This window comes from Streptomyces sp. NPDC001219, assembly GCF_053597915.1.
In genome coordinates this window covers 1-44,318 of sequence record NZ_JBSFJF010000058.1, presented here as the reverse complement: position 1 = coordinate 44,318, position 44,318 = coordinate 1, and the positions used below count along the sequence as shown (strand labels likewise).

Annotated in this window: 33 protein-coding genes, 1 pseudogene and 1 riboswitch; of the genes and pseudogenes, 22 read left to right on the top strand and 12 right to left on the bottom strand. The window is 71.3% G+C overall.

The genetic code is table 11. The features are described 5' to 3' along the window. Positions 1 to 636: 636 nt before the first annotated feature. From ACWC9R_RS28890 to ACWC9R_RS28880, 3 genes are all read left to right on the top strand, one after another. Positions 637 to 1,638: a FadR/GntR family transcriptional regulator gene (locus ACWC9R_RS28890; protein ID WP_450735885.1), complete on the top strand. Its 1,002-nt coding sequence runs from the start codon at positions 637 to 639 to the stop codon at positions 1,636 to 1,638. Positions 1,639 to 2,041: 403 nt separating this feature from the next. Further along, the gene (locus ACWC9R_RS28885; RefSeq protein WP_450735884.1) at positions 2,042 to 3,595 is read left to right on the top strand and encodes an RNA polymerase sigma factor; all 1,554 of its coding nucleotides are present in this window, start codon (positions 2,042 to 2,044) and stop codon (positions 3,593 to 3,595) included. A gap of 135 nt (positions 3,596 to 3,730) precedes the next feature. Further along, positions 3,731 to 4,540 carry a serine protease gene (locus ACWC9R_RS28880; RefSeq protein ID WP_450735883.1) on the top strand — a complete coding sequence of 270 codons (810 nt, stop codon included), beginning with the start codon at positions 3,731 to 3,733 and terminating at the stop codon, positions 4,538 to 4,540. 123 nt (positions 4,541 to 4,663) lie between these two features. Here the strand turns inward: ACWC9R_RS28880 and ACWC9R_RS28875 are convergent, their stop codons facing one another. Further along, a complete protein-coding gene (locus tag ACWC9R_RS28875; protein ID WP_003981845.1) occupies positions 4,664 to 4,894 on the bottom strand; it encodes a DUF7455 domain-containing protein in 231 nt (76 codons plus the stop codon). Between the two features lie 442 nt (positions 4,895 to 5,336). Between ACWC9R_RS28875 and ACWC9R_RS28870 the strand changes: the two genes are divergently transcribed. From ACWC9R_RS28870 to ACWC9R_RS28860, 3 genes are all read left to right on the top strand, one after another. After that, positions 5,337 to 7,457, top strand: coding sequence for a DNA gyrase/topoisomerase IV subunit B (locus ACWC9R_RS28870; protein ID WP_362605249.1), 2,121 nt, complete (start codon positions 5,337 to 5,339; stop codon positions 7,455 to 7,457). Positions 7,458 to 7,987: 530 nt separating this feature from the next. Then, positions 7,988 to 8,485, top strand: a complete 498-nt coding sequence (locus ACWC9R_RS28865) for a DUF485 domain-containing protein (RefSeq protein WP_450735881.1) — start codon at positions 7,988 to 7,990, stop codon at positions 8,483 to 8,485. Continuing rightward, positions 8,482 to 10,086, top strand: coding sequence for a solute symporter family protein (locus ACWC9R_RS28860; protein WP_450735879.1), 1,605 nt, complete (start codon positions 8,482 to 8,484; stop codon positions 10,084 to 10,086). The genes ACWC9R_RS28865 and ACWC9R_RS28860 overlap by 4 nt, the downstream gene beginning before the upstream one ends. A 127-nt stretch (positions 10,087 to 10,213) precedes the next feature. Here the strand turns inward: ACWC9R_RS28860 and ACWC9R_RS28855 are convergent, their stop codons facing one another. From ACWC9R_RS28855 to ACWC9R_RS28840, 4 genes are all read right to left on the bottom strand, one after another. Further along, entirely contained in the window at positions 10,214 to 10,888 is a 675-nt protein-coding gene (locus ACWC9R_RS28855) for a DUF7342 family protein (protein WP_450735877.1), read from the bottom strand. Then, positions 10,885 to 12,546: a sensor histidine kinase gene (locus ACWC9R_RS28850; protein WP_450735889.1), complete on the bottom strand. Its 1,662-nt coding sequence runs from the start codon at positions 12,544 to 12,546 to the stop codon at positions 10,885 to 10,887. Before ACWC9R_RS28850 ends, ACWC9R_RS28855 begins: the two co-directional genes overlap by 4 nt. A 1,019-nt stretch (positions 12,547 to 13,565) precedes the next feature. Beyond that, complete coding sequence (locus ACWC9R_RS28845; protein ID WP_450735876.1) at positions 13,566 to 14,564, bottom strand: sucrase ferredoxin; 999 nt, start codon at positions 14,562 to 14,564, stop codon at positions 13,566 to 13,568. A gap of 191 nt (positions 14,565 to 14,755) precedes the next feature. Beyond that, positions 14,756 to 16,003 (bottom strand): citrate/2-methylcitrate synthase, encoded by a 1,248-nt coding sequence (locus ACWC9R_RS28840; protein ID WP_450735874.1) that lies wholly within the window; start codon positions 16,001 to 16,003, stop codon positions 14,756 to 14,758. Positions 16,004 to 16,116: 113 nt separating this feature from the next. On the opposite strand from ACWC9R_RS28840, the gene ACWC9R_RS28835 reads away from it, so the two are divergent. Beyond that, positions 16,117 to 17,283, top strand: coding sequence for a citrate synthase (locus tag ACWC9R_RS28835; protein WP_450735872.1), 1,167 nt, complete (start codon positions 16,117 to 16,119; stop codon positions 17,281 to 17,283). A gap of 120 nt (positions 17,284 to 17,403) precedes the next feature. Beyond that, entirely contained in the window at positions 17,404 to 18,528 is a 1,125-nt protein-coding gene (locus ACWC9R_RS28830; RefSeq protein ID WP_450735871.1) for a CobW family GTP-binding protein, read from the top strand. A 63-nt stretch (positions 18,529 to 18,591) separates the two neighbouring features. On the opposite strand, the gene ACWC9R_RS28825 is transcribed toward ACWC9R_RS28830, so the two are convergent. Beyond that, positions 18,592 to 21,039, bottom strand: a complete 2,448-nt coding sequence (locus tag ACWC9R_RS28825) for a DNA gyrase/topoisomerase IV subunit A (protein ID WP_450735869.1) — start codon at positions 21,037 to 21,039, stop codon at positions 18,592 to 18,594. A gap of 298 nt (positions 21,040 to 21,337) precedes the next feature. Here ACWC9R_RS28825 and ACWC9R_RS28820 point away from each other — a divergent pair, with 298 nt between their 5' ends. The 4 genes from ACWC9R_RS28820 to ACWC9R_RS28805 all read left to right on the top strand — a co-directional run bounded on the left by ACWC9R_RS28820 (position 21,338) and on the right by ACWC9R_RS28805 (position 26,235). Further along, positions 21,338 to 22,678: a M16 family metallopeptidase gene (locus tag ACWC9R_RS28820; RefSeq protein ID WP_393365710.1), complete on the top strand. Its 1,341-nt coding sequence runs from the start codon at positions 21,338 to 21,340 to the stop codon at positions 22,676 to 22,678. A 38-nt stretch (positions 22,679 to 22,716) separates the two neighbouring features. Then, positions 22,717 to 24,099, top strand: a complete 1,383-nt coding sequence (locus ACWC9R_RS28815) for a M16 family metallopeptidase (protein ID WP_362605380.1) — start codon at positions 22,717 to 22,719, stop codon at positions 24,097 to 24,099. A 225-nt stretch (positions 24,100 to 24,324) separates the two neighbouring features. After that, a riboswitch (cyclic di-AMP (ydaO/yuaA leader) is annotated at positions 24,325 to 24,480 on the top strand. 12 nt (positions 24,481 to 24,492) lie between these two features. Further along, positions 24,493 to 25,281, top strand: a complete 789-nt coding sequence (locus ACWC9R_RS28810) for a M23 family metallopeptidase (protein ID WP_450735867.1) — start codon at positions 24,493 to 24,495, stop codon at positions 25,279 to 25,281. A 264-nt stretch (positions 25,282 to 25,545) separates the two neighbouring features. Next, positions 25,546 to 26,235: a GntR family transcriptional regulator gene (locus ACWC9R_RS28805; protein WP_450735865.1), complete on the top strand. Its 690-nt coding sequence runs from the start codon at positions 25,546 to 25,548 to the stop codon at positions 26,233 to 26,235. A gap of 369 nt (positions 26,236 to 26,604) precedes the next feature. On the opposite strand, the gene ACWC9R_RS28800 is transcribed toward ACWC9R_RS28805, so the two are convergent. Next, entirely contained in the window at positions 26,605 to 26,886 is a 282-nt protein-coding gene (locus tag ACWC9R_RS28800; RefSeq protein WP_026170334.1) for an HPr family phosphocarrier protein, read from the bottom strand. Between the two features lie 209 nt (positions 26,887 to 27,095). Here ACWC9R_RS28800 and ACWC9R_RS28795 point away from each other — a divergent pair, with 209 nt between their 5' ends. The 4 genes from ACWC9R_RS28795 to ACWC9R_RS28780 are packed head-to-tail and all read left to right on the top strand — an operon-like array spanning position 27,096 to position 32,629. After that, entirely contained in the window at positions 27,096 to 30,086 is a 2,991-nt protein-coding gene (locus tag ACWC9R_RS28795) for a bifunctional acetate--CoA ligase family protein/GNAT family N-acetyltransferase (protein WP_450735864.1), read from the top strand. Positions 30,087 to 30,124: 38 nt separating this feature from the next. After that, a complete protein-coding gene (locus tag ACWC9R_RS28790; RefSeq protein ID WP_450735862.1) occupies positions 30,125 to 30,715 on the top strand; it encodes a DUF5998 family protein in 591 nt (196 codons plus the stop codon). Then, positions 30,715 to 31,905, top strand: a complete 1,191-nt coding sequence (locus ACWC9R_RS28785) for an alkaline phosphatase family protein (RefSeq protein ID WP_450735860.1) — start codon at positions 30,715 to 30,717, stop codon at positions 31,903 to 31,905. The genes ACWC9R_RS28790 and ACWC9R_RS28785 overlap by 1 nt, the downstream gene beginning before the upstream one ends. A 58-nt stretch (positions 31,906 to 31,963) precedes the next feature. After that, on the top strand, positions 31,964 to 32,629 hold the full coding sequence (locus tag ACWC9R_RS28780) for a thymidine kinase (RefSeq protein WP_450735858.1): 666 nt from the start codon (positions 31,964 to 31,966) through the stop codon (positions 32,627 to 32,629). Between the two features lie 69 nt (positions 32,630 to 32,698). On the opposite strand, the gene ACWC9R_RS28775 is transcribed toward ACWC9R_RS28780, so the two are convergent. Further along, entirely contained in the window at positions 32,699 to 33,499 is an 801-nt protein-coding gene (locus tag ACWC9R_RS28775) for a VOC family protein (RefSeq protein ID WP_450735857.1), read from the bottom strand. Positions 33,500 to 33,748: 249 nt separating this feature from the next. On the opposite strand from ACWC9R_RS28775, the gene ACWC9R_RS28770 reads away from it, so the two are divergent. Then, positions 33,749 to 34,588 carry a sulfurtransferase gene (locus ACWC9R_RS28770; RefSeq protein ID WP_450735856.1) on the top strand — a complete coding sequence of 280 codons (840 nt, stop codon included), beginning with the start codon at positions 33,749 to 33,751 and terminating at the stop codon, positions 34,586 to 34,588. 103 nt (positions 34,589 to 34,691) lie between these two features. On the opposite strand, the gene sepH is transcribed toward ACWC9R_RS28770, so the two are convergent. Continuing rightward, on the bottom strand, positions 34,692 to 35,750 hold the full coding sequence (gene sepH, locus ACWC9R_RS28765; protein ID WP_450735854.1) for a septation protein SepH: 1,059 nt from the start codon (positions 35,748 to 35,750) through the stop codon (positions 34,692 to 34,694). A 495-nt stretch (positions 35,751 to 36,245) separates the two neighbouring features. On the opposite strand from sepH, the gene ACWC9R_RS28760 reads away from it, so the two are divergent. Further along, a complete protein-coding gene (locus tag ACWC9R_RS28760) occupies positions 36,246 to 37,412 on the top strand; it encodes a hypothetical protein (RefSeq protein WP_450735853.1) in 1,167 nt (388 codons plus the stop codon). Positions 37,413 to 37,511: 99 nt separating this feature from the next. On the opposite strand, the gene ACWC9R_RS28755 is transcribed toward ACWC9R_RS28760, so the two are convergent. Beyond that, positions 37,512 to 38,855: a D-arabinono-1,4-lactone oxidase gene (locus ACWC9R_RS28755; protein WP_450735852.1), complete on the bottom strand. Its 1,344-nt coding sequence runs from the start codon at positions 38,853 to 38,855 to the stop codon at positions 37,512 to 37,514. A 240-nt stretch (positions 38,856 to 39,095) separates the two neighbouring features. Then, the gene (locus ACWC9R_RS28750; RefSeq protein WP_450735851.1) at positions 39,096 to 40,370 is read right to left on the bottom strand and encodes an MFS transporter; all 1,275 of its coding nucleotides are present in this window, start codon (positions 40,368 to 40,370) and stop codon (positions 39,096 to 39,098) included. 180 nt (positions 40,371 to 40,550) lie between these two features. Between ACWC9R_RS28750 and ACWC9R_RS28745 the strand changes: the two genes are divergently transcribed. Next, positions 40,551 to 41,705: a ferrochelatase gene (locus tag ACWC9R_RS28745; RefSeq protein WP_450735850.1), complete on the top strand. Its 1,155-nt coding sequence runs from the start codon at positions 40,551 to 40,553 to the stop codon at positions 41,703 to 41,705. Positions 41,706 to 41,817: 112 nt separating this feature from the next. Then, a complete protein-coding gene (locus ACWC9R_RS28740; protein WP_450735887.1) occupies positions 41,818 to 42,594 on the top strand; it encodes an inositol monophosphatase family protein in 777 nt (258 codons plus the stop codon). Positions 42,595 to 42,675: 81 nt separating this feature from the next. Here ACWC9R_RS28740 and ACWC9R_RS28735 read toward each other — a convergent pair whose 3' ends face one another. Then, positions 42,676 to 42,852, bottom strand: coding sequence for a hypothetical protein (locus ACWC9R_RS28735; RefSeq protein WP_362614636.1), 177 nt, complete (start codon positions 42,850 to 42,852; stop codon positions 42,676 to 42,678). A 321-nt stretch (positions 42,853 to 43,173) separates the two neighbouring features. Here ACWC9R_RS28735 and ACWC9R_RS28730 point away from each other — a divergent pair, with 321 nt between their 5' ends. Both ACWC9R_RS28730 and ACWC9R_RS28725 read left to right on the top strand, forming a co-directional pair. Beyond that, positions 43,174 to 43,827: a response regulator transcription factor gene (locus tag ACWC9R_RS28730; RefSeq protein ID WP_006602630.1), complete on the top strand. Its 654-nt coding sequence runs from the start codon at positions 43,174 to 43,176 to the stop codon at positions 43,825 to 43,827. 5 nt (positions 43,828 to 43,832) lie between these two features. After that, positions 43,833 to 44,318 (top strand): annotated as a pseudogene (locus ACWC9R_RS28725) (two-component sensor histidine kinase); the annotation flags it as partial.

Below are 44,318 nucleotides of genomic sequence, written 5' to 3'. Positions count from 1 at the left end.
ATCGGGGTGACCCTCCGCCTTGCGATCGCACGCACCAGACGCCGCGGGGCCGCCCTTCGGGCGAACGACGGGAGTTTGACGACAGGTCCTAGGGGCCGGAGCGAAGAGGGCCATGGCCGATGGCTGTTGCGCATCGGCCCGCTCGCCCCTGCCTCCCGTCCCTTCGCTCCCGGCCCGACGCCGCCCTGGGTGCCGTGGCTCGTCGTCGCTGCCGAGTGGCCTTTTCGCGGTGCCAGTTGGCCGGGTCGACCACCGGTTACGCGCAGGTGTGAGCGCGGTACATTCGCGTATTTCGTTCCCCCGCAATGACATTGTTTGCGGCGCTTTTCGCGAGGCCTCGGCCGAAGTCGCCCTGTCGTTCAGTGGCCGCGTCAAGGGCCCGTTCGGAATCGACCAGGAAGCATCTGTTCGTGATGTGGATCGCGCCCCAACCCGCAAGCGGTGCAGCGGTGTTGTGGTCGACCGGCCTGGTCTGCGGTGATGTACCCACGGGGCCGCCTCGCTTCAGCTGCTGATCGAGTAATGCATATGTTTTGGCGCCCTGTTGTTGTGGCTGCTGTCCGCAACTCGCCTGGGAGAGCGCATTTCTTTCCGATAAAGCGTCAATTCAGGGATGGGGGGCGATCACCCTTTCGTGTGCTTTTCACCAAAGACCTCAAGGGTGTTCAGGGTGTCGCCGACAAAAGATGCGTGAGTACCCTTGCGCACACCATGATGACCGCGGCTCGCCCCGGCGACACCGGCCTCGCAGGCCCGGGCGAGCTCGACCGCTACCCCTACGCCAACGCGGCCAACGCCGCGAACGCCACCAACGCAGCCGGCCAGGACCGTGCCGAGCGGGTTTCGCAGGTCTGGGACGCCTCCGAGTCAGACATCGGCCGCGTCGGCCGTCGCGCGGCCGGCAGTCGCGGCCGCGGCCTGCACGGCCAACTCGTCCAGCAGCTCGGCCAGATGATCGTCTCCGGCGATCTCGGCGCCGACCGCCCGCTCGTCCCCGAGGAGATCGGCCAGCGCTTCGAGGTCTCCCGCACCGTCGTCCGCGAGTCGCTGCGCGTGCTCGAGGCCAAGGGCCTCGTCAGTGCCCGCCCGAACGTGGGCACCCGGGTGCGCCCGGTCAGCGACTGGAACCTCCTCGACCCCGACATCATCGAGTGGCGGGCCTACGGGCCACAGCGTGACGACCAGCGCCGAGAGCTGTGCGAGCTGCGCTGGACGATCGAACCCCTCGCCGCCCGGCTCGCCGCGGGCCACGGCCGTGAGGACATCCAGCAGCGGCTGGCCGACATGGTCGAGATCATGGGCCACTCCGCGGCCCAGGGCGACACCATGACCTTCTCCCGCGCCGACGCCGAGTTCCACTCGCTGCTGCTGCAGCTCGCCGGCAACCGCATGCTCGAGCACCTCTCGGGCATCGTCGGAGCCGCCCTGCACGTCTCTGGCGGCTCCGCCGGTGGCTGTGAGCGGCCGGTCGAGACGTCCGTGGGCCAGCACATGCGGGTCGTCGACGCGATCGGCTCCGGCGACGCCACGGCGGCCGAATCCGCGATGCGGCAGCTCCTCGCCGCCCATGGCGAGGTCGTCGGTCAGGGCTCCGGGACGCCCGTGGACCACGTCGTCCCCGCGCCCCGCGAGCACTGAAGGCCGTACTCGACCGCGTACGGACTGTAGGCGCCGCGCGGCCTCCGTGCCCTGCACACCCCTCCGGGCAGGGCGCGCCGTACGCGGCGACGGCGCACGGGATCGCCGGATTCGGGGCGTCGACCGAATCCGGCGACAGGTCTTGGGAGGGTTGCATGTCATATGACTGGGAATGGGTCGTTATGGGGTGTGACTCGGGCCACGCAGATTGGGCGTAACGCTCTTCAGGGAAGCGCGATGACTTAAGAGGTGATAGCCGAGGAGGGAATACGAGCGGCGTTCGTGACGCTGTTCAACTCCCCGGTTGCCCCTGCGCCGTCGGTCCATCCCCACCGGCGGTCGTCGGCTCCGATCCACACAGGACGGGGTCGGAAGCCGTTTCCATCGTTCCGAGAGGTTGTTCGTGTCGGCCAGCACATCCCGTACGCTCCCGCCGGAGATCGCCGAGTCCGAGTCTGTGATGGCGCTCATCGAGCGGGGAAAGGCAGATGGGCAGATCGCCGGCGATGACGTGCGTCGGGCCTTCGAGGCTGACCAGATTCCGCCAACCCAGTGGAAGAACGTTCTGCGCAGCCTCAACCAGATCCTCGACGAGGAGGGTGTGACGCTGATGGTCAGTGCCGCAGAGGCGCCCAAGCGCACCCGCAAGAGCGTCGCAGCGAAGAGTCCGGCGAAGCGCACCGCCACCAAGACCGTCGCGGCGAAGGCCGCCACGGTCAAGAAGACCACCGCAGCCGCGGCCCCCGCCTCCGTGGCGGACCCGTCGGCCGGTGAGTCCGAGTCCGCGCCCGCGAAGAAGGCAGCGGCGAAGAAGGCGACCGCCAAGAAGACGGTCGCGAAGAAGGCCACGGCCAAGAAGGCCACCGCGAAGAAGACCGCGTCCAAGAAGGACGTCGACGAGCTGCTCGACGAGGACGTGACCGAGGAGACCCCGGTGCCCGGCAAGGGCGATGCCCCCGAGGCCGCCGAGGGCACGGAGAACGCCGGCTTCGTCCTGTCCGACGACGACGAGGACGACGCCCCCGCGCAGCAGGTCGCCGCGGCCGGCGCCACCGCCGACCCGGTCAAGGACTACCTCAAGCAGATCGGCAAGGTCCCGCTCCTCAACGCCGAGCAGGAGGTCGAGCTCGCCAAGCGCATCGAGGCGGGCCTGTTCGCCGAGGACAAGCTCGCGAACTCCGACAAGCTGGCGCCGAAGCTCAAGCGCGAGCTGGAGATCATCGCCGAGGACGGCCGCCGGGCGAAGAACCACCTCCTGGAGGCCAACCTCCGTCTGGTCGTCTCCCTGGCCAAGCGGTACACGGGCCGCGGCATGCTCTTCCTGGACCTGATCCAGGAGGGCAACCTCGGTCTGATCCGTGCGGTCGAGAAGTTCGACTACACCAAGGGCTACAAGTTCTCGACCTACGCGACGTGGTGGATTCGCCAGGCGATCACCCGCGCCATGGCCGACCAGGCCCGTACGATCCGTATCCCCGTCCACATGGTCGAGGTCATCAACAAGCTCGCGCGCGTCCAGCGCCAGATGCTCCAGGACCTGGGCCGTGAGCCCACCCCGGAGGAGCTGGCCAAGGAACTCGACATGACCCCCGAGAAGGTCATCGAGGTCCAGAAGTACGGCCGTGAGCCGATCTCGCTGCACACCCCGCTGGGCGAGGACGGCGACAGCGAGTTCGGTGACCTCATCGAGGACTCCGAGGCCGTCGTCCCGGCCGACGCGGTCAGCTTCACGCTGCTGCAGGAGCAGCTGCACTCGGTGCTGGACACCCTCTCCGAGCGTGAGGCCGGCGTCGTGTCCATGCGCTTCGGCCTCACCGACGGCCAGCCCAAGACGCTGGACGAGATCGGCAAGGTCTACGGCGTCACGCGTGAGCGGATTCGCCAGATCGAGTCGAAGACGATGTCGAAGCTGCGTCACCCGTCGCGCTCCCAGGTGCTGCGCGACTACCTCGACTAGTCCCACCCGTCCGGACGGCATGGCGAGCCCGGTCTCTCCTTTGGGAGAGGCCGGGCTCGCGCCCGTCCGGGTGCGCGGGGCAGCCGATTGGGTCACTCTGGGTATGCGCGTACTGCCTCATCGTCAGGAGTCCGAATGCGTCCGATCGCCCACGCTGCCCTCGGAGCCCTCGCGCTGGCCCTTGCCCTGCCGGCGACGGCGGCCGCGGACGAGTCGGTGATCGGGGGCAAGCCCGCTCCGCTGTCCCACAGCCCCTGGGCGGTGGCGCTGGCCTCTCACGAGCGGTTCGGGGCCCAGCGCTCCGGACAGTTCTGCGGCGGCGTGCTCGTAGGGCGCTCGACGGTGGTGACGGCGGCGCACTGCCTGAGCAAGGAGGTGCTGGGCGTCCCCTGGCGGCAGGTGCGGGACCTGCGGGTCGTCGTCGGACGTGACAACCTCGCCGGCGGCGGCGGGCAGGAACTCAAGCCCGCGAGGATCTGGGTCAACCCGCGCTACAACAGCTGGACGAACGACGGCGACATGGCGGTCCTCACGCTCGACAAGCCGCTCCCGAACCGGCCCATCCCGATGGCGGGACGGCATGACAGCGCCTACCGGCCGGGCAATGCGGCCACGGTCTACGGGTGGGGCGACACCACGGGCGGGGGCAGCTATGCGTCACACCTGCGGGCGGCGCATGTGAACGTGCTGCGGGACGCGGTCTGTGCGCGGGCCTATCCGGGCAGTGCCGACGGCAAGTACAGGGCGCAGTCGATGCTGTGCGCAGGGGAGCCGTCCGGCGGCCGGGACGCCTGCCAGGGGGACAGTGGCGGGCCGCTGGTCGTGCAGGGGCGACTGGTGGGCCTGGTGTCGTGGGGGACCGGCTGCGGTCAGGCGGGCAGTCCCGGGGTCTATACGCGCGCCACGGCGCTCCTCCCGGCCGTGTCCGCACACGGGGCCGGCTGAGCGGCGCGGGGAGCTGTCAGGCATGGCTGAGCGTACGAGTGCGGGCGGTCTCCCCGGTGGTGTCGGGGAGACCGCCCGCGATACGGCGCTGGGCCGCTGCTCGCTCGTCGTGGATGCGAAGTGTCAGCGTTCCTCATCGGACGCGGACGCCGGAGAAGCGGTCAGCCGCTCCGTCTCGTCCTGTATTTCCGCGGCGATCTTCTTGAGTTCTGGCTCGAACTTGCGACCGTGGTGGGCGCAGAAGAGCAGTTCTCCGCCGGACATCAGGACGACGCGCAGGTATGCCTGGGCGCCGCAGCGGTCGCAGCGGTCAGCGGCCGTCAGCGGGCTCGCGGGTGTCAGAACAGTAGTCACGTCGCCTCTTCTCTAGCTCGACGAGCTGTCGTACCAGGGTCAACATCCAACCAGGCCGAAAACGTTCCCGCTCGTGCCTTTTCCTCGAAAAAATTCTTCGAGGGGGCCGGGTGCTGCCGGGTGGCGGCGAATGAGCCGTATTGCGTGGTGGTCTGATTCACGTTGGTTGTTGGTCTGTCCCCCCGGCTGGCTTGCCGGTTGTTGATGAGGACGTGCCCGGAGCCTAAATGGTTCATGCCTCGAAGGGAACGTGATGTGCACGTCACTCGGACGTCACCCCAACGAGGGATCGAACGTACGAGCGAAATTCTACTACCATGGTCATGCTTACGGGTGGCGTCACATCGGCTCTACCAGGCCTCGGTACCCTCTGACCGGCGACACCGCCACAACAGAGTCCGCGGAATGCGGGCTGCCAGAAATTCAGCGAGGAGCGAACCGCGTGACCGCCGAGATGTCCGTGCCGTCCACCGCAGTGCTGACCGGGGCAGACCGGGACGGATCCAACTACACCGCGCGGCATCTGCTCGTCCTCGAGGGGCTTGAAGCCGTCCGTAAGCGCCCCGGCATGTATATCGGCTCGACCGACAGTCGGGGGCTGATGCACTGCCTCTGGGAGATCATCGACAACTCCGTCGACGAGGCCCTGGGCGGTTACTGCGACCACATCGAGGTGATCCTCCACGACGACGGGTCGGTGGAGGTCAAGGACAACGGCCGCGGCATCCCCGTCGACGTCGAGCCCAAGACCGGTCTGAGCGGCGTCGAGGTCGTGATGACCAAGCTGCACGCCGGCGGAAAGTTCGGCGGCGGCTCGTACGCGGCCTCCGGCGGCCTGCACGGCGTCGGCGCCTCGGTCGTCAACGCACTGTCCGCCCGGCTGGACGTCGAGGTCGACCGCAACAGCAAGACGCACTCGATCAGCTTCCGCCGCGGCGTCCCCGGCATCTTCACCGAATCGGGCCCCGACGCCCCGTTCGACCCGGGCAACGGCCTGCTCAAGGGCAAGCGGATCACCAAGACGAAGACCGGCACCCGGGTGCGCTACTGGGCCGACCGGCAGATCTTCCTCAAGGACGCCCGCCTCTCCCTGGAGACGCTTTACGCTCGTGCCCGCCAGACGGCCTTCCTCGTGCCGGGCCTGACCCTCGTGGTCCGTGACGAGCGGGGCATCGACGGCGCCGGGAAGACCGAAGAGACGTTCCGCTACGACGGCGGCATCAGCGAATTCTGCGAGTACCTCGCGCAGGACAAGGCCGTCTGCGACGTCCTGAGGCTGAGCGGCCAGGGCACCTTTAAGGAGACGGTGCCGGTCCTCGACGACCGGGGCCACATGACACCGACCGAGGTCACCCGGGAGCTGGGCGTCGATGTCGCGCTGCGCTGGGGCACCGGCTACGACGCGACGATCAAGTCGTTCGTCAACATCATCGCGACGCCCAAGGGCGGCACCCACGTCTCCGGCTTCGAGCGGTCGGTCACCAAGACCGTCAACGAGGTGCTGCGGTCGAGCAAGCTGCTGAGGGTCGCCGAGGACGACGTGGTCAAGGACGACGCCGTGGAGGGCCTCACCGCCGTCGTGACCGTACGGCTCGCGGAGCCGCAGTTCGAGGGGCAGACCAAGGAGGTGCTCGGCACCTCCGCCGCCTCGCGGATCGTCGCCCAGGTGGTGAGCCGGGAGCTCAAGGCGTTCCTGACCTCCACGAAGCGGGACGACAAACAGCAGGCCCGCTCCGTCCTGGAGAAGGTCGTCGCCGCCGCCCGGACGCGCATCGCCGCCCGTCAGCACAAGGAGGCCCAGCGGCGGAAGACGGCGCTCGAGTCCTCCTCGCTGCCGGCCAAGCTCGCGGACTGCCGCAGCGACGATGTCGACCGCAGTGAGCTGTTCATCGTCGAGGGAGACTCGGCGCTGGGTACCGCCAAGCTGGCGCGGAACTCGGAGTTCCAGGCCCTGCTGCCGATCCGCGGCAAGATCCTGAACGTCCAGAAGTCCTCGGTCTCGGACATGCTGAAGAACGCCGAGTGCGGCGCCATCATCCAGGTCATAGGAGCCGGGTCGGGCCGTACCTTCGACATCGACACCGCCCGCTACGGCAAGGTGATCTTCCTGGCCGACGCGGATGTCGACGGTGCCCACATCCGCTGCCTGCTGCTGACCCTCTTCCAGCGCTACATGCGCCCGATGGTCGAACAGGGCCGGGTGTTCTCCGCGGTCCCGCCGCTGCACCGCGTCGAACTGATCAACCCCAAGAAGGGCCAGGACAAGTACATCTACACGTACTCGGACAACGAGCTGCGTCAGACCTTGCTGGAACTCCAGCGCAAGAAGGTCCGCTACAAGGACAGCATCCAGCGCTACAAGGGCCTGGGTGAGATGGACGCCGACCAGCTCGCCGAGACGACCATGGACCCGCGCCACCGCACCCTGCGCCGCATCAACATCAGCGATCTCGAAGCGGCGGAGAAGGCCTTCGACCTCCTCATGGGCAACGAGGTTGCTCCTCGCAAGGAGTTCATCACCAACTCCGCGTCGACCTTGGACCGGTCGCGCATCGACACCTAAAGGGGCGGCTGTTTCCGACGGGCGCCACTCCACCGCTGGGTGGGGAGGCGCCCGTCGGCGTTTCTGCCTGGTTGTGATCGCCGCGGTTGTGGCGTGGGGTGGCCCGAGAAGGGCTGCAAGGTGCCCGTGAGCGGCTTTCCCTGGCGCGTGGGGGCGGGGGCGGCCCGAGGGGCTTCTGTGCCGCCTGGCCGCCACTGAGGGCGGCGCTGGGCTGCATGTGGCGGGCGAGGTCAGTGCCGTGTCGGGCTCAAGGGGGTCTCGTGGTCCGCAAGGATGCGGCGGGAGGTGCTGACGGACGTGCGCAAGCATGCACAGAGCGCAGGTGAGCGTGCGGCTTGAAATCTTCGCGTAGGCAGGGCTACGGACCAGGTCCGACCCTCCGCTGCGCGCGCCGCCACGGTCTCGCACAGCCGCCCGGACAGTGCCATCACCTGATGGGGTGAAGGATTCGCAATGAAGAGTCCAGGATCTTCCTTTCTGTCCACCCTTGGGCCGCACGAATAACAGACCCGTGCATCAAGGAGAGTTCGGTGGACAAGCAGGACGGCCGCTCGGCCGGAGAACCAGGGGCCCTGCGGCTCGACGACCCCTGGTACGACGCTCTCGCCTCCGGGTGGGGCGAACTGGCCGACACGGTGGAGGCAACGGGCGGGCGAGGCGGGTCACAGCCGCCCCCGTCGGTACCGGGACAGCGGTCCGTGCCGCACGACGAGGTGTATCTGGCGGTGCAGCGAAGCGCGGCCTTCCAGGAAGTGCGCCGTCGGTACCGACGGTTCGTCCTGCCCGGCACGGTCGTCTTCCTGGGCTGGTACCTCGCCTATGTGATCGCTGCGATCGCCGCGCCGGACCTCATGGCCCATCGCGTCGCGGGCGCCCTGAACATCGCGATGCTCGCCGGGCTCGGCCAGTTCGTCACCACGTTCCTGCTCACCTGGGCGTACGCGCGCCATGCCCGGCTGCGCAGGGACAGCGCGGCGCTCGACATCCGCTGGGAAACCCAGGAACTGACCGGAGGGAACATCCGGTGACCGGTGACCACCAGACCCTTGCGCTGCTCCTGTTCAGCGCGTTCATCGCCGTCACCCTGGCGATCACCACATGGGTGAGCCGCCGCAAAGGCGGCTCCACCGAGGAGTTCTATGCGGGCGGAAGGCTCTTCTCCCCCATGGAGAACGGTTTCGCCATCGCGGGGGACTACATGTCCGCCGCCTCCTTCCTCGGCATCTCCGGGCTGATCGCGCTCTTCGGATACGACGGCCTGCTGTACTCGGTCGGCTTCCTCGTCGCCTGGCTCATCGTCCTGTTCCTCGTCGCCGAACTGGTCCGCAACTGCGGCAGGTTCACCCTCGCCGATGTCGTCGCCGCCCGGATGCGGGAATGCCCCGTCCGCATCGCAGCCGGCACGGCCTCCGTCACCGTGTCCGTGCTCTACCTGGTGGCGCAAATGGTCGGTGCCGGCAGCCTGGTCGCCCTGCTCGTGGGGAGCGCGGGCCAGCAGGCCCGTACCTGGATGGTGATCGGGGTCGGCGCCCTGATGGTGGTCTACGTCGCCTTCGGCGGGATGCGGGCCACAACCTGGATTCAAGTCGTCAAAGCCGTACTTCTCATGGGAGGCGCCGTCGCCCTGACCGTCCTGGTACTGGTCCGCTTCCACGGTGACATCAACCAGCTGCTGAGCACCGCTGCCGAACGCAGCGGGCACGGCCGAGACTTCCTCGCGCCTGGCCTCAAATACGGCGGCGACTGGACCTCACGGCTCGACTTCATCAGCCTCGGCATCGCGCTCGTCCTGGGCACGGGGGGGCTGCCGCACATCCTCTCCCGCTTCTACACCGTTCCCACGGCGCGTGCCGCCCGCCGGTCTGTCGTCTGGTCCATCGGTCTGATCGGCGGCTTCTACCTGATGACCATCGTGCTCGGGTTCGGTGCTGCCGCTGTACTCGGCAGCGATGCCGTCCGGGCATCCAATACGGCAGGCAACACCGCTGTGCCGCTGCTCGCCCTCGACCTGGGAGGCGGCGCCGGTTCGACCGGAGGGGCGGTGCTGTTCGCCGTGGTGGCCGCGGTCGCGTTCGCCACCATCCTGGCCGTGGTCGCCGGCATCACGCTCGCATCGTCGGCCTCCGTGGCACATGACCTGTATGCCTCACTGCGACGCCCGCGGGGTACGGCACAGGACGGCCAGCGCGCCGAGGTGACCGTGGCGCGTATCGCGGCGGTGGCCGTCGGCGCGGTCGCCATCGGCCTCGCCCTGCTGGCCCAGGACTTGAACGTGGCCTTCCTGGTGGGGCTGGCGTTCGCCGTCGCCGCGTCGGCCAATCTGCCGGTCCTGCTGTACACCCTCTTCTGGCGGCGCTTCACCACCCGGGGCGCGGTGTGGTCCGTATACGGCGGTCTGATCCCTGCGATCACCCTGGTTGTCCTGTCACCGGTGGTCTCCGGCAGTGCGGAGTCACTCTTCCCCGGACTGGACTTCGCCGTCTTTCCGCTCGACAACCCCGGTGTTGTGTCGATCCCGCTGGGCTTCCTGATGGGCTGGCTGGGAACCGTTCTCTCCCCGGAGACCGCCGATAAGGCTCGGCATGCGGAGACGGAGGTACGGGCGCTCACGGGGGCGGGGGCGGTTTAGGGGTGTTGTGACCGCAGGGGGGTGTTCACGTGGGTGCATCTGAGGGTGGTGGCTGGCCTGCAAGTGCGGTGTGGCGTCGTGCCGGCCGTATGCACCTCGCTTGCCTCCGTGCGCCTGTGCTGAAGGCTCAGACCCACTCGTAGCGGTGTTCGGGGCGGCCGGTCTCGCCGTATCTGAGCGTGAGGCGCACCCGCCCGGCGCGTTCCAGGAGCTTGAGGTAGCGCTGGGCGGTCTGCCGACTCAGCCCCGCTTGCAGGGCGACGTCCTGTGCGGACAGTGGGGCATCCGCGGAACGCAGTACCGAGCGGACGCGGTCGGCGGTGGCGGTGGAGTGTCCCTTCGGCAACTCTGCGGGTCCGGCGTTGGCGGCTCCCAACGTCCCGAAGATCCGGTCCACTTCGGACTGCTCCGCCTGCCCGCCACCCGCAAACGTGCGGTGCAACGCTGCGTAACTCTCCAACTTGGAGCGCAGGCCCGCGTAGGTGAACGGCTTGACCAGGTACTGCAGAGCTCCGTGGCGCATCGCCGCCTGTACGGTGGCGATGTCGCGAGCCGCGGTCACCATGATCACGTCGGTGAGCAGACCGCGGCGTCGAAGGTCGCCGACCAGTTGGAGCCCTGTTTTGTCGGGCAGGTAGTGGTCCAGGAGGATCAGGTCGACGGGGTGCGTCTCAAGTGCGGTCAGGGCCTCGCCGGCGGTGTGCGCCAGGCAGCTGACGCGGAACCCCTCGATCTTGGCGACGTAGGCCGCATTGATCTTCGCGACGTGCACATCGTCGTCCACGACCAGTACATCGATCATCGGTCGGCCTCCGTGGCCCCCTGGGGACGGCGAGTGCCCGCTGCGGCACGTGCGGTGGTGGTGTGGGTGTCGTCCGTGATGCTGCTCTGCGGGTCTGTCCCACGGGGCTGGGGAAGCTCATCGGACAGTGCGTCGGGCACCGTCACGGTGAATACCGCACCGCCACCAGGGCGCTCGCTGACCTCGGCGCTGCCTCCGTAGCGCTCGGCGAGCCGGCGCACGAGTGCCAGGCCGATACCGCGCTGCCCATGGGCGGGCGGCTCCTTGGTCGTCCACCCCTCGGTGAAGATTTCCGCGCGGCGTTCCTCGGGCACGCCCGGTCCGTTGTCGCTGACACGCACGATGGCAGTCCGGCCTTCAGCGCGGATCTCCGCCTCCAGTTGGGCGTCGCGTTCACCCGATGTCGCATCCAGGGCGTTGTCGACGAGGTTGCCGAGGATGGTGACCAGACTGGGCGGGTCGACGAGACGGTCGGGCAAGTGGGTGTCGGGGGAGATGCTCAAGGACACGCCGCGCTCGGTGGCGACGGTGGCCTTGCCCACCAGGAGGGCGGCGAGCAGGGGATCGTGGATGCGCTCGGTGACTTGCTCTGCGGTCGCGCGATGGACGCCCACTGCCTGTGTCACGAACTCCACGGCTTCCTCGTACAGCCCGAGTTCCAGCAGGCCGAGCAGCGTGTGCAGCCGGTTGGCGTGCTCGTGGTCCTGGGCGCGGAGGGCATCGATGAGGCCGCGGGTGCCGTCCAGTTCGCGGCCCAGCCGCTCCAGTTCGGTGCGGTCGCGCAGGGTGACCACGGCACCACCGTCATCGGTCGGCATGCGGTTCGCCACGAGGACCCGCTGGCCACTGACTGCCAGCAGGTCTGGCCCTGAGGCATGACCGGCCAGAACATCGGTGGTGCGGCCCGGTGGGAGTGCTTCTTCCAGGGGGCGTCCGGTGTCCTCGGTACGGAGGTCCAGGAGGCGCTGGGCCTCGTCGTTCATGAGCCGGATGCGGCCGTGTCTGTCGAGCGCGAGGAACCCCTCGCGGATGCCGTGCAGCATCGCCTCCCGCTCCGCGAGCAGCGCGGAGATGTCGGAGAAGGCCAGATCGTGGGTGCGGCGCTGGAGGCGACGGGAAACGAGATAGGCGGCCAGTGCGCCCACGGCGAGTGCCCCGCCTGCGTAGGCGAGCAGTTGGGGAACGGTGGAGAGCAGCCGTTGTTGCACGCTCTCGTACGCGATGCCGACGGAGACCGCGCCCACGATCTTGCCGGCCTCGTCACGGAGCGGGACCTTGCCGCGCGCGGACCGGCCGAGGGTTCCCTCGTCGATCTGCATGACGTCCTGGCCGGAGAGCGCGGCGCTCGGGTCGGTCGAAACGTGCTGCCCGATCTCGTCAGGGTCGGTGTGGGACCAGCGCACACCCCGCCTGTCCATGATCACGACGTACTCGGCCCCGGTGGCGGTGCGAATTCGCTCCGCCTCGTTCTGCACAGGCCCGTGACGTGTCGGGCGGGAGGACTCCAGGGCGTCGTCGAGGTGCGACTCCGCCGCGGTGGCCTGCGCGATGGCGAGAGCGCGGCGCATCGCCTGGTCGTCTAGCTGCGTACTGAGCGGAGCGAGGAACAGGCCGGTCGCCAGCGCCGTGACGCCGGTGGCGATGGCCAACTGCACCATCAGGACCTGGGCGAACACGCGCCGTGGCCAGCCCAGCCGTGGCCGCGCGCGGCGCAGCCTTCCGGTCGCGGGCTCATTGCCTGCCGCGACCGTGGCCTCCGAGGCGCGGCGACGGCCGGCCGTGTGCGAGAGGCTGCCCTGCTTGCCGGTACTGGCGTCGGCGATCGGCGCTTCGGCGGGAAACGGCGCCGAACCCGAGGGCTCTGGGCCGCTCGGGCGTGGAACCGACGCTTCCCTTTCGCCCATACGAACGAACAGTAAGCGCGGTCGTGGCCGGGCGGTAATCCCTGATGGGAGGAATTCGGAGGGTGTCCGGGCGGCGACTCGGATTTTGACTCCGCCGGCCCCGGCCCCGGCCCCGGCCCCGGCCCCGGCCCCGGCCCCGGCCCCGGGCCTGGTGACCTGGGCCGCATCCGGGCCCTCGCTGCTGTTGCGATCCCCTACCGGGGTTGCCGGTCCCGCCGCGTCGTTCTCGCCTCGCTGATCGGCCGGAGTGCCCGTCGCGGCGAAGGAGCAGGTCAGGCGCTGGTCAGCAGGCGACCGGGGGACTGTTGGGAGGGTTATCCACAGGCCTTTTGGGCGCGGTGAGTGCGTGCCTAATCTCGCATCGTGAAACCGGATAGGCCCTGCGCGGGGCGGTGGGAAACCGACCGGGGCGAGGGCGAGGCATGCGGTGGGAGCGTGGGAAGGAGCGGTCAATGAGGTCGTCGGGGGATGGCTGCGGGGCGTGGCGGCGGTGGTGGAAGGAGCCGGGCGGGACGCGGTTAGGCCGCCGAATCGGGGCTGCACGAGAGCGCCGCGGCTGGACAGTACGTTTCGCTTGCCGCTTCACCTGGTCATGGGACGGTCCCGCTCCGCCGGACGGGGCCGATGAGTCAGCCCGAGGGGCCGAGGAGAGGCGCAGTCACCGGCTCCAGAGCAGCCATCGGTCCGGCAAGCGCGCGGGCCCGGACCGGTCGCGTGCAGCGGAATCGGAGGCTGACGAAGAGCGCGGTGACCGCCGGGGGAAGCCCGCGAGGTCACCTGGTGACGGCCGAGAGCGCCCCGTGAAGCATGCCGTTCGCCGCGGTGACGGAGACAACCGCCATACGAGCCGGTGGACCGAGCGGCGCACCACAGCTAGCGGGCGCCGCAGCACCGTCGGCCCGCTGTTCGACGGTGACCCGCCAGGACCGCCCGTCCGAGTGCGCGACGGTAACGGCCCAGGCAGGGGAGAGTCCCGCAGCCGCCGTGCTGCCGGTCGTCCAGCTGTCGGCCGGCTTGGGGTCGGGCCACATCGTGTCGGTCCGTACGACGTCGAGTGCGTCCGCCCGGTCCTCTCCGATCAGCCGGCGGACCGCAAGGTCAGCGGCCTGGCTCGGCCGGTCCCAGGCCGAGCGCCCACGGCAGTGGTCGCCCGCGATCCGGCCGTCGCGCGCCGCCTCCACGGCCTCCTTGACCAGGGGGGCGGAGGCGCGCCCGTAGGCGTAGCCGTAGGGGAGGACGAAAAGGGTGGGGGAGAAGCGGTGCCCACCGATGTGGGTGACCTCCCAGGCCTCGGTCCCACTGGTGGCGAGCTCGGCAGCGAGCGGGCGGCCGAGCAGGGCGCAGCAGCGGTCCCGCTTGCCGTTGGTGCACACAAGGACCAGCGGCTCACCGATGTACGGCTCCCAGAGGCCGTGATGCTCTCCCGCGCCGAGGGCCGTGAAGTCCAGGTCGAGGGCTGCCCTCGGGTCGGTGACGCTCGTCGTGCGAATCCAGGAGCGGCCCGGGGCGGTGTGCGCGAGGAACAGGCGTCGCCTGGAGGTGCCGTGGCAGTCGGCGTGGCGTCCCGGCCGGCGGATCAGGGCGACGCGCACGTCCGTTCCCTCTGCCGCGGCTTCGAGGGCCCGGCCGACGTCAGGGTCAAGGTGACTGTTCGTCAGTGCATGGGCTCCCCAGGGTCCTGTCTGCTCGATGAGCAGCCAGGTCCGGGCAGGCGCCGCGGTTCCGGCGAGAGATTCGGCCGATTCACGGGAAGCGGTGGCGCAGGTAGTCACATAGGTGAGCCTAACCTCATTCGTTCGGAGCGGGTTTTCGGGTCTGCTTCAAGAGGGCGATGACGGGAGGTGAGCGCCTGGGTATCGGCGGGCGCCACTCCCGTCGGAGGTCCGGCGATGTGATGGCGCCAGGTCGATGTCGGCGGTGTCGGGGCTGCCGCCGTGTCGTCCGTGCACCCGCCGGCCGGCGGTCACGGCAGCGGCTGTGGCGGGCGGGGCCCGTGGTACTGGCCGCTGGGGCGCATGCGGAGAGGGCGTTCGGCGTACTCCTCCAGGGCGTGGGCGATCCAGCCGGCCGTGCGGGAGACGGCGAAGACGGTCTCGCCCGCCTCGGCCGGCATGCCTGTCGAGACGGTCAGTACGGCCAAGGCCAGGTCGACGTTGGCGTGCAGGTCGGCGTGCCGCGCCGTCGTGGTGATCACTTGACGGGCGGCCTGCAGGGCGGGGCGGGCCTGCGGTACGTCCTCCAGGAGCTGGAAGAGGGTGTGGGCGCGTGGGTCCTCGCCCGTGTAGACGCGGTGACCGAGGCCCGGTACCTGGCGGCCTGCCCGTAGATGGTCGGCGACAACGGCGGCCGCGCTGTCCCGGTCCAGCACCTCCAGCAGCATCCGATGCGCGAGCCCGCTCGCCGCGCCGTGCATCACGCCATCGAGTGCACCGAAGCCGGCCGAGACGATCGCGTACGGATGGGCGCGGGCGGAGGCAGCGACCCGGACGGCGAGGGTCGAGGCGGCGAGGTCGTGATCGATGAGCAGGACCAGGGCGGCGTCCAGCACACGGAGTGCCGCGGCGTCGGCCGGTTCTGGCGTCAGCCGTGACCAGAGGCGCGGTGCGAGTGAGTCGCCGGCGCCTGGCTCGGGGACGTGCGACGGCAGGGCGTCGACAAGGGTCGGGATGAGGCTGCGAGCCGTGTCGATGACGGCGTTCTCGGACAGGTCGAAGCGCAGGGGGTCGGCGGCCGCGGCGGCGATCACGGCGACCCGCAGCCGGTCCATCGGACCGCTGTGGGCCGGGAGAGCCTGCACTGCTCGGCGGGCGGCGGACAGTGCGTCGTGCGGTGCTGTGAAGCGGATGCCGGGCCGCAGTTCACCGGTCCACAGCCACTCGGCGACCTCCTCGTAGCTGTAGTGGGCGGCGAGTTCCGAGGTGTTGACGCCGCGGAAGTAGCAGTGGTTGCGGTCGATCAGTGTGATGCCGGTACGGACAGCCAACTCGCCACCGGAGGAGGAAGGTTCGCGGCGTCCGGCGCGGCGGGCGAGCGCGTCGACCTCCTTCGCGTCGAAGGTGCTGCCACGGCCTCCCGGCTCACGGCGGCTGGTCAGCTGGCCGCGGCTGACGTAGGCGTACACCGTCTCCGGCTTCACGCCCAGCCGGTCGGCCGTCTCCCGGGTGCTCAGTCGCTGCCCGTCCGCTTCCTGCGCTGCTTCTCGATCCGCCATGAGGTCACCGTATCCAGACTCATCCATATTGATTCAATCAACATTGACAAGTATTGAGTCAAGCATGGACAGTCGGATCAATATTCGGGTGAGAAAGAGCAAGGAGACCAGCCATGACCGCCGAGGTGAGGGCACCTATCGACGCTCCGCGAGGACTTGCGGGCGTCATCGTCACCGAGACCCAGCTGGGCGACGTCCGGGGCGCCGAGGGCTTTTACCACTACCGCCAGTACTCCGCCGTAGAGCTGGCTACGGCCCGCACCTTCGAGGACGTCTGGTACCTGATGTTCCACGGGGAGCTGCCCGACGCCGCCCAGCTGGCGGCGTTCAAGGCCGAGACCGCGGCGCTGCGCACACTGCCCGCGGAGGTGCGTGATGCGCTGCCCGCCCTCGCCCGTGCCGGTGCGCTCTCCGGCCCGCTCGCCGGGCTGCGCACCGCGCTGTCACTGCTCGGCGCGACGGCGGGATTCCGGCCGCTGTACGACATCGACGCCGGCCGCCGCCGTGCCGACGCGCTCGTTGCCTGCGCTGCCGTACCCACCCTGATCACCGCGCTGCACCGGCTCGGCCAGGGCCTGGAGCCCGTCGAGCCGCGTGCGGACCTCGGCCACGCGGCCAACTACCTCTACATGCTGACCGGTGACGAGCCGGAGCCGGAGCGGGTACGGGCCATCGAGGCGTATCTGATCTCCACCATCGACCACGGCTTCAACGCCTCGACCTTCACCGCACGCGTCATCACCTCCACCGGTGCCGACCTCGCAGCCTGTCTCGTCGGCGCCGTCGGCGCGCTCTCCGGCCCGCTGCACGGCGGTGCGCCCAGCCGCGCCCTGGACATGCTCGACGCCATCGGCACGCCTGACCGCATCGACCCCTGGATTCGCGACCGCGTGCGGCGCGGCGACCGGATCATGGGGTTCGGTCACTCCGTCTACCGCACCGAGGACCCGCGCTCCCGGATGCTGCGCGGTATCGCCGAGCGGTTCGGTGGCCCGCTGGTGGAGTTCGCCGTCCAGGTGGAGGTGAGGGTCGAAGAGCTGCTGGCCGAGCTCAAGCCCGGCCGTGAGCTGCACATCAACGTGGAGCTCTACGCGGGTGTCGTCATGGAGCTGTGCGGACTGCCGCGCGAGATGTTCACGCCCACCTTCTGCGCGGCCCGGGTGGTCGGCTGGAGCGCCAACGTCCTGGAGCAGGCCCAGGATTCGAAGATCATCCGCCCCGCGGCCCGGTACGTCGGACCGCCCCCGCCGCAGCCGCTGCCCGCCGTCGCGCCCCGCTAGCCCGGGAGGCGCCAGGGGGCCGGGTGCCGGGCCGGGCCCGGGCGGCGGCGGTCCGTTACGATCGACAGCTCGTCCGCCGCCGGTCCGCGCGGCCCGCCACCCGCACCATGGAGGGGCCCCTTGGCCACGCAACAGATCCCGGTCGTCGTGCTCGCGGGCTTCCTCGGTTCGGGCAAGACCACCCTTCTCAACCATCTGCTCGGCACCGGCGACGGCACCCGGATCGGTGCGATCGTCAATGATTTCGGCAGCATCGAGATCGACGCCATGACCGTCGCCGGGCAGGTCGACTCGATGGTCTCGCTCGGCAACGGCTGTCTGTGCTGCGCGGTCGACACCAGCGAGCTGGACACCTACCTGGAGCGGTTGGCCCGCCCCGCCGCCCGGATCGACGTGATCGTCATCGAGGCCAGCGGGCTGGCCGAGCCGCAGGAACTCATCCGGATGATCCTCGCCAGCGACAACGACCGGATCGTCTACGGCGGGCTGATCGAGGTCGTCGATGCCGCGGAGTTCGACGACACCCGGGCGCGCCATCCCGAACTGGACCGGCATGTGGGCATCGCCGACATCGTGGTGCTCAACAAGGCCGACCGCATCGGCGACGCGGCGCGGCAGTCACTCATGGACACGCTCGCCGGCCTCGCTCCCGGCCGCCCGGTGATCTGCACCGCCTACGGGCGGGTCGATCCCGAGCTGTTCTTCGACCGCGGACCGGGCGCGGACCACGACGCTTCCGTCCGCCAGCTGTCCTTCGAGGACCTGCTGCGCGAGGCCGCGGCGAACGGGGCGCCCGGCCACGACGCCGGCGACAACTGCGGCCACCCCGGTGCCTGCGACCACCCCGGCCACACCCACCACACGGGCCACCTCCACTCCGCCTACGAGAGCGTGGAGTTCACCTCCGCCGAGCCGATGCACCCGCGTCGCCTCATGGACTTCCTCGACAGCCGCCCGGCCGGCCTCTACCGCATCAAGGGCTTCGTGCACTTCGACGTACCGGAGAGCCGCCAGAAGTTCACGGTGCACGCCGTCGGTGACTTCCTGCGCTTCTACCCCGCCCCGTGGCCCAAGGGCGAGGAGCGGTGCACCCAGCTCGTCCTGATCGGCAGTGGCATCGACGCGCCGGCCCTGCGCAAGGAGCTGGAGAACTGCCGGGAGAGCACACCGCCGGAAGCCGATCCGAACACTATGTGGGGCGTGCTGCGGTACGTGGCGGCCCGCGAGGAGGCGGAGGACGACTGACGCCGCCGGGCCGGTTCTCCACCGGCCCGACGGCGTCGGTCACCTCGGCCACCGCGGCTGCGGTTACACCGGCCCCGCCAGCGTCGCCACCGGCTTCGTCAGCGGCACTCCCGAGCCGTCCCGGCGCGGGTCGACCTCCGGCAGCTCGACCGGATTGCCCTTGGCGTCCGCGGCCCGCACCGGAGCCGGCCCGGCCCACGCCTGCGTCAGACAGTCCTCGCCCTTCAGGAAGCGCTGGCAGCGCACCCCACCGGTCGCCCGGCCCTTGCGCGGGTACTGGTCGAACGGGGTGAACTTGGCCGTCGCCACCGAGTCGTCCAGCGTGCCGTGCGAGCCGGCGACCGTGAACACCATGGCGTCGGCGGCCGGATCGACCGCGGCGAACGAGATCACCTTCGCGCCCTCGCCCAGCTTGATGCCCGTCATACCGCCCGCCGGCCGGCCCTGCGGCCGTACCTGGGACGCCGGATAGCGCAGCAGCTGCGCCTCGTTGGTGATGAAGACCAGATCCTCCTCACCGGTGCGCAGCTCGACCGCGCCCACGATGCGGTCGCCGTCCCGGAGGGTGATGACCTCCAACTCCTCCTTGTGGGAGGGATAGTCGGGCACCACCCGTTTGACGACGCCCTGTTCCGTGCCGAGTGCCAGACCCGGTGAGGACTCGTCCAGCGTGGTCAGGCAGACCAGCTCCTCGCCGTCCTCCAGGGTGAGGAACTCCGCGAGCTGCGCGCCACCGGAGAGGCTGGGCGCCGCCGCGGTCTCCGGGAGCTGGGGCAGATCGATCACCGAGATCCGCAGCAGCCGGCCCAGGGACGTCACCGCCCCCACCTCGCCGCGGGTCGTCGCCGGCACCGCCGAGACGATCACATCGTGCTTGGCGCGCTTGGCATCGACGTCGAAGGACATGTCCCCGGTGACCGTCCGGGCCAGCAGGCCGGTAGAGGAGAGCAGCACCCGGCAGGGGTCGTCGGAGACCTCCAGCGGCACCGCGCCGACCGAGGTGCCCGCCGACTCCAGCAGCACCGTCCGCCGGTCCGTGCCGTACTTCTTCGCGACCGCGGCCAGCTCGCCGGAGACCAGCTTGCGCAGTTCGCTGTCCGACTCCAGGATCTGCGTCAGCTTCTCGATCTCGTCCTTCAGCCGGTCGCGCTCCGACTCCAGCTCGATACGGTCGAACTTGGTCAGCCGGCGCAGCGGGGTGTCGAGGATGTACTGCGTCTGGATGTCGCTCAGCGAGAAGCGCTCGATCAGCCGCTCCTTGGCCTGTGCGCTGTTCTCGCTGGAGCGGATCAGCCGGATGACCTCGTCGATGTCCACCAGGGCCGTCAGCAGGCCCTCGACCAGGTGGAGACGGTCGCGCCGCTTCGTCCGTCGGAACTCGCTGCGCCGGCGCACCACGTTGAAGCGGTGGTCGACATAGACCTCCAGCAGTTCCTTGAGGCCCAGCGTCAGCGGCTGGCCGTCCACCAGCGCGACGTTGTTGATGCCGAAGGACTCCTCCATCGGCGTGAGCTTGTAGAGCTGCTCCAGGACGGCCTCGGGGTTGAAGCCGTTCTTGACCTCGATCACCAGCCGCAGGCCGTGCTCGCGGTCGGTGAGGTCCTTGACGTCCGCGATGCCCTGGAGCTTTTTCGAGCCGACCAGGTCCTTGATCTTGGAGATGACCTTCTCGGGGCCGACCGTGAAGGGGAGTTCGGTGACGACCAGGCCCTTGCGGCGGGCGGTGACGTTCTCCACCGTGACCGTCGCGCGGATCTTGAACGTGCCACGGCCCTTCTCGTACGCGTCCCGTACGCCGCCGAGACCCACGATCCGGCCGCCCGTCGGCAGGTCGGGACCCGGCACGAAGCGCATCAGCGTGTCGAGATCGGCGTTGGGGTGCTTGATCAGGTGGCGGGCCGCGGCGATGACCTCGCCGAGGTTGTGCGGCGGCATGTTCGTCGCCATACCGACGGCGATGCCGGAGGCACCGTTGACGAGGAGGTTCGGATACGCGGCGGGGAGGGCGACCGGCTCCTGCTCCTGGCCGTCGTAGTTCGGCGCGAAGTCGACGGTCTCCTCGTCGATGGACTCCGTCATCAGGGATGTCGCGGAGGCCATCCGGCACTCGGTGTACCGCATCGCGGCGGGCGGGTCGTCATTGCCCAGGGAACCGAAGTTGCCGTGGCCGTCCACCAGGGGCAGCCGCATGGAGAACGGCTGCGCCATGCGCACCAGGGCGTCGTAGATCGACGCGTCGCCGTGCGGGTGGAGCTTACCCATCACCTCGCCGACGACGCGGGCGCACTTGACGTAGCCGCGCTCGGGGCGCAGCCCCATCTCGTTCATCTGGTACAGGATGCGGCGGTGCACGGGCTTGAGTCCGTCGCGGGCGTCCGGCAGGGCGCGCGAGTAGATGACCGAATACGCGTACTCAAGGAAGGAACCCTGCATCTCGTCGACGACGTCGATGTCGAGGATCCTCTCCTCGAAGTCGTCCGGCGGCGGGGTCTTCGTGCTGCGGCGGGCCATCGCGGCTGCGGCTCCTTCTGCTGCGTCTACTGCCGAGGTCGGGGAGGCGACATCGGAACAACGGTCAACCAGGCGGGTCAACCAGCTGGGGATCGACCCGCGAGTATGTCTGAGTCTGACGCGGACCATTGTGGACCGCCGCACTGACAACGCCGACCGCGACTCCCCCTTCGGCTCCCGAGGGGCCGGGTGCGCGTACGTTCGGGCCCTGGTCGGACGGGAACTTCGCCAGATGCCGACGCGCTTGCATACAGTGACAGAACTTCCTCGCAAGCGGATCGAAGGGACGTACATGCCCATGGGTCACACGGCCACAGAACAAGCCGGCTCCGGCGGCCTGACAGCAACCGAGCACCGGCTGGCCAACGGCCTGCGCGTGGTGCTCTCCGAAGACCACCTGACCCCGGTCGCAGCCGTCTGCCTGTGGTACGACGTCGGCTCCCGCCACGAGGTCAAGGGCCGTACCGGCCTGGCTCACCTCTTCGAGCACCTGATGTTCCAGGGGTCCGCGCAGGTGAAGGGCAACGGCCACTTCGAGCTGGTGCAGGGCGCCGGCGGTTCGCTCAACGGCACCACGAGCTTCGAGCGCACCAACTACTTCGAGACCATGCCCGCCCATGAGCTGGAGCTCGCGCTCTGGCTGGAGGCGGACCGGATGGGCTCGCTGCTGACCGCGCTCGACGAGGACTCCCTGGAGAACCAGCGCGACGTCGTCAAGAACGAGCGCCGCCAGCGCTACGACAACGTCCCCTACGGCACGGCCTTCGAGAAGCTCACGGCCATGGCGTACCCCGAGGGACACCCGTACCACCACACGCCCATCGGGTCGATGGCCGACCTGGACGCGGCCTCCCTGGAGGACGCGCGGGCCTTCTTCCGTACGTACTACGCGCCCAACAACGCCGTCCTGTCGGTCGTCGGCGACATCGACCCCGAGCGGACGCTGGCCTGGATCGAGAAGTACTTCGGCTCGATCCCCTCGCACGACGGCAAGCAGCCGCCGCGCGACGGCACCCTGCCCGACGTCATCGGCGGCGAGCTGCGTGAGGTCGTCGAGGAGGAGGTGCCCTCCCGCGCGCTGATGGCGGCCTACCGCCTGCCGCACGACGGCACCCGTGAGGCGGACGCCGGCGACCTGGCGCTGACCGTCCTGGGCGGCGGCGAGTCCTCCCGCCTGTACAACCGGCTGGTGCGCCGCGACCGCAGCGCCGTCGCGGCCGGCTTCGGCCTGCTGCGGCTGGCCGGCGCCCCCTCGCTGGGCTGGCTGGACGTGAAGACCTCCGGCGGGGTCGAGGTGCCCGCCATCGAGCGTGCGGTCGACGAGGAGCTGGCGCGTTTCGCCGCCGAGGGGCCGACCCCGGAGGAGATGGAGCGGGCGCAGGCCCAGCTGGAGCGCGAGTGGCTGGACCGGCTGGCCACGGTCAGCGGACGCGCCGACGAACTGTGCCGCTACGCCGTCCTGTTCGGCGACCCGCAGCTCGCGCTGACCGCCGTCCAGCGCGTCCTGGACGTCACCCCCGAGGAGGTGCAGGCCGTCGCCAAGGCCCGGCTGCGCCCCGACAACCGCGCGGTGCTCGTCTACGAGCCCACCGAGCCGACCGACGCCGCCGACGACGAGGAAGGGGAGGCGCACCAGTGAGCGACGCCACCACCCACGCCGATTCCCCCGTGAGCACCATGGACTTCCACCCGCAGCCCCAGGGGGGCGCGCCCAAGCCGTGGGCCTTCCCGGCCCCCGACCGCAGCCAACTGCCCAACGGGCTCACCCTGCTGACCAGCCACCGCCCCGGCCAGCAGGTCGTCGCCGTCGAGATCAACCTCGTCGCGCCGCTGGACGCCGAGCCCGAGGGCCTGGACGGCGTCGCCACGATCATGGCGCGTGCGCTGTCCGAGGGCACCGACACCCATGACGCGGAGGAGTTCGCCGCCGAGCTGGAGCGCTGCGGCGCCACCCTGGACGCGCACGCCGACCACCCCGGCGTGCGGGTCTCCCTCGAGGTGCCGGCGTCCCGGCTGACCCGTGCGCTCGGTCTGCTCGCCGACGCGCTGCGGGCGCCCGCCTTCCCGGAGAGCGAGGTCGAGCGGCTGGTCCGCAACCGCCTCGACGAGATCCCGCACGAGCTCGCCAACCCGGCCCGCCGTGCCGCGATGGCGCTCTCCAAGGATCTGTTCCCGGCCACCGCCCGCATGTCGCGGCCCCGGCAGGGCACCGAGGAGACCGTCGCCCGTATCGACGCCGCGGCCGTCCGCGCCTTCTACGACGCCCATGTACGGCCTGCCACGGCCACCGCCGTGATCGTCGGTGACTTCACCGGTGTCGACCTCGCCGCCGCGCTCGCCGACACCCTCGGCGCCTGGACCGGCTCCACGGCCGAGCCGCTGAAGGCCGCGCCGATCGTCGCCGACGACACCGGCCGGGTGGTGATCGTCGACCGCCCCGGCGCCGTCCAGACGCAGCTGCTCATCGGCCGTATCGGCGCCGACCGGCACGACCGGGTGTGGCCCGCGCAGGTCCTCGGCACGTACTGCCTGGGCGGCACCCTCACCTCCCGCCTGGACCGCGTGCTGCGGGAGGAGAAGGGCTACACCTACGGGGTGCGCGCCTTCGGCCAGGTGCTCCGCTCCACCGCCCCCTCCTCCCCGGAGGGGTCCACGGGCGCCGCGCTGCTCGCCATCAGCGGCTCGGTCGACACCGGCTCCACCGTCCCGGCGCTCGAGGACCTGTGGAAGGTGCTGCGCACCCTCGCGGCAGAGGGGCTCACGGACGAGGAGCGGGATGTCGCCGTGCAGAACCTCGTCGGGGTCGCGCCGCTGAAGTACGAGACCGCTGCGGCCGTCGCGGGCACCCTCGCCGACCAGGTGGAGCAGCAGCTCCCGGACGACTTCCAGGCGCAGTTGTACGCCCGCCTCGCGGAGACCGGCACGGTCGAGGCCACCGCGGCGGCGGTCAACGCCTTCCCCGTGGACCGGCTGGTGACGGTCCTGGTGGGCGACGCAGCACAGATCGCCGAGCCGGTCAAGGGGCTGGGTATCGGTGAGGTGACCGTCGTCGGCGGCTAGTCCCTGCCGTTGGTCCCCGCCGTGTGACGGAAGGTCACATGTCGACGAGGCGGCTCCCGTGACGCACGAGTGTCACGGGAGCCGCCGTATGTCCGGTTTATCTCCGTCGGTGCTCCCGTTCTTGTGGCATCCCGCACAAAAAACCGGTTCTGTTTGCCGATTGAAAGTTGCCCCGTTTAGCGTCGGTCCGGCTGTTCGTCACAAGTCCGCCACAACAGTGGCACCGGGCAGTCATCGCCGAGTCCCCGTACGGCGCGAGCCAGGGGAGCCGGGGACCCATACGTCCCGTGGGGTGAATCGGGCTCCTCTCCGAGGAGGCCGTAGGAGACCTTCCTGCTCCGAACCCGTCAGCTAACCCGGTAGGCGAGAAGGAGGGAAAGGACAAGCCAGCACATGGCGTTCATCCGTGCCACCGGGAAGCACCGCCGCACGAGCCGTCCCGTCCGGACGACCCGCAACATCGCCGGCATAGCCACCATCGCGGCCGGCGGTGTGGTTGCCTCCGTGGCCTCGCCGGCGCTGGCCGCGACGGACGAGTCACGCGTCCACGACACCGGACTCCAGCAGGCCGTCGTACTGGGTGACGAGCTGGCCAACCGGGTCGCCGCGCAGCAGGCCGACGCCGAGGTCGCCGCGGCGAAGGCGAAGGCCGAGGCCGTCGCCAAGCGGCAGGCCGACGAGGCCAAGCGGCGCGCCGAGGCCGCGAAGAAGAAGGCCAAGGCAGCCCACGAGGCCAAGGTGCGGGCGGCCCGCGACGCGGAGCGCAAGCGCCTCAACGCCTTCGTCGCCCCCGTTGGCGACTCCTATGTCTCCACCGCCTACAAGGCGTCCAGCGGCCTGTGGTCCTCCGGCAGCCACACCGGCATCGACTTCCACGCCGCCTCCGGCACCAGCGTCCACGCGGTCGGCTCGGGCACCGTCGTCGAGGCCGGCTGGGGCGGCTCGTACGGCAACAACATCGTGATCAAGATGAACGACGGCACGTACACCCAGTACGGCCACCTGTCGTCGCTCGGTGTCTCGGTCGGCCAGAAGGTCACCCCCGGCGAGCAGATCGGCCTCTCCGGCGCCACCGGCAACGTCACCGGCCCGCACCTGCACTTCGAGGCCCGCACCGGCGCCGACTACGGCTCGGACATCGACCCGGTCGCCTACCTCCGCGGGCACGGCGTCAACGTCTGACCCCTGCCCCGCTGCTGGCGCGCCCCCTACGGGCCGCACGCCGTGCACCTTTCCCGAGCCCCGGCCCCACGGCCGGGGCTCCGGCGTATCCGGTGCCGGGCGTTCCGTACCGGATAGTGCCGGTCGCCCGCGACTTCCGGCCAAATATTATCCATGAATAACCCTGGCCCGTCGGAAAAGCCGTGCCGGTCGAATAGAGTCACGGAAAAGCCGCCGACCGGTGGCGTTTCCAGTTTCCAGGGGATTACGGCGGAGGCACGGAAGATGCGAGGCCATATTTCCGCGCATGCGGTGTGCACGGCGATTCGCGACGACATTGTCTCCGGTGCGCTGGCGCCGGGGAGCCGGCTGGTCGAGGAGATCCTGGCGGCCCGTTACGGCGTCTCCAGGGTGCCGGTCCGTGAGGCACTGCGCACCCTGCAGTCCGAGGGCTTCGTCACCACCCGCCACCACGCGGGCGCCTGCGTCGCCGAGCCGACCGAGCAGGAGGCCGCCGATCTCCTCGACATCCGCGCCCTGTTGGAGCCACTGGGCGCCGCCCGCGCGGCCGCCCGCCGCAGCCCCGCCCACCTCAAGGTGCTCCGCGGCCTGGTACGGCTCGGCCGCGAGCGGGCCCGCCATGGGAACCCCGCGGATCTGCGCCAACTGGACGGCTGGTTCCACGAGACGCTCGCCCAGGCGACCGGCAGCCCCAGCCTGACGGCGCTGCTGACCCAGCTGCGGCGCAAGATCGAGTGGATGTACACGGTGGAACCGCCGCCCCGGGCCGGCGAGTCCTGGGACGAACACGGCGCGGTGCTGGACGCCGTGGCCCGGGGGGACGCGGAGCGGGCGCGCGCCCTGATGGCGGCTCATGTCGAACGCTCGCTTCCGGTGCACCGGCTGCGGCGCCCCGCCGGGACCGGGGTGAGGGAGACGAAACCGCCCGTCAACACGGCACGCGTCCGCCCTTAACAATCGCCCCGTATACAAAGAATCACAAAGAAGTGCCGGGTCGTGGAATGGGCGGCGGAGGTGCGTGACGGCACCTTTCTGCTCCGTGCCGCGGAATTCGATGCCGCTTTGCGTCGGTGTCGTGCGCGCTTATGGGTGTGCGCATTTCCCGGCGGATTCCGAAGGGTGCTTGCGCCGGGAAATTCCGTGCGCCTCTTCGCGGAATGCGCATTCGGCGTCCGTATGCCGGGTGCCTGCACCGACTCGCCGTGTACGACGGACCCGTCGCCCGCCGCGCCCTCCAGGTGCCACCACGCGAAACGGCCCCGCCATGGCAACCGATCGGTCGCCACGGCGGGGCCGTCGCATGCGGCAGAAGTGCCGCCGGTGTCAGACGGTCTCCGGGAGCTCCTCGAGGCCCTCGGCGACGAGCTTGGCCAGACGGTCGAGCGCCGCCTCGGCGCCCTCGGCGTCGGAGGCCAGCACGATCTCCTCGCCGCCCTGGGCGCCCAGGCCGAGGACCGCGAGCATGGAGGCCGCGTTGACGGGGTTGCCATCGGCCTTGGCGATCGTCATCGGGACGCCCGAGGCGGTGGCCGCACGGACGAAGATCGACGCGGGGCGGGCGTGCAGGCCCTCGGCCCATCCGACATTGACGCGGCGCTCTGCCATGGTGTTGCCCTTCACAGTCGTGACAGTTGTCTAGACCAGTCTCTCACGCTGCCGGAGGTGGTCCACCGGCGCTTCGGCCCGGCCCGTGCGGCGTGGGGACCCAGGGGGAGGCCCGGCAGGCCGTACGTCCTCCGGTGTCCCGGCCGGCCCCGCACCCCGAGCGTACGCGCGCCGGGTCGGTTGTCGGTGGCCGGTCGTACGCTGTCCGCATGCAGACGCCGCCGGAGCACGCGTACCCGACCCACTGGGAAGCAGACGTGGTGCTGCGCGACGGCGGCACGGCACGGATTCGCCCCATCACCCCCGACGACGCCGAGCGGCTGGTCTCCTTCTACGAGCAGGTCTCGGACGAGTCGAAGTACTACCGCTTCTTCGCGCCCTACCCGCGCCTGTCCGCCCGCGATGTGCGCCGCTTCACCCACCACGACTACATCGACCGGGTCGGGCTGGCCGCCACGGTCGGCGGCGAGTTCATCGCCACCGTCCGCTACGACCGGATCGACGACCAGGGCCTGCCCGCCAAGAACCCCGAGGACGACCAGGCCGAGGTCGCCTTCCTGGTCCAGGACGCCCACCAGGGCCGCGGAGTCGCCTCCGCCCTCCTGGAACACATCGCGGCCGTCGCCCGCGAACGGGGCATCCGCCGGTTCGCCGCCGAAGTGCTCCCCGCGAACTCCAAGATGATCAAGGTGTTCACGGACGCCGGCTACACCCACAAGCGCACCTTCGAGGACGGCGTGGTCCGCCTCGAGTTCGACCTGGAGCCGACCGAGCAGTCCATGGCCGTGATGCGCGGCCGTGAGCAGCGCGCCGAGGCCCGCTCCGTACAACGGCTGCTCGCGCCGGGCTCGGTCGCCGTCATCGGCACCGGCCGGACCCCCGGCGGCGTCGGCCGCACCGCCCTGCGCAGCCTCCTGGACTCCGGCTTCACGGGCCGGGTGCACGCCGTCAACCACGCCTTCCCCGAGGACCTGCGGCAGCTGGACCCCGAAGGCGTACCGGCCGTCCGCACCCTGCGGGAGATCACCGACCCGGTCGACCTCGCCGTCATCGCCGTCCCCGCGGACCGCGTCCCCGACGCGATCCGCGACTGCGGCGAGCACGGCGTCCAGGGCGTCCTGGTCCTCTCCTCCGGCTACGCCGAAGCGGGCCCGGACGGCAGGGAGCGCCAGCGCGCCCTGCTCCGCCAGGCCCGCTCGTACGGCATGCGGCTGATCGGTCCCAACGCCTTCGGCCTGATCAACACCGCCCCCGGCGTCCGGCTCAACGCCTCCCTCGCCCCACAGATGCCCGGCGCCGGCCACATCGGCCTGTTCACCCAGTCCGGCGCCATCGGCATCGCCCTGCTCAGCGGACTGCACGCACGGGGCCCCGGGGACGGCGGCATCGCCGGCATCTCCGCCTTCGTCTCGGCCGGCAACCGCGCCGACGTCTCCGGCAACGACCTGCTCCAGTACTGGTACGAGGACCCGGACACCGACGTCGTGATCCTCTACCTGGAGTCCATCGGCAACCCCCGCAAGTTCGCCCGGCTCGCCCGCCGCACCGCCGCCGTCAAACCGGTGGTGGTCGCCAAGGGCGCCCGCCACAACGGCACCGCACCGCCCGGCCACGCCGTGCCCACCGTCCGGGTGCCCGACAGCACCGTCGCCGCCCTGATGCGCCAGGCCGGCGTGATCCGCGTCGACACCGTCACCGAACTGATCGACGCCGGGCTGCTGCTGTCCTCCCAGCCGCTGCCGGCCGGCCCGCGGATCGCCATCCTCGGCAACTCCGAGTCGCTGGCGCTGCTGGCCTACGACGCCTGCCTGACCGAGGGGCTGCGCCCGCAGCGCCCCCGCGTCCTGGCCTCCGCCGCGACCCCGGACGACTTCCGGGACGCACTCGCCGAGGCGCTGTCCGCCGACGGCTGCGACGCGGTGGTCGTCACGGCCATCCCGTGGGTGGGGGAGGGGGCCGCCGTCTCCCCGGGCGGCAGCGAGGGCGTCGCGCTCGCCGACGCCCTGCGCACCGCGGCGACCGCCCACCCGGAGAAGCCGGTCACGGTCGTCCACCTCGCGATGGACGACCTGGCGGAGACCCTCGCGGCAGCGGCGCCGGCTCCCGCACGGCCGGACGGGGCCGCGGCCCCCGCCCCGAACGAGCCGCCGCCCCACCCCGTGGACCCGGCCCCGGCGCCCCCGCGGACCCCACCCGCCCCGTCCCACCTCCCGCGCCCCCCGGCCCCCACCGGTCCGCCGCCCACCCTCGCCGCCCGCCAGACAACCCCGGCCCGCGACGCCGAGGCGGACCCCCCGCGCCGCCCCCGCCGCCAGCCCCTCCGCATCCCCGCCTACCCCGCGGCCGAGCGCGCCGTCCGCTCGCTCGCCGAGGCCGTCCGCTACGCCGCCTGGCGCCGGGAGGCCGCCGACCCCGGCCGGGTACCCGAGTACGACGACATCCAGGAGGCCTCCGCCGGCGCCGACATCGAGCGCCTCCTGGACCGGCTCACCCCCGACGCCCCCACCGGCCGTTCCGTCCCGGTGCCGCCCCAGGACGCCGAGGCCCTGCTCGCCCGTTACGGCATCCACACCCGCCCCGTCCTCCCGGCGCCCGACCCGGACACCGCCGTCCGCGCCGCCGCCCGCCTCGGCTACCCGGTCGCCCTCAAGACCACCGCCCCCCATCTGCGCCACCGCCCCGACCTCGGCGGCGTCCGCCTGGACATCGCCGGCGAGTCCGAACTCCGCCGCACCTACGCCGAATTGACCGACTACCTCGGCTCCCCGGAGGAACTGCGCCCGGTCGTCCAGTCGATGGTGCCGCGCGGCGTGGACACGGTCGTCCGCGCCGCCATCGACCCCGCCGCCGGCGCCGTCCTCTCCTTCGGCCTGGCCGGGGCGCCCTCCCAGCTGCTCGGCGACATCGCCCACCGCCTCATCCCCGCCACCGACCGCGAGGTCGCCGAGCAGATCCGCTCGATCCGCGCCGCCCCCCTGCTGTTCGGCTGGCGCGGCTCCCAGCCCGTGGACACCGCCGCCCTGGCGGAGCTGCTGCTGCGCGTCTCCCGGCTCGTCGACGACCACCCCGAGGTCGTCGGCGTGGACCTCGAACCGGTCGTCGTCGCCGCACAGGGCCTCTCCGTCCTGGGCGCCACCGTCCGGCTGGCCCGCCCGCCCGCCACCACCGACCTCGGCCCCCGCCGGCTGCCCGTCTACTGAGGCTTTTGCGGCCCGGTACGCCCCGTAAGATGGACTCCATGGCTAAGACCGGTACGACGACCCAGGGGCTGCGCGCGGCGATCGAGCGCAGCGGTTATTACCCGACGCTCGTGGCCGAGGCGGTGCAGGCCGCGGTCGGCGGTGAGCCGGTGGTGTCGTACCTCGTCCATCAAGAGACGACCTTCGACGCCAACGAGGTCCGCCGCCATGTCACGGTCCTCGTGCTGACCGGCACCCGCTTCATCGTGAGCCACACCGACGAGCAGGCCGCCGACGCCACCTCTCCGTCCCCGTACGCCACCACCTCCACCGAGTCCGTCAAGCTGGGCCGGATCTCCTCCGTGGTGCTCAGCCGGGTGGTCGCCAACCCGGAGTCGTACACCCCGGGACAGCTGCCCCGCGAGGTCGTGCTGACCATCGGCTGGGGCGCGGTCGCCCGCCTGGACCTGGAGCCCGCCGCCTGCGGCGACCCCAACTGCGAGGCGGACCACGGCTACACGGGCTCCTCCACCGCCGACGACCTCTCGCTGCGCGTCAGCGAGGCCGGCGACGGGCCGGACTCGGTGCGCGAGACGCTCACCTTCGCCCAGGCGCTCTCCGAGGCCACCGCGGCCACCCCCACCCGCTGATGGTCCACGCCGCCCCCGTCTGGCCGGAACCCGAACCGCTCGACCCGCTCGGCGCCCCGGTACCCCGCTACGGCACCGCCTCACTCGCCGACCTGCTGCCCACCCTCGCCGCCGGGATGGGCATACCCGACGTCACCGCTCCCATGGAGCTGGCCCCCGCCGACCGGGCCTGTGTCTTCCTGATCGACGGCCTCGGCTGGGAGCTGCTGCGCGCGCACCCGGAGGAGGCGCCGTTCCTCACCTCGCTCCTGGGCACGTCGTTCAACGGCAGCGGCCGCCCCCTCACCGCGGGCTTCCCCTCCACCACCGCCACCTCCCTCGCCTCGGTCGGCACCGGCCTGCCGCCGGGCGCCCACGGTCTGCCCGGCTACACCTGCGAGGACCCGGCGACCGGCGCCCTGATGAACCAGCTGCGCTGGTCCCCCTGGACCGACCCCCATGTCTGGCAGCCCTATCCGACGGTCTTCCAGCGCGCGGACGCCGCCGGCGTCCACACCTGCCAGGTCTCCGCACCCAACTTCCAGCACACCCCGCTCACCAAGGTCGCGCTCAGCGGCGGCACCTTCCACGGCCGCCTCTCCGGTGAGGAGCGGATGGACCTCGCCGCCGAGCAGCTCGCCGCCGGCGACCGCTCGCTGGTCTACACGTACTACTCCGAGGTCGACGGCAAGGGGCACCGCTACGGCGTCGACTCCGATGCCTGGCGTGGCCAGTTGATGTACGTCGACCGGCTCGCGCAGCGGCTCGCCGAGCAGCTGCCGCCGCGCAGCGCCCTCTACGTCACCGCCGACCACGGCATGATCGACATCCCCTTCGGCCCCGAGTCCCGGATCGACTTCGACGAGGACTGGGAACTGCGCGCCGGCGTACGCCTGTTGGGCGGCGAGGGCCGGGCCCGGCATGTGTACGCCCACCAGGGCGCGGCCGCCGATGTCCTCGCCGTATGGCGCGAGGTGGTCGGTGAGCAGATGTGGGTGGCGAGCCGTGACGAGGCCATCGCCGCCGGGTGGTTCGGCCCGCACGTCGACGACCGGGTGCGTGCCCGGATCGGCGACGTGGTGGCGGCCGCCCACGACGACATGGTGATCATCGCGACCGAACGAGAGCCCCGGGAGTCGGAGATGGTCGGGATGCACGGCTCCATGACCCCGGTGGAGCAGCTGGTGCCGCTTCTGGAAGTCCGCACCTGACCTGTACGGTCACTAGCGCGCACGCCCCCCCACGAGCCCGAAAGGCCCGCAACTTCCCATGCCCGAGCTGGTGTTCTTCTCCGGAACGATGGACTGTGGCAAGTCGACACTGGCTCTGCAGATCGAGCACAACCGCTCCTCCCGCGGGCTGCAGGGAATGATCTACAGCCGCAACGACCGGGCCGGACACGGCAAGCTCTCCTCCCGTCTCGGACTGGTCACCGAGGCCGTCGAGGCGGCGGACGACATGGACTTCTACGCACATGTCGTCGGCCGGCTCTCCTCCGGCGGCCGGATCGACTACGTCATCGCCGACGAGGCCCAGTTCCTCGCCCCCGAGCAGATCGACCAGCTCGCCCGCGTCGTCGACGACCTCGAACTGGACGTCTTCGCCTTCGGCATCACCACCGACTTCCGCAGCAAGCTCTTCCCCGGCTCCCAGCGCCTGGTCGAACTGGCCGACCGGGTCGAGGTGTTGCAGGTCGAGGCGCTGTGCTGGTGCGGTGCCCGCGCCACGCACAACGCCCGCACGGTCGGCAACCGGATGGTCGTCGAGGGCGCCCAGGTCGTGGTCGGCGATGTCGTCGCCGACGCGGACGGCCCCCCGGCCGAGGTCGGCTACGAGGTGCTGTGCCGGCGCCACCACCGCCGCCGCCAGACCTCGGCGTCGGCCCGCGCGGCCGCCCTCTCCCCGGAGGTACTGCCGGTCGACAGCGCGCGGTAGGAGCGCACCTCCGGGCCCGCACCGCGCCCGGCGAGGTTCGTCTGCCACCACGGCCGGCGGGACCGGCGCTCAGCGTCGCCGCTGGATGAGCGTGAAGACGGCGCCCTCGCTGTCGGTGACGGTCGCGAGCCGGCCGTGCGTGGAGTCCCGGGCGTCGTCCAGCAGCTGACCGCCCAGCTCGGTCACCCGGCGGGCGGCCGCGTCCGTGTCGGAGACGGCGAAGTACGTCATCCAGTGGGAGCCCCGGTCACGCGGCAGCGCGCCGCCCACACCGTGGATACCGGCCACCGGGCGGTCCTTGAGGTGCAGCGTCAGGTAGTCCTCGAAGCCGTTGGTGTCGGGGGAGCCGTCCGCGGGCAGCGGTTCCGCCTCGTAGCCGAAGACATGCTCGTAGAACGGGCTGACGGACTCGGTGTCGCGGGTGACCAGTTCGTTCCACACCGCGGTGCCCGGCTCGCCGGTGAACGCGGTGCCCATCATCGACCGGCCCTGCCAGACCCCGAAGATCGCCCCCTGCGGGTCGGACGCGATCGCCATCCGCCCCGTGTCGTCGTCGGCGTCCAGCGGCCCGACGCCCACCGTCCCACCGCAGGAACGGATCTGCTCGGCGGTCACATCCGCGTCGTCGCTGGCCAGATACGTGGTCCAGGAGACCGGGAGGTCACGGTCGGGCACCAGCTCGCCGACCCCCGCGACTTCCTGGCCGTCGAGGAAGGCCCGTGCGTACGGACCGAAGTGCTGCGGCCCCGGGCGGAACTCCCAGCCGAACAGCGCGCCGTAGAACTCCTGCGTCGTGGGCAGGCTGTGGGCCAGAAGGCTCACCCAGCAGGGCGCGCCGGGCATCCGCCGGGTCGCTGCCTCGGTCGTCATGGTCACTCTCTCCTCGGAGCGTCGGGTGCTGACCCGGTGCGGTACGGGCGCGGGTCCCGTGCAGATGCTCGCACCCGGTGACCTGCTGTGCGCCCCGGCCGCGCCGTCCATGGCGGGTTCGCGAGGGAGAATGCCCGTTTTAGGGTTTCCCCATCCGTTCCGGCGGAGTGACGAGAGGGGGTAACTGCGCCATACGGAGGGTGGGCACCACCTTCTGTACGTAGTCGTTGCTACGCAAGGATGAGTCCCATGAACGCCATCATCACCGCTACCGAACTTGCGAACGAGCTGTCCCGGTCCACCCCTCCGGTGCTCCTGGACGTCCGCTATCAGCTCGGCGGGCCGCCCGGCCGCCCCGAGTACGCGGCGGGTCATGTGCCCGGCGCGGTCTACGTCGACCTCGACAGCGAACTGGCCTCGCCACCCGGCCGGGCCGGCCGTCACCCGCTCCCCGATCTCGATGTCTTCGCCGCGGCCATGCGGGCCGCCGGCGTCCGCGGGGACCGCCCCGTGGTCGTCTACGACGGCGGCCAGGGCTGGGCGGCCGCGCGCGCCTGGTGGCTGCTGCGCTGGACCGGGCACCCCGACGTACGGGTGCTGGACGGCGGTCTCGCCGCCTGGCAGGCGTCCGGCGGCGCCCTGAGCGTCGAGCAACCGACGCCGCCGGCCGGTGACTTCACCCCCCTGCCCGGCGCGCTGCCGCTGCTCACGGCGGACGACGCGGCCGCCCTGGCACGCCGCGGAGTCCTGCTGGACGCGCGGGCCGGCGAGCGCTACCGCGGCGAGGTCGAGCCCCTCGACCGGGTGGCCGGCCACATCCCGGGCGCCGTGTCCGCGCCGACGACCGAGAACGTCGTCGAGGGCGACACCGTCTTCCGTGACGCCGCGGACCTGGCCAAGCGGTTCGCCTCGCTGGGCGCCACCCCGGAGGCGGAGGTCGGTGTCTACTGCGGTTCCGGGGTCTCCGCCGCCCACCAGGTGCTGGCCCTCGCGGTCGCCGGCATCCCCGCGGCGCTGTACGTCGGTTCCTGGAGCGAATGGTCGTCCGACCCGTCCCGACCCGTCGCCACCGGCCCGCAGCCCGGCTGAGCCCCCGCCGGGCCCCGTCACGAGCTCGTGTACGACGCCGTCCGCCCGCCCCGGAAGTGCCGGGGCGGGCGGACGGCGTCAAGCGCTGGGGGCGGGCGCCCCGTTACTCCGGCTTCTTGCGCCGGGTGCCGAAGACGATCTCGTCCCAACTGGGCACCGCGGCCCGGCGCCCGGGCCGTACGCCGTCGGCCTCGGCCTGCCGGTCCGTCGTCCCGGTCAGCCGGTCACGGTGCCCGGCCACCGCGCGCGGCATCAGCACATCGGCGTACGCGGAACCCGCGCCCGCGCTGGCCGCCGGGGCGGGCGGCTCCTCGACCTCGTCCTCGGACTCCTCGTCGCTCTGCGGCGACTTCGCGCTCTCCGGTACGACCATGTCGCCGCGGAAGCTCGGCACCGCCTCCAGCAGGCTGGTCAGCGAATCCCGCTCCCGCTCACCCGAGGCGGCCTCTTCGAGGACCCGCGGCTCGTCGTCCTCACCACCGGACTGTGCCGCGCGCTCGGGCGACTGCCGGTCCAGGGCACGGTCCAGCGGCCGGTCGCGCGGCAGCCGCGCGATCCGCGGCACGAACGGGAAGCTCGGCTCGGGTGTGTCGTCGCTCTCGCCGATCAGTGCCCGCGCCTCGTCGTCCACGGCCTGGACGAGCCGCCGCGGCGGGTCGTAGGTCCAGCTCGCCGAGTGCGGTTCGGTCGCGACGCGGTAGACCAGCAGCACCTCCCAGGTGCCGTCGTCCCGGCGCCAGGAGTCCCACTGGACGCTCTCCTTGTCGGCGCCGCGCAGCAGCAGCCGCTCCGCGACGGCCTCTCCGAGCTGCGGGCCGGTGTTCTCGCCGGGGCGCCGTACCGGGGTCTTGCGGGCCCGCTCGGCCATGAACGCACGCTCGGCGAGCACCGGGCCCTCGAAGCGGCGCACCCGGTCGACGGGGATGCCGGCGAGCTGGGCGACCTCTTCCGCGGAGGCACCTGCTCTTATACGCGCCTGGATGTCCCGCGGGCGCAGATGGCTCTCGACCTCGATCTCGATCTGGCCCAGGCGCGCACGGTCGTTGCGGACGGCGGCGCGCAGCCGTTCGTCGATCGGAAGCGTGTACTCGGTGCTGTCCGCAGCTTTGAGCACCAGCCGTGTGCCGTCGTTGGAGACGGCCACGACACGCAGTTCGGGCATGGGGACCTCCCGGGTGGTGCCTGCCGACGTCACGTGCGTCGCTGCTTCCGCTAGTCGAGTGTGGCCTGCCCGGGTGCAGCCTGCCACAACATTGCCGAGTTGCCCGGCGTGTCGGGGATTGGCCCTGAAACGCCGTTATGACACGGTTACCTGTTCGCCACGCCCAGTGACCGTGTCGCCTGTCCTGTCGCCGTGCCCCGTGCCGAGCGGCGGCGCCCCGGGTGAGTGCCGCCTTCAGGGCCCCTCCCGCGGGTTCCGGGCAGCCGGACGGGAACCGGGGCCAGGGCTGGCCACAGTACTCCATTTGGACCACTTAGGTGGACCGCCGCGCCGCCGAACTTCTGGGCGGACAACGGCGTTCGGTCGCCTTGTCGACCTCTCTACCTGGCACGTAGGTGGCGAGTTTCACAGATTCCCCAAAATCGGAACTTTTGGCTCCGCCGAATGGTCACTTCTCCATGCAAGATGGATCGAAGGGGCTATCAAAGGTTGGAGATGGACGAAGAAACCGAAACCGACACGAAGAAGAAGGAGAGGCGGATAGACCTGAGCGTTGCTCAGGTCTCCGGCAGCGCGCTCGCCGCGGCCGTCGCGGCGTACCTCGCGGGCCGGCTCGGCGTCTACGGAACCATCATCGGCGCGGGTCTGGTCAGTGTCGTGGCCACGACCGGCGGCTCGATATTCCACCATCTGTTCCGCCGTACCGGCGAGCAGATCAAGGAGGCCACGGTCTCCACCCGGCCGAAGCCGCGCCGCTTCTCCTCCCGCACTCGATCCACCGCACCGCACACCCGGCAGGCCGGCACCACGCTGGTGCTGCCGACCTTCGACAAGCAGGGCACGGAGGACGAGGTCACCTCCGTCGCCGCCAGGGCACCCGGGCTCGACACGGCCCGTACCCAGCTGATCCCGCGGGCCGAGCAGGCCCGCCGCCGCGATCCGGCGAGCGCCCACCCCGAGTCCGATGACGCGACGCGGATGCTGCGCGCCGGACACGGCGCGATCGGCGCCCCGCGCTCGGCCGACGGCACGGGCCGGGGGCGGCCCGCCGACCGGACGCAGCTGGTGCCGCGCCTCGACGCGCGGCCCACGGCGCCGGGAGGGACGGCCGCCCGCCCGGCCGCAGTGCCCGAGGAGATCGGCACCGCGACGTACGGCACCCGGCTGCGCGGCTGGAAGCGGCCGGCGCTCGGGGCGCTCGCCGTCTTCGTGCTCGCCATGGGCGTGGTCACCGTGACCGAACTGGCCACCGGGCAGACATCGAGCGGGCAGAAGGGCACCACGCTGAGCAACATCACCCATACCGGTGGTGGGAGCCGGCAGCAGCCCAGTACGCCGCGGTCGCCCGGCTCGGGGTCCGAGGAGGACCGCGGGCGCCACGGCCACAACGGTGAGCCGGACCCGGGCCGCGGCTCGTCGGACGACCCCGGCACCGGTAAGGGAGCGGACGGCGGTTCCCCGCCGCCCTCCCCGGACCCGTCCGACGGCGGCAAGACCTCGCCGGACCCCCACACGTCCCCGTCCCCGGAGTCGTCCCCGGACGAGTCCACCGGCGACGGCGGTACCGGCGACGGTGACGCGTCGACCGGCGGCCAGGACCAGGGGGACCAGCAGGGTCAGCAGGAATCCGGCAAGGAGACCCCGGCCCCCGAGGCCTCCTGACCCGGCGGCCGTCTCCCCGGACGGACCGTCAGGCCGGTGGCCCCGATGCGGCCGCGTCCCGGTGCCCCTCCACGGGCACCGGGACGCGGCCGTCGCCGGTCAGTCCCCCAGCACCCGCCGCAGATACGGATTGGCGAACCGGCGCTCAGGGTCCAGCCGGTCGCGCACCGCGGTGAACTCACCGAACCGCGGATAGACGTCGGCGAGCGAGGCGGCGTCGCGGGTGTGCAGCTTCCCCCAGTGCGGACGCCCCTCGTGCGCGGTCATGATCCGCTCGACGGCCGCGAAATACGCCTGGTACGGCGTTCCCCGGTACATGTGCACGGCGAGGTACACGGTGTCCCGGCCCGAGGCGGTGGACAGCGGAATGTCGTCGGCCGGCGCGGTGCGCACCTCCACCGGGAAGCTGACCTTGAAGTCGGAGCGCTCCACCAGCGCCCTCAGCTCTCCCAGCGCCGCGACCGCGGCCGCCCGGGGCAGCGCGTACTCCATCTCCACGAACCGCACCCGCCGCGGCGAGGTGAACACCTTGTAGGGGATGTCGGTGTACGTACGGGCCGACAGCGCGCGGCTGGAGATCCTGGCGATGCCCGGTATGGCGGCCGGCACCGCCCGGCCGGCGGAGCAGGCGAGCTGGAAGACCCCGTTGGACAGCAGCTCGTCCTCGATCCAGCTGCTGACCTTCCCTGGGGGTGCCGCCGGGCCCTGGCTGCGGTTGTTGCGCTTGGTGTTGCAGCTGCCGGTGTGCGGGAACCAGTAGAACTCGAAGTGCTCGTTCTCGGCGACCAGCTCGTCGAACCGGGCGGTCACCTCGTCGAAGGGCATCGGCTCCTCGCGGGCGGTCAGCAGGAACTCCGGTTCCACGGCGAAGGTGAGTTCGCTGATCACGCCGAGGGCGCCCAGGCCGAGCCGCGCCGCGGAGAAGACCTCCGGGTTCTCCCCGGCGGAACAGGTCAGGACCGAGCCGTCGGCGGTGACCAGTTCGAGGGCGGTGATCTGGGCGGCGATCGACGCCGAGTCGCGGCCCGTCCCGTGGGTGCCGGTCGCGGCCGCCCCGGAGACGGTCTGCTCCATGATGTCGCCCATGTTGGTCAGCGACAGCCCGTGCGCGGCCAGCGTCTCGTTGAGGTGCCTGAGCGGCGTCCCTGCCGCCACCGTCACCGTCCCGGCCGCGCGGTCCACCGCACGGATTCCGGTCAGCCGCTCGGGGCGGATCAGCAGCCCGTCGGTGGCGGCGGCCGGGGTGAAGGAGTGGCCGGTGCCGACCGCCTTGACGCTCAGCCCGTCCGCGGCGGCGGCGCGGACCGCGGCCGCCAGCTCCTCGGTGCTCGCCGGTGCCACGCTCCGGGCGGGGCGCACGGTGACGTTGCCCGCCCAGTTGCGCCAGGGTCCGGTGGTCGGGGCACGCCCTCCCGAGCCGCCGACGGCGTTGCTGACTGCCATGGTGACGTCCCCTCCCTCCGCACGGGCCGGCCGCGTGCGGCCGCCGTTGGTGTGAGCGCATGATGCCAGTCGCCGACGCGACTTCCGGGTGGGGTGACGGGAATCACATGGGCGCGGAAGTGGCTGGAACCGGCCGCCTCCCGGAAATCTCGTACCGCCGGTAACTTCTCGGCGGGCGGCGCCCGTTCGGAATCGCGTACCGGGCCGGGCGGTCCGGACCGTGCGCGGCCGGGGACGCCCCTAAGCGACGCTCTCCTCGTCCTGCCGCTCGGTGACCGGTCCGTCCCGGCCGGGCAGGCCGCCGGCCGCGGCCGGGTCCGCCACCGCGGCGGCGGGCCGCGGAAGGAGCCTGCGGTAGCCCGCGAACGCCACCAGTGCGGCGAGCAGACCGGCCGCCGCCGGCACCAGATAGCCCCGGGCGGCCCCCGCGGCGTCCACCACCCAGCCGGCCGCCGACGAACCCAGCGCGACACCCACCGCCAGGCCCGTGCTCGTCCAGGTCATGCCCTCGGTCAGCTGGGACCGCGGGACGTGCTCCTCGATCAGCGCCATCGTGGTCACCATCGTCGGGGCGACCGACAGGCCCGCGACGAACAGCGCGACGGCCAGCAGCGGCACCGAACTCACCAGCTGCAGCGGCACCATGCTCACCGCCATCGCGCAGACCCCCACGACCCACCGCCGGGACGGATGCCCCGTGAGCCGCAGCAGCCCGAAGACGGCGCCGGCCAGACAGGAGCCGAGGGCGTAGACCGCCAGCACCAGACTGGCCGCGGCCTTGTGCCCGGTCTCCTCGGCGAAGGCCACGGTCACCACGTCGATCGCCCCGAAGATCGCGCCGGTCGCCACGAACGTCACCACCAGCACCTGCAGCCCCCGTGAGCGCAGCGCCGACCCCCGCGTGTGCTGCTCCCGCGGATGCGGCACCGGTTCCGTCGCCCGTTGCGCCGTCAGCCAGAAGACCCCGGCGGCCAGAAAACCGGCGGCCAGCAGCGGACCGGCCTCCGGGAACCACGCGGTGGACAGCCCGATGGACAGGATCGGCCCGACGATGAAGCACATCTCGTCGACGATCGACTCCCACGAGTACGCGGTGTGCAGCTCACGCGGGGAACCCCGGTAGATCTCCGCCCAGCGCGCCCGGATCATCGAACCGACGCTCGGCACACACCCCGCACAGGCCGCGAAGACGAACAGGGTCCAGTCCGGCCAGCCCTGCTGTGCGCTCAGCAGCAGACCGGCGACCGCGGTGACCGACACCAGGGTGGCCGGGCGCAGCACCCGGCTCTGGCCGTGCCGGTCCACCAGCCGGGAGATCTGCGGGCCGAGGACCGCGGCGGACAGCGCCAGGGCCGCCGACAGCGCACCCGCCAGGCCGTAACGGCCGGTCAGCTGCGAGACCATCGTGACGATGCCGATGCCCATCATCGACAGGGGCATCCGGCCCAGCAGTCCGGCGGCGGAGAACGACATGGTGCCGGGGCGGCCGAAGATGGCGCGGTAGGGACTGGGCAACGGGGATGCTCCGCCGGTGAGGAACCGAAGATCGGTAAGGGATGTCTGTGGCCGGTACAGCTTACGGGCGGTCAGCCCCCGGCCGCGTCCGGATTTCCGGACCGTCCCCGCAGCCGACGGCCCCGGCCGGAGCCGGGACCTGCCCTCCACCCCCGTGGGAAGGGTGGCAGGATCGATGGCATGCCCGAACAGCACGATCCCAGCCCCTATGACGCCCTCCTGCTGCTGTCGTTCGGCGGCCCCGAAGGCCCCGACGACGTCGTCCCGTTCCTGGAGAACGTCACCCGCGGCCGCGGCATCCCCCGCGAGCGTCTCAAGGAGGTGGGGCAGCACTACTTCCTGTTCGGTGGCGTCAGCCCCATCAACGCGCAGAACAGGGAGCTGCTGGACGCGCTGCGCAGCGACTTCGCCGCACACGGTCTGGACCTGCCGGTCTACTGGGGCAACCGCAACTGGGCGCCCTACCTGACCGACACCCTGCGCACCATGGTCCAGGACGGCCACCGCCGGATCGCCGTCCTGGCGACCAGCGCCTACGCCTCGTACTCGGGCTGCCGGCAGTACCGCGAGAACCTCGCCGACGCGCTCGCCGCCCTGCGCGCCGAGGGCCTGCCGGTGCCGCGGGTCGACAAACTGCGGCACTACTTCAACCACCCCGGCTTCGTCCGCCCCATGGTCGACGGGGTGCTGGCCTCCCTCGCCGCCCTGCCCCAGGACGTGCGGGACGGTGCCCACCTCGCCTTCACCACCCACTCCATCCCCACCGCCGCCGCCGACACCTCCGGCACCCCCGGTGACCACACCCGGGACGGCGAGGGCGGCGCCTATGTGGCCCAGCACCTGGACGTGGCCAGGGTGATCGCGGACGCCGTCCGCGCGGAGACCGGTGTGGACCACCCCTGGCGGCTCGTCTACCAGTCGCGCAGCGGCGCCCCGCACATCCCCTGGCTGGAGCCGGACATCTGCGACCACCTGGAGGAGCGGCACGCCGCCGGTGTCCCGGCCGTCGTCATGGCCCCCATCGGCTTCGTCTCCGACCACATGGAGGTCAAGTACGACCTCGACACCGAGGCCACCGCCAAGGCCGCCGAACTGGGACTGCCGGTCGCCAGGTCGGCCACCGTGGGCGCCGACCCCCGGTTCGCCGCGGCCGTCCGCGACCTCCTCCTGGAGCGCGCGGCGGCCGAACGGGGCGGCAGCCCGGAACGCTGCGCCCTGGGCGCCCTCGGCGCGAGCCACGACCTGTGCCCGGTCGGCTGCTGCCCCGCGCGGGCGCCGCGCCCGGCCGCCGCCGGCGCCGACTGGCGGGGCCCGGTCGCCGAGGCCCCCGCTTAGCCCGTACGCCGCCCGACCACCGCCCCTCCGAGCAAGGAGCAACGTGCCCGATCCGCAGCACCCCGACGCCCCGCAGAGCGACCCGGCGCCCACCGAAGCGCTCTACGACGAACTGCTCGACCTGGCCCTGGAGGCCGCCCGCCGCGCCGGGACTCTGCTGCGCGACGGGCGGCCCGCCGACCTCGGTGTGGCCGCCACCAAGTCCAGCCCCATCGACGTCGTCACCGAGATGGACATCGCCTCCGAGAAGCTGATCACCGGCTTCCTCGGGGAGCGCCGTCCTGACGACGGCTTCCTGGGGGAGGAGGGCGCCAGTACCGACGGCACCAGCGGCGTCCGCTGGGTCGTCGACCCCGTCGACGGCACCGTCAACTACCTCTACGGCCTGCCGTCCTGGTCCGTGTCCATCGCAGCCGAGAAGGACGGCGAGGTGGTCGTCGGGGTCGTCGCCGCCCCGATGCGCCAGGAGACCTACCACGCGGTGCTGGGCCGTGGCGCGTTCAACAACGGCGAGCCCGTCCGGCACCGGCCCGCACCGCCGCTCTCCCAGGCGCTGCTCGGCACCGGCTTCTCCTACCAGGCCGAGCGCCGGGCCGCCCAGGCCGAGGTGCTGCGCACCCTGCTGCCGCAGGTCCGCGACATCCGGCGCGGCGGCTCGGCCGCGATCGACCTGTGCGATGTGGCCTGCGGCCGGCTCGACGCCTACTACGAGCGCGGTCTGAACCCCTGGGACATGGCGGCCGGCGACCTGATCGCCCGCGAGGCCGGTGCGCTGACCGGAGGACGCCCCGGCCGGGCGGTCTCCGGAGAGCTGGTCCTCGCCGCCTCCCCGGGCGTCTTCGCGCAGCTCCAGCCGCTGCTGGACGAGCTAGGCGCCTGGCGCGGCTGACCGGACCCCCGTCCGGGCATGACAGCGCCCCGGCACCCTTTTCCGGGCGCCGGGGCGCTGTCGTCGTGCGTCTTGGAGCGGTCAGGCGCTGGTGACCGCTCCGAGACGCACGCCGTGCTCGGTCGCCAGGCGCTGGAGATCCTCCAGCTCCGCCTGTTCGACCTCGGCGAGGAAGTCATCGCCCGCAGCGCGGGCCCGGTCCAGATCGGCTTCGGTGTTCTCTATGCGCTGCAGAATGCCTGCGGTGAACGCGTCCATGTGCGCCCCCTCGTCGTGGGTCGGTGGGCACGGGGGTGTGCCGACGGGTGGGTCGATCACGGCGTGGTCCCTGCGATGGATGAGTGCATGGCAAGTAGCCGGAAAAACAGGGCGTGATCGCGGGTGTGCAGTCGTCCTCCCCACCCGCCACCGCAGGGAAACCTCAACCCGCCCAGGAATCCTGTGCGTCGGGCTCCCGGCCCGTCCACCGCCGGCCCCGCACCCCTCTTACCGCCGGTTTACTGCTCTTCGGGGCAGGATGGAAGAGTTTTCAGACAGTGTTGTGCCTGCCCGTGAGGGCCCTGAGGAAGGACTAGCGACGTGCGTGTTCTCGTCGTCGAGGACGAGCAGCTGCTCGCCGATGCGGTGGCCACCGGACTGCGCCGGGAGGCCATGGCGGTCGACGTGGTCTACGACGGCGCTGCCGCCCTGGAACGGATCGCGGTCAACGACTACGACGTCGTCGTGCTCGACCGTGACCTCCCGGTCGTCCACGGTGACGACGTCTGCCGCAAGATCGTCGAACTGGGGATGCCGACCCGCGTCCTGATGCTCACCGCCTCCGGTGACGTCAGCGACCGTGTCGAGGGCCTGGAGATCGGAGCGGACGACTACCTTCCGAAGCCGTTCGCCTTCACCGAGCTGACCGCGCGGGTGCGCGCCCTGGGGCGCCGTACGACCGTCGCGCTGCCGCCCGTCCTGGAGCGGGCCGGCATCAAGCTCGACCCCAACCGGCGCGAGGTCTTCCGCGACGGCAAGGAGGTCCAGCTCGCACCGAAGGAGTTCGCGGTGCTGGAGGTCCTGATGCGCAGCGAGGGCACGGTCGTCTCGGCCGAGCAGCTCCTGGAGAAGGCCTGGGACGAGAACACCGACCCGTTCACCAACGTCGTGCGGGTCACGGTCATGACCCTCCGGCGCAAGCTCGGCGAGCCCGCGGTGATCGTCACCGTCCCCGGCTCGGGATACCGGATCTGACTGCGATGCCCTCCCTGCCCTCGTTCTCCAGGACGGCCGGTCCGCCGCCGTCCGCCCCGCCCAAGCCCACCTGGGACCCCCGGCCGGTCAACGTCCGGCCCTTCCCGTGGCTGCGCCCCACCATCCGGATACGGCTGACGCTGCTGTACGGCGGCATGTTCCTGATGGCCGGCATCGTGCTGCTCACGATCATCTACATGCTGGCCGCGGACGCGCTGCACGACGGCAGCGCGCTGCCGCTGAAGATCCTCGGCGGCAAGTTCGAGTCGACCAGCGACATCTGTGACCTGCCCACCCAGACGTCCGGACAGCTGCTCCAGGAGGCCGTCAACAACTGTCTCCAGCACCAGCGGGCGGTGGCTCTCAACAGCCTCCTCAACCGCTCCCTGCTGGCTCTGCTGGGTTTGACGGTGGTGGCGTTCGCTTTTGGTTATGCGATGGCGGGGCGGGTGTTGTCGCCGTTGGGGCGGATCACGCGGACGGCGCAGCGG

What these genes read in the sequence shown, in the direction of transcription:
- ACWC9R_RS28850 (WP_450735889.1), bottom strand. Translation starts at nt 12,546, where the DNA reads ATGGTGCAGTTGGCCATCGCCACCGGCGTCACGGCGCTGGCGACCGGC.
- ACWC9R_RS28735 (WP_362614636.1), bottom strand. Translation starts at nt 42,852, where the DNA reads ATGGACGCGTTCACCGCAGGCATTCTGCAGCGCATAGAGAACACCGAA.
- ACWC9R_RS28810 (WP_450735867.1), top strand. Translation starts at nt 24,493, where the DNA reads ATGGCGTTCATCCGTGCCACCGGGAAGCACCGCCGCACGAGCCGTCCC.
- ACWC9R_RS28780 (WP_450735858.1), top strand. Translation starts at nt 31,964, where the DNA reads ATGCCCGAGCTGGTGTTCTTCTCCGGAACGATGGACTGTGGCAAGTCG.
- ACWC9R_RS28880 (WP_450735883.1), top strand. Translation starts at nt 3,731, where the DNA reads ATGCGTCCGATCGCCCACGCTGCCCTCGGAGCCCTCGCGCTGGCCCTT.
- ACWC9R_RS28775 (WP_450735857.1), bottom strand. Translation starts at nt 33,499, where the DNA reads ATGACGACCGAGGCAGCGACCCGGCGGATGCCCGGCGCGCCCTGCTGG.
- ACWC9R_RS28790 (WP_450735862.1), top strand. Translation starts at nt 30,125, where the DNA reads ATGGCTAAGACCGGTACGACGACCCAGGGGCTGCGCGCGGCGATCGAG.
- ACWC9R_RS28835 (WP_450735872.1), top strand. Translation starts at nt 16,117, where the DNA reads ATGACCGCCGAGGTGAGGGCACCTATCGACGCTCCGCGAGGACTTGCG.
- ACWC9R_RS28760 (WP_450735853.1), top strand. Translation starts at nt 36,246, where the DNA reads ATGGACGAAGAAACCGAAACCGACACGAAGAAGAAGGAGAGGCGGATA.
- ACWC9R_RS28800 (WP_026170334.1), bottom strand. Translation starts at nt 26,886, where the DNA reads ATGGCAGAGCGCCGCGTCAATGTCGGATGGGCCGAGGGCCTGCACGCC.
- ACWC9R_RS28770 (WP_450735856.1), top strand. Translation starts at nt 33,749, where the DNA reads ATGAACGCCATCATCACCGCTACCGAACTTGCGAACGAGCTGTCCCGG.
- ACWC9R_RS28755 (WP_450735852.1), bottom strand. Translation starts at nt 38,855, where the DNA reads ATGGCAGTCAGCAACGCCGTCGGCGGCTCGGGAGGGCGTGCCCCGACC.
- ACWC9R_RS28785 (WP_450735860.1), top strand. Translation starts at nt 30,715, where the DNA reads ATGGTCCACGCCGCCCCCGTCTGGCCGGAACCCGAACCGCTCGACCCG.
- ACWC9R_RS28825 (WP_450735869.1), bottom strand. Translation starts at nt 21,039, where the DNA reads ATGGCCCGCCGCAGCACGAAGACCCCGCCGCCGGACGACTTCGAGGAG.
- ACWC9R_RS28795 (WP_450735864.1), top strand. Translation starts at nt 27,096, where the DNA reads ATGCAGACGCCGCCGGAGCACGCGTACCCGACCCACTGGGAAGCAGAC.
- ACWC9R_RS28745 (WP_450735850.1), top strand. Translation starts at nt 40,551, where the DNA reads ATGCCCGAACAGCACGATCCCAGCCCCTATGACGCCCTCCTGCTGCTG.
- sepH (WP_450735854.1), bottom strand. Translation starts at nt 35,750, where the DNA reads ATGCCCGAACTGCGTGTCGTGGCCGTCTCCAACGACGGCACACGGCTG.
- ACWC9R_RS28820 (WP_393365710.1), top strand. Translation starts at nt 21,338, where the DNA reads ATGGGTCACACGGCCACAGAACAAGCCGGCTCCGGCGGCCTGACAGCA.
- ACWC9R_RS28855 (WP_450735877.1), bottom strand. Translation starts at nt 10,888, where the DNA reads ATGATCGATGTACTGGTCGTGGACGACGATGTGCACGTCGCGAAGATC.
- ACWC9R_RS28805 (WP_450735865.1), top strand. Translation starts at nt 25,546, where the DNA reads ATGCGAGGCCATATTTCCGCGCATGCGGTGTGCACGGCGATTCGCGAC.
- ACWC9R_RS28815 (WP_362605380.1), top strand. Translation starts at nt 22,717, where the DNA reads ATGGACTTCCACCCGCAGCCCCAGGGGGGCGCGCCCAAGCCGTGGGCC.
- ACWC9R_RS28840 (WP_450735874.1), bottom strand. Translation starts at nt 16,003, where the DNA reads ATGGCGGATCGAGAAGCAGCGCAGGAAGCGGACGGGCAGCGACTGAGC.